General features: G+C 41.1%; 54 protein-coding genes (1 of these 54 running past the window's edge). 23 read left to right on the forward strand and 31 right to left on the reverse strand.

The window, feature by feature from the left end; translation table 11 throughout:
* From PE36_RS24755 to lrp, 4 genes are all read right to left on the reverse strand, one after another.
* Positions 1-97: outer-membrane lipoprotein carrier protein LolA (locus PE36_RS24755; protein WP_006032596.1), on the reverse strand; the 97-nt coding region annotated here is incomplete at its 3' end.
* Positions 66-329: a hypothetical protein gene (locus tag PE36_RS13480; RefSeq protein ID WP_232286586.1), complete on the reverse strand. Its 264-nt coding sequence runs from the start codon at positions 327-329 to the stop codon at positions 66-68. The genes PE36_RS24755 and PE36_RS13480, both read right to left, overlap by 32 nt.
* Before the next feature lie 3 nt (positions 330-332).
* Positions 333-2,885 (reverse strand): DNA translocase FtsK, encoded by a 2,553-nt coding sequence (locus PE36_RS13485; RefSeq protein WP_006032598.1) that lies wholly within the window; start codon positions 2,883-2,885, stop codon positions 333-335.
* A 228-nt stretch (positions 2,886-3,113) separates the two neighbouring features.
* A complete protein-coding gene (gene lrp / locus PE36_RS13490; protein ID WP_043994525.1) occupies positions 3,114-3,608 on the reverse strand; it encodes a leucine-responsive transcriptional regulator Lrp in 495 nt (164 codons plus the stop codon).
* Between the two features lie 450 nt (positions 3,609-4,058).
* Here lrp and trxB point away from each other — a divergent pair, with 450 nt between their 5' ends.
* The 4 genes from trxB to infA all read left to right on the forward strand — a co-directional run bounded on the left by trxB (position 4,059) and on the right by infA (position 6,904).
* Positions 4,059-5,015 carry a thioredoxin-disulfide reductase gene (gene trxB / locus PE36_RS13495; protein ID WP_006032600.1) on the forward strand — a complete coding sequence of 319 codons (957 nt, stop codon included), beginning with the start codon at positions 4,059-4,061 and terminating at the stop codon, positions 5,013-5,015.
* An 89-nt stretch (positions 5,016-5,104) separates the two neighbouring features.
* Positions 5,105-5,854: a leucyl/phenylalanyl-tRNA--protein transferase gene (gene aat / locus PE36_RS13500; protein ID WP_006032601.1), complete on the forward strand. Its 750-nt coding sequence runs from the start codon at positions 5,105-5,107 to the stop codon at positions 5,852-5,854.
* A 10-nt stretch (positions 5,855-5,864) separates the two neighbouring features.
* Positions 5,865-6,548, forward strand: a complete 684-nt coding sequence (locus PE36_RS13505; protein ID WP_006032602.1) for an arginyltransferase — start codon at positions 5,865-5,867, stop codon at positions 6,546-6,548.
* Positions 6,549-6,685: 137 nt separating this feature from the next.
* Positions 6,686-6,904 carry a translation initiation factor IF-1 gene (infA, locus tag PE36_RS13510; protein ID WP_006032603.1) on the forward strand — a complete coding sequence of 73 codons (219 nt, stop codon included), beginning with the start codon at positions 6,686-6,688 and terminating at the stop codon, positions 6,902-6,904.
* A gap of 165 nt (positions 6,905-7,069) precedes the next feature.
* On the opposite strand, the gene PE36_RS13515 is transcribed toward infA, so the two are convergent.
* Both PE36_RS13515 and PE36_RS13520 read right to left on the reverse strand, forming a co-directional pair.
* The gene (locus PE36_RS13515; RefSeq protein WP_006032604.1) at positions 7,070-7,360 is read right to left on the reverse strand and encodes a YeaC family protein; all 291 of its coding nucleotides are present in this window, start codon (positions 7,358-7,360) and stop codon (positions 7,070-7,072) included.
* 220 nt (positions 7,361-7,580) lie between these two features.
* On the reverse strand, positions 7,581-9,008 hold the full coding sequence (locus PE36_RS13520) for a glyceraldehyde-3-phosphate dehydrogenase (protein WP_006032605.1): 1,428 nt from the start codon (positions 9,006-9,008) through the stop codon (positions 7,581-7,583).
* Between the two features lie 341 nt (positions 9,009-9,349).
* On the opposite strand from PE36_RS13520, the gene PE36_RS13525 reads away from it, so the two are divergent.
* Positions 9,350-10,243, forward strand: a complete 894-nt coding sequence (locus tag PE36_RS13525; protein WP_006032606.1) for a DUF2989 domain-containing protein — start codon at positions 9,350-9,352, stop codon at positions 10,241-10,243.
* A 31-nt stretch (positions 10,244-10,274) separates the two neighbouring features.
* Here PE36_RS13525 and PE36_RS13530 read toward each other — a convergent pair whose 3' ends face one another.
* Positions 10,275-11,594: a hypothetical protein gene (locus PE36_RS13530; protein ID WP_006032607.1), complete on the reverse strand. Its 1,320-nt coding sequence runs from the start codon at positions 11,592-11,594 to the stop codon at positions 10,275-10,277.
* Between the two features lie 513 nt (positions 11,595-12,107).
* Here PE36_RS13530 and gap point away from each other — a divergent pair.
* Entirely contained in the window at positions 12,108-13,121 is a 1,014-nt protein-coding gene (gene gap / locus PE36_RS13535) for a type I glyceraldehyde-3-phosphate dehydrogenase (protein ID WP_006032608.1), read from the forward strand.
* 83 nt (positions 13,122-13,204) lie between these two features.
* The gene (locus tag PE36_RS13540; protein ID WP_006032609.1) at positions 13,205-14,092 is read left to right on the forward strand and encodes a D-hexose-6-phosphate mutarotase; all 888 of its coding nucleotides are present in this window, start codon (positions 13,205-13,207) and stop codon (positions 14,090-14,092) included.
* An 80-nt stretch (positions 14,093-14,172) separates the two neighbouring features.
* Here PE36_RS13540 and PE36_RS13545 read toward each other — a convergent pair whose 3' ends face one another.
* Together PE36_RS13545 and PE36_RS13550 are read right to left on the reverse strand one after the other, a co-directional pair.
* The gene (locus PE36_RS13545; protein WP_043994526.1) at positions 14,173-15,360 is read right to left on the reverse strand and encodes a hypothetical protein; all 1,188 of its coding nucleotides are present in this window, start codon (positions 15,358-15,360) and stop codon (positions 14,173-14,175) included.
* 192 nt (positions 15,361-15,552) lie between these two features.
* Positions 15,553-18,642, reverse strand: coding sequence for an FAD-binding and (Fe-S)-binding domain-containing protein (locus tag PE36_RS13550; protein WP_043994527.1), 3,090 nt, complete (start codon positions 18,640-18,642; stop codon positions 15,553-15,555).
* Between the two features lie 367 nt (positions 18,643-19,009).
* Between PE36_RS13550 and PE36_RS13555 the strand changes: the two genes are divergently transcribed.
* A complete protein-coding gene (locus tag PE36_RS13555; protein ID WP_006032612.1) occupies positions 19,010-20,818 on the forward strand; it encodes an SUMF1/EgtB/PvdO family nonheme iron enzyme in 1,809 nt (602 codons plus the stop codon).
* A 320-nt stretch (positions 20,819-21,138) separates the two neighbouring features.
* Positions 21,139-22,002, forward strand: a complete 864-nt coding sequence (locus PE36_RS13560; protein WP_006032613.1) for a hypothetical protein — start codon at positions 21,139-21,141, stop codon at positions 22,000-22,002.
* 116 nt (positions 22,003-22,118) lie between these two features.
* On the opposite strand, the gene ppsA is transcribed toward PE36_RS13560, so the two are convergent.
* Positions 22,119-24,494, reverse strand: a complete 2,376-nt coding sequence (ppsA, locus tag PE36_RS13565; RefSeq protein WP_043994528.1) for a phosphoenolpyruvate synthase — start codon at positions 24,492-24,494, stop codon at positions 22,119-22,121.
* Positions 24,495-24,684: 190 nt separating this feature from the next.
* On the opposite strand from ppsA, the gene PE36_RS13570 reads away from it, so the two are divergent.
* Positions 24,685-25,494 carry a pyruvate, water dikinase regulatory protein gene (locus PE36_RS13570; RefSeq protein ID WP_006032615.1) on the forward strand — a complete coding sequence of 270 codons (810 nt, stop codon included), beginning with the start codon at positions 24,685-24,687 and terminating at the stop codon, positions 25,492-25,494.
* On the opposite strand, the gene pabC is transcribed toward PE36_RS13570, so the two are convergent.
* From pabC to PE36_RS13590, 4 genes are all read right to left on the reverse strand, one after another.
* Positions 25,491-26,333: an aminodeoxychorismate lyase gene (gene pabC / locus PE36_RS13575; RefSeq protein ID WP_006032616.1), complete on the reverse strand. Its 843-nt coding sequence runs from the start codon at positions 26,331-26,333 to the stop codon at positions 25,491-25,493. The genes PE36_RS13570 and pabC overlap by 4 nt on opposite strands.
* Positions 26,334-26,348: 15 nt before the next feature.
* A complete protein-coding gene (locus PE36_RS13580; RefSeq protein ID WP_006032617.1) occupies positions 26,349-27,062 on the reverse strand; it encodes a hypothetical protein in 714 nt (237 codons plus the stop codon).
* Between the two features lie 90 nt (positions 27,063-27,152).
* Positions 27,153-27,956: a glycerophosphoryl diester phosphodiesterase gene (locus tag PE36_RS13585; RefSeq protein WP_006032618.1), complete on the reverse strand. Its 804-nt coding sequence runs from the start codon at positions 27,954-27,956 to the stop codon at positions 27,153-27,155.
* 9 nt (positions 27,957-27,965) lie between these two features.
* Positions 27,966-28,418 carry a PaaI family thioesterase gene (locus tag PE36_RS13590; protein ID WP_006032619.1) on the reverse strand — a complete coding sequence of 151 codons (453 nt, stop codon included), beginning with the start codon at positions 28,416-28,418 and terminating at the stop codon, positions 27,966-27,968.
* 249 nt (positions 28,419-28,667) lie between these two features.
* Between PE36_RS13590 and PE36_RS13595 the strand changes: the two genes are divergently transcribed.
* The gene (locus tag PE36_RS13595) at positions 28,668-29,885 is read left to right on the forward strand and encodes a pyridoxal phosphate-dependent aminotransferase (protein ID WP_006032620.1); all 1,218 of its coding nucleotides are present in this window, start codon (positions 28,668-28,670) and stop codon (positions 29,883-29,885) included.
* 147 nt (positions 29,886-30,032) lie between these two features.
* Here PE36_RS13595 and PE36_RS13600 read toward each other — a convergent pair whose 3' ends face one another.
* The 5 genes from PE36_RS13600 to PE36_RS13620 all read right to left on the reverse strand — a co-directional run bounded on the left by PE36_RS13600 (position 30,033) and on the right by PE36_RS13620 (position 34,501).
* Entirely contained in the window at positions 30,033-30,350 is a 318-nt protein-coding gene (locus PE36_RS13600; protein ID WP_043994529.1) for a heavy metal-binding domain-containing protein, read from the reverse strand.
* 22 nt (positions 30,351-30,372) lie between these two features.
* A complete protein-coding gene (locus tag PE36_RS13605; protein ID WP_006032622.1) occupies positions 30,373-31,038 on the reverse strand; it encodes a flagellar brake protein in 666 nt (221 codons plus the stop codon).
* Positions 31,039-31,659: 621 nt separating this feature from the next.
* On the reverse strand, positions 31,660-32,448 hold the full coding sequence (locus tag PE36_RS13610) for a metal ABC transporter permease (RefSeq protein ID WP_006032623.1): 789 nt from the start codon (positions 32,446-32,448) through the stop codon (positions 31,660-31,662).
* 3 nt (positions 32,449-32,451) lie between these two features.
* Positions 32,452-33,357 carry a metal ABC transporter solute-binding protein, Zn/Mn family gene (locus PE36_RS13615; RefSeq protein ID WP_006032624.1) on the reverse strand — a complete coding sequence of 302 codons (906 nt, stop codon included), beginning with the start codon at positions 33,355-33,357 and terminating at the stop codon, positions 32,452-32,454.
* Positions 33,347-34,501, reverse strand: a complete 1,155-nt coding sequence (locus PE36_RS13620) for a hypothetical protein (protein WP_043994530.1) — start codon at positions 34,499-34,501, stop codon at positions 33,347-33,349. Before PE36_RS13620 ends, PE36_RS13615 begins: the two co-directional genes overlap by 11 nt.
* Positions 34,502-34,705: 204 nt before the next feature.
* Here PE36_RS13620 and yfbR point away from each other — a divergent pair, with 204 nt between their 5' ends.
* Complete coding sequence (gene yfbR, locus PE36_RS13625) at positions 34,706-35,284, forward strand: 5'-deoxynucleotidase (protein ID WP_006032626.1); 579 nt, start codon at positions 34,706-34,708, stop codon at positions 35,282-35,284.
* Between the two features lie 26 nt (positions 35,285-35,310).
* Here the strand turns inward: yfbR and PE36_RS13630 are convergent, their stop codons facing one another.
* Genes PE36_RS13630 through PE36_RS13640 form a run of 3 tightly spaced genes read right to left on the reverse strand, consistent with a single transcriptional unit; the run spans position 35,311 to position 38,194 of the window.
* Entirely contained in the window at positions 35,311-36,120 is an 810-nt protein-coding gene (locus PE36_RS13630) for a DUF4344 domain-containing metallopeptidase (RefSeq protein ID WP_043994531.1), read from the reverse strand.
* 34 nt (positions 36,121-36,154) lie between these two features.
* A complete protein-coding gene (locus PE36_RS13635; RefSeq protein ID WP_006032628.1) occupies positions 36,155-36,790 on the reverse strand; it encodes a hypothetical protein in 636 nt (211 codons plus the stop codon).
* A 57-nt stretch (positions 36,791-36,847) separates the two neighbouring features.
* A complete protein-coding gene (locus PE36_RS13640) occupies positions 36,848-38,194 on the reverse strand; it encodes a PLP-dependent aminotransferase family protein (RefSeq protein WP_006032629.1) in 1,347 nt (448 codons plus the stop codon).
* 215 nt (positions 38,195-38,409) lie between these two features.
* Here PE36_RS13640 and PE36_RS13645 point away from each other — a divergent pair, with 215 nt between their 5' ends.
* From PE36_RS13645 to PE36_RS13660, 4 genes are all read left to right on the forward strand, one after another.
* Positions 38,410-39,291 carry an NAD(P)-dependent oxidoreductase gene (locus tag PE36_RS13645; protein ID WP_043994532.1) on the forward strand — a complete coding sequence of 294 codons (882 nt, stop codon included), beginning with the start codon at positions 38,410-38,412 and terminating at the stop codon, positions 39,289-39,291.
* Between the two features lie 26 nt (positions 39,292-39,317).
* A complete protein-coding gene (locus tag PE36_RS13650) occupies positions 39,318-40,100 on the forward strand; it encodes a TSUP family transporter (protein ID WP_006032631.1) in 783 nt (260 codons plus the stop codon).
* A gap of 72 nt (positions 40,101-40,172) precedes the next feature.
* Positions 40,173-40,721, forward strand: coding sequence for a hypothetical protein (locus tag PE36_RS13655; protein ID WP_006032632.1), 549 nt, complete (start codon positions 40,173-40,175; stop codon positions 40,719-40,721).
* A 54-nt stretch (positions 40,722-40,775) separates the two neighbouring features.
* Positions 40,776-41,639: a 4'-phosphopantetheinyl transferase superfamily protein gene (locus tag PE36_RS13660; RefSeq protein WP_006032633.1), complete on the forward strand. Its 864-nt coding sequence runs from the start codon at positions 40,776-40,778 to the stop codon at positions 41,637-41,639.
* Here the strand turns inward: PE36_RS13660 and PE36_RS13665 are convergent.
* The 4 genes from PE36_RS13665 to pssA form a co-directional block, all read right to left on the reverse strand.
* The gene (locus PE36_RS13665; protein ID WP_083798011.1) at positions 41,615-42,256 is read right to left on the reverse strand and encodes a M50 family metallopeptidase; all 642 of its coding nucleotides are present in this window, start codon (positions 42,254-42,256) and stop codon (positions 41,615-41,617) included. The two genes, PE36_RS13660 and PE36_RS13665, sit on opposite strands and share 25 nt — an antisense overlap.
* Before the next feature lie 2 nt (positions 42,257-42,258).
* Positions 42,259-42,900, reverse strand: coding sequence for a peptide-methionine (S)-S-oxide reductase MsrA (gene msrA / locus PE36_RS13670; RefSeq protein ID WP_006032635.1), 642 nt, complete (start codon positions 42,898-42,900; stop codon positions 42,259-42,261).
* Positions 42,901-42,935: 35 nt separating this feature from the next.
* A complete protein-coding gene (locus PE36_RS13675; protein ID WP_043994533.1) occupies positions 42,936-43,247 on the reverse strand; it encodes an HlyU family transcriptional regulator in 312 nt (103 codons plus the stop codon).
* A 182-nt stretch (positions 43,248-43,429) separates the two neighbouring features.
* A complete protein-coding gene (gene pssA, locus PE36_RS13680) occupies positions 43,430-44,779 on the reverse strand; it encodes a CDP-diacylglycerol--serine O-phosphatidyltransferase (protein WP_006032637.1) in 1,350 nt (449 codons plus the stop codon).
* A 303-nt stretch (positions 44,780-45,082) separates the two neighbouring features.
* On the opposite strand from pssA, the gene PE36_RS13685 reads away from it, so the two are divergent.
* Both PE36_RS13685 and pdxH read left to right on the forward strand, forming a co-directional pair.
* Positions 45,083-45,346: a GrxA family glutaredoxin gene (locus PE36_RS13685; RefSeq protein ID WP_006032638.1), complete on the forward strand. Its 264-nt coding sequence runs from the start codon at positions 45,083-45,085 to the stop codon at positions 45,344-45,346.
* A gap of 9 nt (positions 45,347-45,355) precedes the next feature.
* On the forward strand, positions 45,356-46,009 hold the full coding sequence (gene pdxH / locus PE36_RS13690) for a pyridoxamine 5'-phosphate oxidase (protein WP_006032639.1): 654 nt from the start codon (positions 45,356-45,358) through the stop codon (positions 46,007-46,009).
* Positions 46,010-46,124: 115 nt separating this feature from the next.
* On the opposite strand, the gene PE36_RS13695 is transcribed toward pdxH, so the two are convergent.
* The 3 genes from PE36_RS13695 to tyrR form a co-directional block, all read right to left on the reverse strand.
* On the reverse strand, positions 46,125-47,534 hold the full coding sequence (locus PE36_RS13695) for a cobyric acid synthase (protein WP_006032640.1): 1,410 nt from the start codon (positions 47,532-47,534) through the stop codon (positions 46,125-46,127).
* A 75-nt stretch (positions 47,535-47,609) separates the two neighbouring features.
* On the reverse strand, positions 47,610-48,314 hold the full coding sequence (locus tag PE36_RS13700) for a DUF3108 domain-containing protein (RefSeq protein WP_043994534.1): 705 nt from the start codon (positions 48,312-48,314) through the stop codon (positions 47,610-47,612).
* Positions 48,315-48,482: 168 nt separating this feature from the next.
* Positions 48,483-50,051 carry a transcriptional regulator TyrR gene (gene tyrR, locus PE36_RS13705; RefSeq protein ID WP_006032642.1) on the reverse strand — a complete coding sequence of 523 codons (1,569 nt, stop codon included), beginning with the start codon at positions 50,049-50,051 and terminating at the stop codon, positions 48,483-48,485.
* 304 nt (positions 50,052-50,355) lie between these two features.
* On the opposite strand from tyrR, the gene sapA reads away from it, so the two are divergent.
* From sapA to PE36_RS13730, 5 genes are read left to right on the forward strand one after another with little or no spacing between them, the layout of a single operon-like run.
* Positions 50,356-51,954: an ABC transporter substrate-binding protein SapA gene (gene sapA, locus PE36_RS13710; protein ID WP_232286587.1), complete on the forward strand. Its 1,599-nt coding sequence runs from the start codon at positions 50,356-50,358 to the stop codon at positions 51,952-51,954.
* Positions 51,955-51,957: 3 nt separating this feature from the next.
* Positions 51,958-52,923 (forward strand): ABC transporter permease subunit, encoded by a 966-nt coding sequence (locus tag PE36_RS13715; RefSeq protein WP_043994535.1) that lies wholly within the window; start codon positions 51,958-51,960, stop codon positions 52,921-52,923.
* A complete protein-coding gene (locus PE36_RS13720; RefSeq protein WP_006032645.1) occupies positions 52,910-53,800 on the forward strand; it encodes an ABC transporter permease subunit in 891 nt (296 codons plus the stop codon). Before PE36_RS13715 ends, PE36_RS13720 begins: the two co-directional genes overlap by 14 nt.
* Complete coding sequence (locus PE36_RS13725) at positions 53,800-54,813, forward strand: oligopeptide/dipeptide ABC transporter ATP-binding protein (protein ID WP_006032646.1); 1,014 nt, start codon at positions 53,800-53,802, stop codon at positions 54,811-54,813. The genes PE36_RS13720 and PE36_RS13725 overlap by 1 nt, the downstream gene beginning before the upstream one ends.
* On the forward strand, positions 54,798-55,622 hold the full coding sequence (locus PE36_RS13730; RefSeq protein WP_006032647.1) for an ABC transporter ATP-binding protein: 825 nt from the start codon (positions 54,798-54,800) through the stop codon (positions 55,620-55,622). The genes PE36_RS13725 and PE36_RS13730 overlap by 16 nt, the downstream gene beginning before the upstream one ends.
* Positions 55,623-55,666: 44 nt before the next feature.
* On the opposite strand, the gene PE36_RS13735 is transcribed toward PE36_RS13730, so the two are convergent.
* On the reverse strand, positions 55,667-55,978 hold the full coding sequence (locus tag PE36_RS13735) for a DUF2850 domain-containing protein (RefSeq protein ID WP_232286588.1): 312 nt from the start codon (positions 55,976-55,978) through the stop codon (positions 55,667-55,669).
* Positions 55,979-56,273: 295 nt separating this feature from the next.
* Positions 56,274-57,671, reverse strand: partial view of a SurA N-terminal domain-containing protein gene (locus PE36_RS13740; protein ID WP_006032649.1) — the 3' portion only. It continues 513 nt past the right edge of the window; only the last 1,398 of its 1,911 coding nucleotides appear in the window; its start codon lies beyond the right edge, outside the window; the stop codon is at positions 56,274-56,276.

The raw sequence follows: 57,671 nt of genomic DNA on the forward strand, positions 1-57,671 counted from the left end.
CATCTTTAAGTGAGTAAATACTAACTTGTTCAACAAACGGATTATACAACCATATACTTTCACCATCAGAAACAATTAACTGTTCGTCTGGTGACACGGTTTCCCAGCGAAATTGATTGGGACGCTGCAAATTGCATCAAGCCCTGTGCAGTCGAAAGGTTATCTCCTTCAGCCGACGTCACTATTTGAGTAAAGTCAGCACTGAATGGCTTTAACTGAGCAAGTTGGTCTTGTAATTCTTGTTTTACGCTTTGCGCGTTCGTTAGCATAGACGCCGTCATTAATACTGCGGTTACTAAGATTTTTTTTAATGACATTTTATTTCTCATCCATTAATCCTTTGGTGGCGGTGGTGCCAGTACTTCTCGATTACCATTATTCCCTGGAGAACTGACGATACCTTGCACTTCCATCTCTTCGACAATACGGGCGGCACGGTTATAACCGATTTTGAATTTACGTTGTACGCCTGATACGGAACCTCGACGCGTTTGTGTTACATGGTATACCGCTTGATCAAATAACTCATCCACATCGGATGAACCTTCAGCGACTTCACCCGGTAGTAAGGTATCAGCCGTCTCTTCACCATTTAAAATTTCATCAATATAATTCGGTGCACCACGTAGTTTCCAATCTGCTACCACACGGTGTACTTCATGGTCATCGACAAAGGCACCATGAACACGGATTGGTACACTGCTACCCGCTGGCTGATACAACATATCACCCATCCCTAATAGTGTCTCTGCACCGCCTTGATCAAGAATGGTACGTGAGTCAATCTTACTTGATACTTGGAACGCAATACGGCTTGGGATATTCGCTTTAATTAAACCGGTGATCACATCAACAGAAGGACGTTGAGTGGCTAAGATTAAATGGATACCAGCGGCACGGGCTTTTTGGGCAATACGTGCAATTAACTCTTCAACTTTTTTACCGACAATCATCATCATGTCGGCAAACTCATCGACAATAACCACAATCGAAGGCAGTTTAATCAACGCTGGCGCGGTCTCGTCCATGCTATCGCCCGGTTTCCATAATGGGTCGAGTATTGGCTGACCAGCATCAATCGCTTGTTGTATTTTAGTATTAAAGCCAGCCAGGTTACGCACACCAACAGCTGACAATAATTTATAACGTCTTTCCATCTCACCCACACACCAGCGCAGCGAATTTGCGGCATCTTTCATGTCGGTAACAACTTCGGTTAATAAATGTGGGATACCTTCATACACCGAAAGTTCCAACATTTTTGGATCAATCATGATCATACGCACTTCTTCTGGCGATGCTTTGTACAGCAAACTCATGATCATCACGTTCACACCCACCGATTTACCCGAGCCAGTGGTACCCGCAACCAGGAGATGCGGCATTTTAGCTAAATCGACCACCACGGCATCACCCGCAATATCATGACCTAACACCACGGATGTTTTTGACTTGGCGTTAATAAATGATGGGCTAGACATCACATCAGATAGATAAACGGTTTCTCTATACTTGTTCGGCAGTTCCAGACCAATAACCGATTTACCCGGGATCACTTCCACAATACGCACGCTCATCGCTGATAATGAACGGGCTAAATCTTTCGATAATGCCGAGATCTTGCTAACTTTAATACCTGGCGCTAAATCTAATTCGAAACGGGTAATAACGGGCCCTGGATGCACATCGACCACTTTCGCTTTAATATTAAATTCTAATAATTTCTCTTCTACTAAGCGCGCGACATGATCAAGCTCGGCTTGCGATATCGGATTGGCTTTTTTATTGGGTTTGTCTAATAACTCTAATCCCGGTAGTAAAGTAACTGGTTTTTCTTTAAATTGCAGAGAATTAGTTGATACGACTTGATCACCAACAATTTCAAAACCATTATCAGTGCCGTTATTATTAATCTGGAATACTGGCGCCAATGCTGGTTCTATCTGGTCTAACTCTAATTGGTGCTCAACAATAATCGCTTCGTCAGCGCTGTCGTTATCAACATTCTGTCGATTAACGTTATCGGCGGCAATCATATTATCACGAGTAAATTGATCATCATTAGGCTCAACATCTGAACCGTCAAATGCTGATATTGATGGTTCTTGTCGGGCAGCAGTAAATGACATATCCGTGACGTCATCAAATTCATCTACTGGTTGTAGCGTTATTGGCGTCTCAGCTATTTTCGACACGCTCAGGTCATCGTGTTCCGTATCAACTACGGTTTCATTAACCACGACTGGCGCTTGTCGATTTCTTAATTTGGTCACTTTATCAACGCTATATTGGCAAACATTAATCACCCCAGCACCAAGCATATCAACGATTGTTAACCAAGATATACCCGTTAACAACGTAAAACCAATCGCGACAAAACTCAGTAAAATAAGCGTTGAACCTAATACCCCAAATAGCTCACTGATTGCCTGTTCAACGACATCGCCAATTAACCCCCCCGATGAAAAATAATACAGATCATCAAAGTTAACGGATGCTAATCCACACACACCGATAAGTAATAATAATGCGCCGATCATACGCAGGCCAACGGTAAAAAAGTCTATTTCATCAAGCTGTCTTGGACGCCAAAATATAAACCAGGCGAATGACACAAATGCCAGTGGTATTGCATACGCATAAAGACCAAAGGTAAAAAGCAGCACATCCCCGATCCAGGCACCGAATGAACCGGCGGCATTTTTAACGGGGCCTTCCCAACTGGTTTGCGACCATGATGGATCGGCAGGATCAAAGCTCACTAATGCGACCATGGCATAACAAGCAATAAAGGTAGACAGTATAAATCCAACTTCAAAAACACGCTGGATGCCAGATAATGGCGCAAGATATTTGGATGGAATAGCTAAATTAAATTTGTTCATCTTGATTTATGACTCTTGAAGGCGACGATGTTACGTTATCTACTGTACCCAAGCGACGTCAAGATGCACAATCAGCAAACCGAATGAAGGTAACTTGGGTATATGAGCTATCAACTTTAATTAAATGCTAGAAACAAAACAAGCGGCAATATGCCGCTTGTTGATTATTTATCACTTTATTTGCGTTAATCTAGGATTACGCTAAAAGATTATGTATAAACAGTGAGATTAACGCGTTTTAATAACTAAACGGTTACTTTGTTTAACTTCTTCCATAACAACATATGTACGTGTGTCATTAACACCCGGTAAACGTAATAGCGTTTCACCAAGTAAACGACGATAAGCTGACATATCAGATACACGTGTTTTTAATAAATAATCGAAATCGCCAGATACTAAATGACATTCTTGAATTTCTTCAAGTTCTTGAACAGCTTTGTTGAATTGCTCGAACACATCAGCAGCACCACGATTTAAGGTGATTTCAACAAAAACAAGCAATGAAGCATCCAGAAATTGTGGATTTAGAATTGCGGTATAACCTAAAATATATCCTTGGCGTTCTAAGCGACGTACGCGCTCTAAACATGGCGTAGGACTCAAGCCTACACGTTTCGACAACTCTACATTGGAAATTCGGCCGTCTTTTTGTAATTCATTAAGAATATTACGGTCGATTCGATCTAGTTCCTTCATTGGTCGAGTTTTTACTTCCATCATTATTGTTTCCACCCTTTTACATCCCAGTAAAACTTAATTTTTCAAATAATCCATTCATTTGAATACGCCATAGTTAGAACCAACTTAAAGTGCTAGCTAAATTCTAACCAAGATTATAATAGCCTACAATAATTCAATTTACGAGGCTTATGTTACGTTTCCCACTGTATAGAGAAACATAATATTCACAAAGACGCTACCTGCATAACAATAGGCTAACATCGATGTTTTATGTAACAACTAGCGAAATAGACGTTTCGTTGGTATAAATAGACATTAACAGAACATTAATTCCATTGAAAGGGTGGATATGCAAAATATATAGCTGAATCGCGGTTTTAACTATTTTTGCATTATTATGCATTTTAAAAAAATATTTTTACTCTACTATTTACCCCGCGCCACAAAGTTTTTACAATTGACCACAATTATTGGTATTAAGGAATCGTAATGAGTAATACAAAACACTGCCGTCTACTTATATTAGGCTCAGGTCCAGCAGGATACACCGCAGCAGTTTATGCTGCTCGTGCTAATCTAAACCCAGTATTAATCACAGGTATACAGCAAGGTGGTCAATTAACAACGACAACTGAAGTTGAAAACTGGCCGGGTGATGCAGAAGGGCTAACGGGTCCTGCACTAATGGATCGTATGAAAGCGCACGCAGAGCGTTTTGAAACTGAGATCATTTTTGATCATATCAACGATGTTGATTTATCAGTACGCCCATTTAAGTTAAAAGGTAACGATGTTGAATACACATGTGATGCATTAATCATTTGTACTGGCGCATCAGCAAAATACCTTGGTCTACCTTCAGAAGAAGCATTCAAAGGCCGTGGTGTATCAGCATGTGCAACCTGTGATGGTTTCTTCTATCGTAACCAAAAAGTAGCGGTTGTTGGTGGTGGTAATACTGCGGTTGAAGAAGCGCTTTACCTATCAAACATCGCCTCTGAAGTACATTTAATTCACCGCCGTGAAGAATTCCGTAGTGAGAAGATCTTAACTAAACGCTTACAAGAAAAAGTAGCGAACGGTAATATTACATTACACCTAAACAAAACACTTGATGAAGTATTAGGTGATGACATGGGCGTAACAGGTGTTCGCATACGTGATACACGTACTGACGAAGCAACTGAATTTGATGTGATGGGTACCTTTATTGCGATTGGCCACCAGCCAAACACGGATTTATTCATCGATCAATTAACCATGAAAGATGGCTACTTGAAAGTAAATTCAGGCACAGAAGGCTTCGCAACGCAAACCACTATCCCAGGTGTATTTGCTGCAGGCGACGTCTCTGACCACATTTATCGTCAAGCAATTACCTCAGCTGGAACAGGCTGTATGGCTGCATTAGATGCAGAACGTTTTCTTGATGGATTAAGCGATTAATCCGTTTATTCTGCTAAGGTGATACCCTAGGTATCACCTTTTTCAAGGCACTTTTTTCAAAACCTAACCTTTTTCAAGACCTCACCTATATGCCAATCTATTTACCAGAACTGAATCACGACTTAAGTTACTTCCCAGCAGTTAATACTGCGTTAGCTGAGCCCGATGGTTTACTTGCTATGGGTGGCGATCTCAATCCAGAACGGCTTGTATATGCTTATCGGCAAGGTATTTTCCCTTGGTTTGAAGACGGTCAGCCTATTCTATGGTGGTCACCAAGTCAGCGCATGGTATTAGCACCCGGTAAGATGCATATATCACGTAGCTTACGTAAGTCTTTGCGTCGTCAAAACTTTACCTTTTCGATCAATAATGCATTTGCAGAGGTAATTGAATCTTGCGCAGAACCACGTGGTTATTCGAGTGATACTTGGATCACTGATACCATGCAAGATGCGTATTTACAACTGCATGAAATGGGCTTCGCACACTCTATTGAAGTATGGCAAGAGGGGCAACTCGTCGGCGGATTATATGGCTTGTATATTGGCGATATCTTCTGTGGTGAATCTATGTTTCATACCGTCACTGATGCCTCTAAAATCGCCTTTATCGCGCTGCAACAACATCTGTTGAGTATTGGCTGTAAATTGATTGATTGCCAATTACATAATGAACACCTCGCATCACTAGGCGCAATTGAAATTAGCCGCGACACTTTCATCAACCAACTCAACAGTCAAAACACGACAGTCCAACAACAGCTATGGCAGCCTCAAACGCTTGTATTAGACTTACTTGTATTAAACTTAATAGATAAGACTAAGGCCAATACATAGGAATCACAATATGATTAAAGTCGCCTTAACACCACCCGCGCCTTGCAGCTACCTAAATGATCAACAAGAGCAAATCCTCGTTGTTCAAGATGAAGAATTACATAATCAAGCCGGTTATGAAGTTTTACTGCTTAACGGTTTTCGTCGCAGTGGTAATGATGTCTATCGACCACACTGCCAAACTTGCCAAGCATGTCAATCAATCCGCATTGATAGTCAGCTATTTAAGCCAAGCAAAAGCCAGAAACGTTTACTCAACAAAAATAAGCACATTGAAATGCGGGTTAGCCACCAGCCACAATCAGATTATTATCCATTATACGAGCGTTACATAAATATCCTGCACAGTGATGGCGCTATGTATCCGGCCAGTCAGTCTCAGTATGATGGTTTTATTACTAGCGCTTGGTTAACGCCAACGTTTCTCGAGTTTTACCTTGATGACGTCCTCGTCGCGGTAGCTGTCACCGATGTAATGACCGATAGCATGAGTGCCATGTATTGCTTTTATGACCCTAAGTTCCTGACGCACTCCTTAGGTACCTATGCAATTTTACAACAACTAATTTTAGCAAAGAACACTGGAAAGCAATGGCTGTATTTAGGCTATCAAGTAGATCAATGTAGCAAGATGAATTACAAGGTTAACTTTAACCCACATCAGCGCTTAATCGCAGGAAAGTGGCAGGGCTAATACCGCCGAAGAGTCAATAATAAAGCGTTTTAAAAATAAAACGTAAATAACTTACCTATAATATATACAGGCCAGTGTAAATCTGGCATCATCTTGCGGTCAAATATAGCTATTATAATTAAATTTTAAGAGGACTCATGGCAAAAGAAGACAGCATTGAACTACAAGGTACAGTTCTAGATACACTTCCTAACACAATGTTTCGTGTTGAATTAGAAAACGGCCACGTTGTTACTGCGCATATTTCTGGTAAAATGCGTAAAAACTACATTCGAATTCTTACTGGTGATAAAGTAACTGTAGCACTAACACCTTACGATTTATCTAAAGGTCGTATCGTCTTCCGTGCCCGTTAATCACGAGCCTCTAAAAAAACCAGCGTAAGGCTGGTTTTTTTAGGTCAGTCATTTACTGCATTTTAAACAACCGAAACTACTCTATAAACCCTCAATTTCAGACTGCCTACAACTCGGTTTTCTATCAGTCCACAGCCCAATACCTTGATTAAAAGTCTTTATAGATCATTCAACATCAACGCGTAAAATCTCTTCTTCCTGCGCTGCTTTTTTCTCTCTGAATTGTTGCTTTAACACTGATTTTTTAAGCATGGCGATTTCACCATCAGTACCAATTGTAAAATGTTCCGGTTCGGTATTGAATCGTGACTGATACAGCATCACAGCTTGCAGTGAGCTATCTTTTTGTGCTGGCGTCAATACCACACCACTTTCCCATTTACCGAGCTCTACAGCCGTTTTAAGCTTTTCATATACTTCTGGTGTTATGCTTTCAAGTAACTTATCAACTGACATCTTTACGTCCTTGGTTAATGCTCAGGGGCATCCCCTGCTAAATTATAATATATACAGCCACCCTACTATAAATACGTATCAATTTAAACTACAACAGCACTCAGGCCTATTGCTCGTTTACCTAAATATGCTCGGTTTGCTACAAACAAAAAAGGAAGCCAATTGGCTTCCTTAATAACACTGTCTTAATCGATAGTCTTCATCTTAATACACAGTTTGCTTATGCAAATTCGTGCATGTTGATACCAGCCATTTTTTGCATTACGCGCAATACTTGGCAGCTATAACCAAACTCATTATCATACCAAACGTATAATATAGCGCGGTTACCTTGAGCTATCGTTGCTAATGAATCAACAATACCAGAGAAACGGCTACCAACCATGTCGGTTGATACTAATTCTTTAGATGTACTGAAATCAATTTGATTGTGTAATGGCGAACTTAACGACATTTCTTGTAAGTAGCTGTTTAGAGATTCTCTTTCAACTTCTTTCTCAAGGTTTAAGTTAATGATTGCCATTGATACATTCGGCGTTGGTACACGGATTGCGTTACCAGTCAGCTTACCTTTTAGTTCAGGTAGTGCTTTTGCTACAGCCGATGCTGCGCCTGTTGACGTTAATACCATGTTCATTGCAGCGCCACGGCCACGACGATCACCTTTATGGTAGTTATCAATCAAGTTTTGATCATTGGTATATGAATGCACAGTTTCAACGTGACCGTTCTCAATACCATATCTATCTTGGATTGTTTTCAGTACCGGTGTGATTGCATTCGTGGTACAGCTTGCTGCCGATACAATGTTATCTTCAGGTAAAATATCCATATGGTTAACACCATAAACAATATTTTTAATGTCGCCTTTACCCGGTGCTGTTAATAATACTTTTGCAGCGCCAGGTGCTTTTAAATGCAGACCCAGGCCGTCAGTATCACGCCAGATACCCGTATTATCTACTATTAGTGCATTGTGAATACCGTGTGCTTCATAATCGATTTGATCGGGACCATTTGAATAAAGGATCTTGATGTAAGTACCGTTGGCAATGATTGCATTATTTTCTTCATCAATATCAATCGTGCCATTAAACTGGCCATGTACCGAGTCACGACGTAATAAAGAAGCACGCTTCTCGATATCGCCAGGACCACCACGTACAACAATCGCACGTAAACGTAATAAGTTGCTCTCACCTGTTTTATCAACAAGTAAACGCGCAAGTAAACGACCAATACGGCCAAAACCGTATAATACTACGTCACGAGGTTCAGGCTGAGTATCGTTATTTAATGCCGGTGCTAATTCAGCACGTAAGAATGCGTCGATACCAGTAGAATCTTCATTATCAGCCCAATAGCGTACAGCCAAACGACCGATATCAATTTGAGAATTGCTAATTGGTAGTTCACTGATAATTTGCAGTAATGGGAAAGTTTCAGTGAAACGTAAAACACGACCTTCATGACGTTTAACTACGCGGTGTGCTTTTTGGAGATCGATTGCTGTTGCATTTTGTAATGGGCGACCGTAAATTAATACTTCAACGCCCTTATTACGGTATAGCTTTCCTAACAACGGTAGCATAGATTCTGCGAGTTCTTGGCTCTCTTGCCAGTTCAACAAATGACTTTCAGATGGCATCTTTTTTCCTTTTAATCACAACTACATGTAAGAAACATTAAAACAACAGTCATATAACTATCGACTGACATTTAATCAATTTGATAGCGTAATCATACAAAAATAACCATTAACTTACCAATTAATCATGTGAATTAGGTCTTTTTTTACTTTTCAGCTTTCATTCAAAACACAAATATTTAACAATGAAATAGGAACGGCTTTACTTTTTCCGCTTGTTCACTTTGTAACCTAGCTGATTACGGAGGCGTTGAGCCCCTTAACTAATTTAAATCACTCATTAGACAGTATGAGTTAATTTATGGTAGGGTTTCGCCATCACCTACTTTATTGTTAGTTTTATGCATCGTTTACGCTCTATTAGTCGTTTAATTCCGGCGATTATTATTACTGGTTTATTAACATCATGTAGCGACCCTCATGATGCTGTAACGATATGTGAAAACGATGGCGCTGTTTGCGCCGATTTAAATACCGATGAATGGTGTCAGACAGAAAGAAATGACCTCATCATCAGCCGTTTTGATGCGAATAAAAATGCCAGCGAACAAGAAAAATACGCGTTATTAACGGCGCTTAGCGATTACCAAGAATGTATCAAGATAGCCGCGCTAATCGAGCCAAGAAAATATCCGGAATTAAAAGCCCAGCGCGTATCAGCAATGTTAAGTACCTATGATGACCTTATCGCATTAGAAAAACAGACGCGCAGTAGTAATAACCCCTATATACTCAATTATCATTGGGTATCGCATAATAACGAAGATGCAAAACAACGCTTTATAGCCTTGTCCAAACAGCAACGCTTCGATGATCCCGCGTTGTATTTTGCTATTGCTAACATTTATGGCCACAATACCGACAAAGCTATCGCTAATTTGTTGAAAGGTATTGCTCTACTTGACGATAATGCGCAATTTAACAGCTCTCAATTAGGTCACGCTCAATTAGACAACTCTCGATTAGACAATAGCGCCATGACCACCAAACTGCTATATGCCATTATCACGGCATACATGCATAAAAGAAATTACCAACTGGCTTATCTCTGGTCACAGGTGGCGCTAATCTCCGACATTAAAAATATAAACCTAAGTATTTTTAATAAGCATAAAATAACGACAAGCGAACAGCGTCGTTTAGATAAGCTAGCAGCAAGAGTTGCAGAGCAAATAGAAGATAAGAAGTTTACTGCTAAAAGCTATGAATATACGCTGTCAGCAGTCGGGCTTTAACCTGGCAATTAAAACCCGTTTATAATCACGATTAAGACAGTGATAATTGCTGAACACCGCGAGCATCAAAGTAAGCCATTAGCTCTGCTGGTAGTTCATCATCCGCTTGATAATAACAAGCACAAGCATGACGCTCACAGCTCAATAGAATAATACTGAGCAATTCATTGAATTCATGATTCTGCCAAATTCCAGCATCCCCCATCGTTAACCACTGCTGCATGATAGATAGCGGTTGGTTAAGCACTAATCCTGTCGATTGCATCGCAGTAAAATCTATCAGAGCTCGAAATGCCGCATAATTATCTTGGCGTAACTTGTAGCTGTTAATGCCTTTGGCAACGATACCGTCGGTATTTTCTAATAGACAATGCGCTAACTGATAGTCTGCTAATAACCAAGCCGTAAATGAATCTTCATTGGCAGTGCCACTAGCAAAATCAACATTACGTAATAATGTGTCTGTAGGCTGGGCATTATTCGCAGTCACTACTAACCATAAATAAAACGCATAACGATCACAGTTCGCATCTTGCCACTCGACTGTTTGCGTTTCTGCTCGCGTCGCTGTCACACCATCAGCAGCATAAGCCGTTAAATATTGTGCTAAATGCAGTTGATACAGAGCCGCTGTTGCCGTAATACTGCTCAGCGTTAAGGCAAATTCATCTTGCTCTTTTTCAGTATTAAACTGCTGCTGTAATTGTGTAAGTCGCGCAGATAAAGCAAGTGCGTCGGTCTTATCAATGGCCACAGTAGACAAGCTAGACTGCGCGTGAGTCAATAATTGACTAAGCACCACATCTGTTGTCGGTAATGCAGTAACCGTTGTTGGCTTAATTGCATTTGTAGGCGTTAAAACCGACGGCGGATTAAATATCCAGCTTTCACCCAGCGGTTCTTCACTGCCTTGATCCAAAATAACCAATTGATAAGCGCCAACAGCAAGCGGCTGTTCTAAACTTATCTGGTAACTTTGCATTTCCATATCGTGTAAATGATAAATACCATTTAACGACCATTCGATTGGCGTAAACTCACCTGTTTCAATAACAGCTTGATTCAATCTTACTTCCCAAATTAAATCTTCAGTCACGAATTCGATAGGTAAATGCAGATCAAATTGGATCATTTCAGATTGATCTGTAATGATCACAGGAGGCAATGCACGTAACCAAAATTGCTTAATCTCTTCTTCTAATTTTACGTCTAATTCATCGGTAAAACCAAAATCAGCCAATGCTTGAGTAATTAACGTTGTTGGTAACGCTTGCTCATCGCCATTGGCATTTAATTCTGTACAGCTAAGACCAAGCATTTGACCAAATTGCAGAATATGTTGTGCTGTCATTTGACACCTTAAATAGTGAACCTAGCGCTATTATACCCAATCAATATCAAGATGCGAGATCACGTGGTATCACAATAAGATTGTTTCATGGTTTTTTACACGTTGTCGATACTCCACTCTTGTCTATACTCCACTAAAGCGAATATTTGTAGTATTCAAACAAATGCAGCTTGATTTAATTTCCGATTTTAAAAATTCGATATAAATAAGACACTTAGTCAGAACCTTAACCGTATTCAAATGAAACCAAATAAGGTTAAAGGGAAATAATCATGCCAATAAAGCAACTGATCATCTCAATTTGTGATCTAGATTATTTATTTTATGTAATAAATAGAACAAAAAAACATGCCAAATTGACCTAAATCAGTTAATTTTCGTAAATTTGCAACATTTTGTGATTCAACGCATACATTTTGGTATTTATTCTTGTCTTTTTATCAAAATCTTGTAAATTTACAACCAAGCAAGATTATTAATTCAAACTTACATTTAATTTAATGGATACAAGTTATGACAATTAAAGTAGCAATCAATGGTTATGGTCGAATCGGCAGAAACGTACTTCGTGCATTCTACGAAGGTGGTAAAGAGCAAGATCTAGAAATCGTTGCAATCAACGACCTAGGTGATTCAAGAATTAATGCTCACCTAACTAAATATGATACTGCACATGGTCGTTTCCCTGGTACTGTTGATTTTGATGCTGAAGCACTAATCATCAACGGCGATCGCATCCTAACGTTCTCAGAGCGTAATCCAAAAGATCTACCTTGGGGTGAATTAGGTGTTGATGTAGTACTTGAATGTACTGGTATTTTCACAAGTAAAGAAGCTTGTCAAGCTCACTTAGATGGCGGCGCTAAAAAAGTACTAATCTCTGCTCCTGGTAAAAACGTTGACGCAACAATCGTTTACGGTGTTAACCACGACATAATCACTGCTGATATGACAGTTGTTTCAAACGCATCTTGTACTACTAACTGTCTAGCACCAATTGCTAAACTATTAAATGACTCTGTTGGTATCGTTAACGGCATGATGACTACTATCCATGCTTACACAAATGACCAACGTCTATCTGATGTATATCATACAGATCTATATCGTGCTCGTGCTGCGGCAATGAACATGATCCCAACAAGCACTGGTGCTGCTGCTGCTGTTGGTCTAGTAGTTCCTGAACTACAAGGCAAATTCCAAGGTATGGCGGTACGTGTACCAACTATCAACGTATCTCTTGTTGACCTTACTTTCGAAGCTGGTCGTGATACGACTCCAGAAGAAATCAACCAAATCATCACTGATGCAGTAGCTGCGGATCCAATCCTAGCGCGTGCACTAGCTGTGAACAACGAACCACTAGTTTCTATCGACTTCAACCATGATGCACACACATCTAACTTTGATGCGACACAAACTAAAGTTCAAGGCAAACTAGTTAAAGTTATGTCTTGGTACGACAATGAGTGGGGCTTCTCTAACCGTATGTTAGATAACGCTGTTCTACTTATGAGCGCTAAATAATCAAACTTGATTAATAATTCAAAGTTAATTGAATTATAATGTAAAGGCGGCCAATAGGTCGCCTTTTCTATGTTGGGGACTTTATGTCATATCGCAATACAATCACGGATCAAATTAAGTTAACTGAGCACATTAACTTAGTCACCAGTAATGGTCTCAAATACCTTCATATTGTCCACCCTAAAGCAGATGCCCGTATCAGCTTATTTGGCGCGCATCTGCTTAGCTTCACACCTGCAAACGCAGCGCCTGTTATATGGATGAGTGAGAGTGCTATTTTTAATGGTGTAAAAGCGATCCGCGGTGGTGTACCAATCTGCTGGCCTTGGTTTGGTCCTGCAAAGCAGAGCCCGACTGTACAGCCCCTAGCACAAACTAAAGATTTCCCAGCTCACGGTTTTGCCCGAAACAACCATTGGCAATTACTCGATAGCCACAGTGACGACGATACTTGCAAAGTGCGTTTACAGCTAACGCCAAACCCTGAAATGAAACGATTGTGGCCACATGATTTTAATCTTATTGCTGAGTTTATTATCAGCGATACATTAACACTCAATCTCACCACCCTAAATACCGGTAATGCTAGCTTTGATTATGGCGGCGCATTACACAGCTACTTCCAAATTTCACAGCCTGACGCAATCCAAATACATGGCTTAGATAAAAATAATCAAACATCACGTAAACTAGATAGTAATGTCGATATTATTTGTGAAGATCCAGCGGCGACAATTACGTTAGCTGATGAACAGCTGCAGCATAAGATTATTATCGAGAATGAAGGTAATAATGCGATGGTAGTTTGGAACCCTTGGCAAACGGGTGCACAAGCATTTACAGATATGCCAGATGACGGTTATCAAACCATGTTTTGTTTAGAACCGGCTATCATTGGTAAAAAAGCTGTCACAGTAGCACCAGGAGCCAGCCATACACTCACCACAAAATTAAGTGTAGCAGCCCTCTAATAGCAACAATACCAACATGAGCACATAGTCTATTAGCTAAGTGCTCAGCTTAAAACATTCGACATGATGTCACGCCACCATTATCGTTGTGCTAAAGGTATATCGATACTTTCGTCCACCAACGTACGCGCAGCAAAAATTAGGCTATCCACTTGTTGGGAAATACTGTACTTACTCATATCCTGCCCCGTTAACAAACGACCTAGCTCGGCAAGTTGACGACGTAAATGTTGGTCACTAAGCTCTTTTTCTTTATCATGTTGTGATATTTTCGATGCGACAGCATCTTTTATGCCACGAACCTGAGATTGAAAATCCAATGCAGTTAACTCTTCTGTGCCTAAATAGCTATTTAATGAGCTTAAATGATCGCGGTAATTTATCACTACACGTTCCGCCGATGTTTTAATTCTTGATTTAACCCAAACAACTTCTTTAGCAATGCTTTCCGCTTGCTTTATTTGGCGATAACTCGCATTTAACTGTTGTTGGATCACGGTATTATCACGCGGATTTTTTTCAATTAAACGTTCTAAACTGTATAACCCATTTAATGCTTTGTTATAGCTTTCAGGGACAAGTTCCTGATCGAGTAAATTAAACTCAGACGTGGGTAAACGTAATACTTTACGTTTTATCATATCGACTTCAAGGCTATTATAATCGCGTTCTAGTTTGATTTTTTGGTGTTCTAAACCTAAGCCAGTGCCACGACTCTCAATTAACCCAGTAAACTGGGTGGTCGAATCACGCAGTTTATCAAAACGCGCTTCAAAACCATCAACATCGATACTCTGAATAAATTCATCATGATCACGAATGATGGATAGTGACGGTTCAGTAATGAGTTTAGCTTGAAAAGCTTTATTCATGCGTTGAACAAATAACTCTGATTCAGTTTCAATCTCTTCACTGCCCGAATTCGAAAACCAACTACCGCCATTCGGCGTATAGTCTTCATACATACTCAATAACTCTTCGCGTTTTTTAAGGGCTAGCTCAAAATTATTCGGGGCATAATAAGCAAGGTCCTGTTTATTACCTCGTTGATATAATATCTCAACGGCATTCATTGCAGCATTAACAGCATTCATTTCTTCAGATGCAGCTGCAGACATAGTGAAACTATCACCACCGTCGGTAAACTCGGCCAGCGTTACGCAGCCAGAAAATAGACTCGTTACGAGTATAAGACTAGACAGTTTGATCGATAATTTGACTTGTCGTTGCTTTAATAATTGGCGTTTGATTGGTAATGTAGTGAGCATGAACATCATCCTTTTGTTCGAGACATACTTGAATTAACAAGAACAGCATACGCTGCCAATATCAAAATTTGGTGTCTAACGAGGGATGTATGTGACAAGGCGTTATAAAACAGCACTTAGCTCAATATTAAGCAGGAAAGATGTATGAGCAGTATTTTTCACATGTCTAATACTGCCCATACTTAACTATGGTTAAACTAACGCATTCAGTAACGCTTTAATTGGGTGGTTAAGTCGTACTTTCTCCATGCGCTTCACCTGACTACGACAAGAATAACCGGTTGCCAAACAACGCGAAGCATCACGCTGTGATAACGCATGTTTCCAGCTTTGACCATAGATAGATTTTGATGCTGTCACATGCTTAGCATCATGACCATAACTTCCCGCCATACCACAACAACCCGTTGCCACTGTTTCTAACGCTAAGCCGAAGCCGTTAAATACCTGTTGCCACTCTTGTTCTGCCGTTGGCTTATTGGTCTTTTCAGTACAATGGGCGAACAGGTAATAGGGTTCTGCTTTAGCATCTTGCCCATTACTCGCTTGACTGTTAATCGCCTCACCCAAATGTACTTGCGCACTCTCTGTTAACAACCATTCTTGAATAAGCAGGACGCTAAAATCACCGCGTTTATCCGCTAATATTTGGTTATATTCGTCGCGATAACAAAGCACCAACGCCGGTTCAATACCCACCATCGGCATACCCAGATCATGCAAAGCATTCAAAAATTCAGCGGCTGTTTCGGCCGTTTTGGCAAACTTAGCTAAAAAACCTTTCACATGCTGCGGTTTACCATTGGGTTTGAACGGTAAGATCACTGGCTTCAAGCCTAGCTTCTCAATCAGGATGACTAATGTCTGCACTAATTCAGCTTCATAAAAACTAGTAAACGGATCCTGGACAATTAATACGTGTTTCGCTTTATCTTCAACGCTTAAACGCTGTAAAAATGCCAAGTCAAAACTTTGTGCATAATGCCCACGTAACGACTCTGATAAGGTTGGTGTGCTTAATAACGGAATATCCACCATGCCTATCGTAAGTTTGGTTGCAGCTTGCAGCCAATTTTGATTTAACCAGAAATTAAAGAACTTCGGCATCTTTGCCATCATCGGGGTATAACTTTCAGAATAGCCAACCGCAAAATCTTTAATCGGCCGTAAATAACGACTATGGTATTGATCAATAAATCGCGATCTAAACTCTGGCACATCGACTTTAACCGGACACTGGATCGTACATGCTTTACACGCTAAGCAACCTTGCATCGCGTCCATCACTTCATGCGAAAAGTCATAACGGCCGCGCGCTTTATTCCAACTGTTCTTTAAACGGGTGGTAAAAGTAGTTAGCCCCACCTTTTGTATCGTTAATTGTTGACCCAATTCCTGTTCTGTCATCTCATGACAAGACAATTGACGTAACCATTCTCGCATCAGGGCTGCACGCCCTTTTGGCGAATGACGACGATCCCCGGTATGCTTAAATGACGGGCACATCGGACTTTTGGTATCATAGTTAAAACATAAACCATTACCGTTACAATCTATTGGCTGTGGAAAGTCTTCCCTCACCGAAACCGGAATTTGGCGATCAAATGCCCCGCGCTTTTTCGCATCCACAGACACGAGTTTGGCATCACTGTTAATTGGCGTACAGATCTTGCCTGGATTTAAGCGGTTATCAGGGTCAAAGGCGGCTTTAATTTTACGTAACTCGGTAAATAGCTCATCACCGAAAAATTCTGGGCCATATTCAGAGCGGAAACCTCTGCCGTGTTCGCCCCACATCAAGCCTTTATATTTAGCTGTTAACGCAACGACTTTGTCAGATATTTCACGTAAAATGACCTCTTGCTGAGGGTCGAGCATATCTAATGCAGGACGCACATGTAGCACCCCCGCATCAACGTGACCAAACATACCGTAATGTAAGTTATAGCTGTCTAACAAGGCTCTGAATTCAACAATATAATCCGCTAAGTGTTCAGGCGGAACCGCAGTATCTTCAGCGAAGGCTAATGGTTTAGCTTGACCTTTGGTTGCACCTAACAGACCAACGGCTTTCTTACGCATGCCGTATATTTTCAATACGTCACTTAATTGATCACAAATCTGATAACCAATCACCCCTGCTTCACCCGCAGCCATTAGGCGGTCAAGCTCAGCAGTTAAATGTGCAATTTTTTGTTGCTGAATCTCACCATCATCTTCGGCAAATTCAACAAAGTTAATACCCTGCATGTCTTTATTCGGCACATCCGTGATCAGTGATTTAACCGAGTGCCAAACAATATCTTGTTTGGCTAAATTCAACACGACTGAATCAACGGTTTCAACCGACAGTGCATTGGCTTCAATTAAAAATGGCGCATTACGCAAGGCCGAATCAAAGCTGTCATATTTCACGTTAACAAGACAACGGTACTTTGGGATTGAGGTTAAATTAAGTTTTGCTTCAGTAATAAACGCTAATGATCCTTCTGAACCACACAGAATTCGCCCTAAATCAAATTCTTGAGTGCTTTTATCATAAAGGTGAACTAAGTCATAACCGGTAAGAAAACGATTTAGGGGTGGAAAGGTATCTGCAATTTTCTGTTGTTTATGGGTAATCGTATCAATCACCTGATCACAAACTTTACCCAGATAATTATTCTGCTGAGCCTGTTCATGCATCAGCTCTGCAGACTGACTTGCCGTCACTAATTCAGTGCCATCCATTAATACTGCCGAAACAGACAGTACATGGTCACTGGTTTTTCCGTATTTTAATGACCCTTGGCCCGACGCATCCGTGCTAATCATGCCACCAATCGTGGCGCGATTACTGGTCGATAAATCAGGTGAGAAAAAGAAACCATAGGGTTTAAGAAATTCGTTGAGTTGATCTTTAACCACACCGGTTTGAACCTGTACCCAGCCTTCTTCCACATTGATATCAATGATATTATTCATATGCCGTGACATATCGACAATAATACCGTCAGTCAGTGATTGGCCATTGGTACCCGTCCCGCCACCACGCGGTGAAAAGGTAATGGTTTTAAATTCAGCCTGTAATGACAATTCTGCCATTATGACTAAATCTTGGTGTTGACGTGGCAGTACAACCGCTTGCGGTAATAACTGATAAATACTGTTATCTGTCGCCACCGCTAATCGGCTAGCATATGATTTTTCAATATCCCCACTAAATTCACTTTTTTCTAAGGCACTCAAAAAAGCGAGGTATTCTGATTTTACTGCATCCTGATAACTTAATTCGGGGATCATCATCCATTCCCTTGTGACAATTTTCAACTAATACAAATTTTTAATTAAGAATATTGTAACATGAGTGCTTAAATTCATCGCCTATAGATAAAGGCTAAATTGATCTCAGTTATAACCACACACCGTTTTAGGACGTTATCCTATATAAACAACGTGTAAGCATTAACCTAAAATTAACGAATTTAATAGTAATATGCGCCTTACGTAACATAATAGCTAAATCAAACTATCGTTTAACTTGCGGTTTAACGCCTTAAGAAATACTATAGGTGACATTTACTACATAACATAGACGTTAGTCTGATCTGGGCGTAAATGAGGGTTCTTTTCATTGTCATCTCAGACAAATCAATAGGAAACATTAAAAATGCGTGTTGCTTTAAGAGCCCTTGCAGCGAGTTGTATTTTGATTATGAATACAGCTCAAGCCACTGAAACAAACCAACAAAATAACACTGTAGACAATTTACAAACAGAGCTTAAAAGTATTCAATCTGAATATGACACATTCATCACATCTCTCGCAGTGGTCAATGACAATATAGCTATCGAGAATACCAAGTTAGCGCAAGCAAGAACGCAAGGAAAAGCACTTGTTGGGCAAACAGCAAAAGCATTGGCGCAAATGAATGCGCAATATACATTGATGATTGATAATCCAATGCAAGACATTGCCACGTCACAGAATGACTACCGCTATGCAGTTCAGCAGCAGCAAAAAAATAAGCAACTCATTAAAGATTCTGTTGCTACCCTAGCACAACTCAATAAACAAGTTTCAGAAAAAAATATTGAACGCGTTAGACTACTAAATCAACGTGAAACAATCAGTGAAGAAATAAACATTTCACGCATTAACCGTCTGAATAATGAGATGCAACAAACTCAGTCGCTAGATGTTAACCAACGCGTTAACTGTGATCTGCAAACTTCATTCTCAAAATGTATCTCTCGTAGCAATCTATTGAGTAAGCAAAAAGCGTCGAAGACGTATTTAACGTCGCTATTCAACTCAGTAACCGAAGCGAAACTAGTCAGTAAACATAAAGCGAATTCCAGCGCTCATGTTAAATTGTTAGGTCACAAAGTGTTAACCGGTGAATTCAGTGGTCAGGGTACTTATAGCTCAACCATGCAGGTAACAATGCAGGGCGTGTTACCAAAAAATGCAGCGTGTAAGCTGTTAAATATCTCCACTCGATACTGCGCAGAACAATCACCGCAAGTAGCACAAAGCACCACAACAACGGATAACGACGATAATAAAGGTGCGTTATATGAACTCACCATCCGTTCTAACCAATACGATGATGAAGTATTCATTGATGGCGTTAGCTATGGTTCGACCAAACTTTCAGTGATGTTATCACCAGGGCCCCACCATATCGTGATCAAAAAACCAAACTACATGGATTTTGAACAAAACATCAAACTAAAAAATAACCTGATGGTCAGAGCTGAATTAGTTAAAGCCACGGTTTCATTGAGAAATGGTCAGGCAGTACAAGACTTTTTAGCGTCAGGTGAACGCGGCCCAGAATTAATCTCGGTGCCGAGCGACATTAAGCAAGCTATCAAGGCTTTCTCAGTAGGTCAAAACCCGATCACAGTTGCTGACTTCAAACATTTTGTTAGTGCTAGCAACTATACTACCGCAGCAGAATCAGGTAATGGTTGTGTGGAGTATCTTAACGGTAAAGAAACATATAATGCCGACTTAAACTGGCGTCAACCCGGTTTCGAACAGACTGATGAGCATCCTGTTGTCTGTATCAATTCAGCCGACACCAATGCTTACTTAACGTGGTTATCAAAAGCAACAGGCCAAAAATACCGTTTACCTAATAACGGCGAATGGGAATATGTGGCGCGCGCAGGCAGTAGCTACAACTACTGGTGGGGTAACGATGCCGGCAACTCAAAAGCCAATTGCGCTTACTGTGGCAGCCAATGGTCGAATAAAAGCACCGCGCCAGTACAATCATTTAAAGCCAATAAATTTGGCCTATATGATACCGTCGGTAACGTTTGGGAACTAACTGGCGGAAATAATCTAGTGGCAAGAGGCGGCGCATGGAACTTCGCGCCAAAACTTGCGCAGGTTGATGTTCGCTTAGAATTAAAACCCGATTTCCGCGCTAATTATATTGGTTTTAGAGCAGTACGCGAAAACTAAAATCTGCGGTTTGAAAAGCCTTGCAAGACGCTGACTCTGATGTCACTTAAAACGCAATAAACAAAAGCCTCGGTCTGAAATGACCGGGGCTTTTTGCTATTTGAATTCTAATTATTTATCAACGACTCAATTTTTCTCACTTATAACCCGTCACCATTTTAGGGAACTTGCCCTAAATACTCCCCTTATCGGTGCATAATAACGTAAATAACGTAAATAACGCTGTTTAACGGCTGGTATCATAATTGCTTAATGTCTAATGGTTAACATTTAATAGTAACTAGTAACTCGTTACTAAAGAGATAATTAAGGCAGGTATTATGACTTCACAATCAATGTTACTCGTCAGTGGCTCGGCAATTTTATTCACATTAATATGCTTGTGCTATTTACTGTTTACACTACAGAATCAACAGCGCTGCCGTAAACAATTACAAATGGATGGTCTGGTAAAATTGAATTCCATTCGTAAATTACTCACTCGTGTTCAACAACATCGAGGTCTGTCAAATGGGGTATTACACGGCGAGGAAAATCTAAAACCACGACTAAAAGAGGTGACAGATGCTATCGAGACAATCCAGCAAGACATCTGCGATAACTACCCTGATTTATTGGACAATGAGCGTTGGCAAGCCATGTTAGACCATTGGCAGCGTTTGGCTGTTGACTGCATCAATCTCCATGTGCGTAATAATCTCGAACAACATAATAAACTCGTGTTAAATGTGCTCTATCTCATCAATGATATTGCGTTTGACAATAAACTACATCAACTCAGCAATAGTAATAGTGAATCTATCCAATTTTTATGGCAGGAATTATTGTTTACCGCAGAAAGCATCGCCCAAATACGTGCGCTTGGCACAGGCATCGCGGCGGCAAAAATATGTACACGAGCAGAGCGTATACGCCTTACTTATCTTTGTCAGTCGTTAGAACAAAGCATTAATATTCAACAAAACCAAGATTACTTGCTTAAAATAGCCCATTTACTTAAAGTTATCGACAACGAAATTATCATCTCCAAGCCAACCATCAAAGCCAACGTATTTTTTAATATCGCCACAGAATCAATCGACATGATATTGGCCAGTTTTGACAAACAACTTAATATTGTGGAATACAATTTACACACATCGACAACCGAAAATAACCACGCTAAGCACCATTGTACCCAATAAAAAGCCACGTTAACTAATATGACAACGACAAAAAAACCCCAAGTCAGTGCTAATTAACACTGCCTTGGGGCTTTCACTTAAACGATAACTCAGGCTTGAGCCAACAAACGGCTAACTTATTTAGCGTGTTTGTCCGCTAGGTATAGCCAAGTGCTTAATACTGTATCAGGATTTAGCGATACGCTATCAATACCTTGCTCAACTAACCAAGCAGCAAAGTCGTCGTGATCCGATGGTCCTTGACCACAAATACCCACGTATTTACCCGCTTTCTTAGCCGCTTTAATTGCCATTGACAGCAATACTTTCACCGCTTCATTACGTTCATCAAACAAATGAGAGATGATACCAGAGTCGCGATCTAGACCTAATGTTAATTGGGTTAAATCATTTGAACCAATCGAGAAACCATCGAAGTACTGTAGGAACTTATCAGCCAACAATGCATTCGAAGGTAGTTCACACATCATGATAACGCGTAAACCGTTCTCACCACGTTTCAGGTCATGCTCTGCTAGTAAATCAATCACTGATGCCGCTTCGCTTAATGTACGCACGAATGGGATCATGATTTCAACATTGGTTAGATCCATGTCGTTACGCACGCGTTTAATTGCTTCTGTTTCTAGTGCGAAACAATCACGGAAGTCTTCAGAGATATAACGAGATGCGCCACGGAAACCTAACATTGGGTTTTCTTCTTCAGGTTCAAAGAATTCGCCACCCACTAAGTTAGCGTATTCGTTTGACTTAAAGTCAGACATACGCACAATTACTTTTTTCGGGTAGAACGCTGCAGCCAGCGTTGAAATACCTTCTTGTAACTTAGCAATGTAGAATTCAACTGGTGATGCATAACCTGCGATCATCTCATTGATTTCAGCTTGTAGCTCTGGCGATTGTTTATCAAAATTAAGCAATGCTTTAGGGTGAATACCGATCATACGGTTGATGATGAACTCAAGACGCGCTAGACCAACACCTTCGTTTGGTAATGCCGCGAAATCAAATGCACGATCAGGGTTACCCACGTTCATCATTACTTTTACCGGAATCTCCGGTAAGTTAGCCACTACTGATGAGGTTTCACGGAATGGTAAGATACCTTCGTAGATAAAACCAGTGTCACCTTCTGCACAAGATACTGTTAGCTCTTGACCATTTTTAATCAAGTCTGTCGCGTTACCACAACCAACAACAGCTGGAATACCCATTTCACGTGCAATAATTGCAGCATGACAGGTACGGCCACCACGGTTAGTGACGATTGCAGAAGCACGTTTCATGATAGGTTCCCAATCTGGGTCTGTCATATCCGTTACTAATACGTCGCCTTCTTTCACTTCATCCATTTGCGCAATTGATGAAATAACTTTAGCTGGACCGGCACCAATCTTTCCGCCAATCGCACGGCCTTCTGTAACCACGGCTGATTTAGCATCTAAGTGGAAACGCACCATGACTTGCTTATCTTCACGGCTACGTACTGTTTCAGGACGTGCTTGAACGATATAAATCTTGCCATCAATCGCATCTTTCGCCCATTCGATATCCATCGCATGGCCGTAATGTTTTTCGATGATCACAGCTTGTTTCGCTAGTTCCATTACTTCTTCGTCGGTAATAGAGAACTGACGAGACTTGCTTGCTTCAACATCCACAATTTGAACTTGTTTACCATGGCCTTCGTCAGCAGAGTAGATCATTTGGATCAGCTTGCTACCGATGTTACGACGTACAACCGCAGGCTTGCCTTTAGCAAGTGTTGGTTTGTGTACATAGAATTCATCAGGGTTAACTGCGCCCTGTACAACCATTTCACCAAGACCATATGAAGACGTAATAAATACCACATCTTCAAAGCCAGATTCAGTATCGATAGAGAACATCACACCAGATGATGCTTCATCACTACGCACCATGCGTTGAATACCCGCAGATAATGCCACGCCACGGTGGTCATAACCAGAATGCACGCGGTAAGAAATAGCACGGTCGTTAAAGAGTGATGCGAATACGTGTTTAATTGCAACAATGATGTTGTCATAACCACGTACGTTTAAGAATGTTTCTTGCTGACCCGCAAATGATGCATCTGGCATATCTTCAGCGGTTGCCGAAGAACGTACTGCAAATGATGCTTGCTCGCCTGCTTCACCAGCCAGTACTTCATAGCTTTGGGCAATAGCGGCTTCTAATTCAGGTTGGAAAGGTGTGTCGATGACCCATTGGCGAATAGTCGCGCCAGCTTTGGTTAACGCTGCGATGTCATCAACATTGAGATCGTCTAGTAATGCATAAATTTTATCGTTTACGCCACTTTGCTCTAAAAACTGATTAAACGCATCAGCGGTAGTCGCGTAACCACCAGGAACTTGCACGCCTGCGCCTGCTAAGTTACTGATCATCTCACCTAGAGATGCGTTTTTGCCGCCAACTCGTTCTACGTCGTTCATTCCAAGTTTTTCGTACCCAATTACGTACTCTATCACGGCAGTTCTCCAGATTTAATCTATCTCAAAAATGATTTTAAGTGTGAGCGATATTCGATATTGCTCACATATTGTCAATGCAAAATAATCATCTTGCTTTCCTTAGTGTTTTTAATCATACACAGCTATTAATTTCAATGTAAGATACTTACTTAGAAAATTTCATCTGTTTATGAAAAGGATAGAGTCAATGCAAACTGTTTTTTATGTCTCTGATGGCACAGCGATCACCGCTGAAGTCTTTGGTCACGCGCTTCTAAGCCAATTTCCAATCGAATTTGATCAGCATACTTATCCCTTTATTGAGACCGAAGAAAAAGCAAAATACGTTACTCAAAAAATCAACGAACACGTAGCGAAAACAGGACAGAAGCCACTCGTGTTTCATTCGATAGTTTCATCTGAAATAAGGACGATCATCGAATCAAATGAAGGCCATTCTCACGACTTTTTGAGTACTTTTGTGGCACCACTTTCTGAGCAATTAAATATCAAAGCAGAGCCAAAATCACACCGTACTCATAGCCTTAAACTTGATACTTATGATGCCCGTATTGAGGCGGTGAATTATGCCCTCGCCAACGATGACGGTATTAGCTGTAAAGATTACGACGACGCAGACTTAATCTTAGTCGGTGTATCACGTAGTGGCAAAACACCAACCAGTTTATACCTCGCCTTACAGTTCGGGATCAAGACCGCCAACTACCCATTTATTGCCGATGACATGGATGAGTTAACACTGCCAAAAGAATTAAAACGTAATAAACATAAAATATTTGGTCTCACAATTGATGTGAAACGCCTGCAGAATATCCGTAGTGAACGCCTTGCTAACAGCACTTATGCGTCATTACGTCAATGTAAGTTAGAGATTGCGGAAGTTGAATACTTATACCGTAGAGAAAAAATCCCTTTCATTAACAGTACGACATTTTCGGTTGAAGAGATTGCCACCAAGATCTTGGATAAGAAAGGCTTGAAACGTCGTATTTTTTAATTACAACGCCATTTCACTACGCGCTTTATCATTTGACTAAGCGTGTAGGGCTTGTCGTAACACACATCAATACTCAAATCTGGCTTCATAATGCGTTTAACAGGCACCAGTTCCATGACTGAATTAGTGATAAAAACTTCATCTGCAGCAAGCACATCTGCAACAGTGTAATCTCCTGATTCAATCTTGATTCCCAGACTATTCAACACGTTTGAAATGTGTGTTTTCATCACCCCTTCAACACCACTGCGTTTCGTACTCGGGGTATAGACTTTACCGGCTTTCACCCAAAATACATTAGCAACAGAGGTTTCGATAACATAACCGTCTGTCGAACACACCAATCCGTCTGCCATATTATGGGCATCAAGTTCTTGCTTGATCATCACCTGATCCAATCGGTTTAAGGTTTTTAATCCCGCCAATGCTGGATTAACGGTTTGCTGATAGTCACAAAGCATTAATTCAATGCCCGACTTCGCCCATTCACTGTAAGTGGGTGGTATAGGACGGTGTTGTAAATACCAATTGGCATTTGAGCAGCCCGTAGTACCATAAGCGTAACCGTAACCTCGACCGCCCTCGCCTCGGGTGATCATGACTTTTAACACGCCGTCTTGTAATACCAGTGCTTGTTGGGTGATAGCTGCGACTAATTCATCCCATTGGTCAAACGTTATCGCTAATACCACACACGCTTGTTGTAAGCGTGCTATGTGTAAATTCAGTAGTAAGGCTTGTCCTGTTGCCATTTTGATCGTGGTAAAGTGCCCATCACCAAAATTGAAACCACGATCGGCTATTGCAACATCTTGACTGGGTGAGCCATTAATAATCATGATTGAAGTATTCCATTAAGATTTAAGCACTGATTGTATATTCACTCTGGCTTGGCTTTCAAATTTTTCGGTGAAATAGTCAGAACAAAAAATTCGAGATTGGCACAAGAACTGCTTAAGTAAACGTTTACGGCCTAATTTGTACAGCCATAACGGTACATGCTGGTACTCAGCGCGAATGGCTTTTTCATAGTTTGCATAAATAGCGCGATGTTGACCTAATATGGTTAAATCAATGTCTAAAAATAACGCTTGGTCGTTAATACTCGATAGCAATTCATTGTTGGTGTTGGTTAAGAATGTGCCTGATAATCCTTTAAGCACATTTCTTGGTTTACTCGGGTGCTGGGTTAACAAGATTAATTCATATACTTGCTGTACTAATCGCGTCGGCACCGCAAAGTTAGTAAGAGCCGTGATCGCATAGTGACCACTGTTCACTTCATTGTCACTGCGCCTGACATCATAAATAATATCATGAAACCAGATAGCCAGCGCCACCGCTAAGGGGTTATCAAATTGTTCCTGTACTCGATCAAACCAAGTAAAGCAGGCATCGATATGGCTGAGATCATGATAATAACGATGCGTTTCTTGGTAATGTGGTAACAGGCGTAACCAAGCTTGCTGTATTTGCGCTGTGTCTAGGTGAGAAAAATTGTCTTGCAGTAATGACTGCCAGCGTAATGCTAGGCGTTCACTGATTGCACAAACATCCTTATCTGTCATATCTGTGCTCCTTAAAGCTACCGATTGGCAATATCGGTAGCTTTAATTTCTATGGTTATCCGTTTCAACAATGATTAATTTCAATAACGATCAGTTCCGATAACAAGGCGGAAACTGCTGCGGAATATCAGAGCAAATACCCGCTACCCCCCAATTATATAATTGATTAGCACGCGCCAAACTGTTAACGGTCCAAACATTCACACTATAACCCGCATCAGTCATGGCTTTTACTTGCGGTTCGGTCAAGCCTTTATCATTAGGATGAACAAACTCAGCACCGACATATTGCATCGAGGTGAGCCAATCTACAGGCAGAGGGGATTTAAATAAACACCCTAAGCTTATTTCTGGCGCACGGCGTTTCACCTCTGCTAATAACAAATAATTAAAGCTCGAGAGCAGCAATTGCTGACCACCTTGCCAGTGATGATTAATGTCGCGAATAATACCGTCAATAAGTCGATCAGTAGCGGCTTTATCACTGCCCGACTTAATTTCTAAATTCAGGTTCATGCCAGTTTCATTGGTGAATAATATTAGATCCACCAGCGTGGGAATGCGTTCTCCGACAAAATCCAGTCCGAACCAGGCTCCCGCGTCAATATCATCAAGATCGGTAACGATCTTATCGCATAATAAGCCATTGTGATCGCTGCAGCGGTCGAGCGTTGCATCATGACAAATAACAACCGTACCATCACCGAGCATACCAACATCCACTTCAATCCAAGGTACATTGTTGTCTTCAGCTAATTGAAAAGCGGCTAAGGTATTTTCCGGGGCAATGGATGACGCACCACGATGCCCCATTACCATTTTGTCCGCTTTTTCACTAGCTGATGGATTGTACTGAAATGTATTCTCTGTTATTTCAGAAATGATATTTTCCATAACAAAAACCTATTTAGTTTGACGCGTAATGACACACGTTGCTGTACAGTGGGCATAAAGCTTACCGTTTTCATCACGAATATCACCTTCCGAGATAACCACTGTTTTTGATACGTTTAATACCTTGCCTTTGGCCTGTAATGCTGTGTTTTTGGGAATTGGGCGTACCATTTTTACATTCAGGTCAACCGTGCCATAACTCTCACCAGCAATCAGTGTCGTGTGTGTCGCGCAACCCGTAACCGAATCAAGTACCGTGGCTGCAAAACCACCGTGTACACCACCCATCGGGTTTAAATGACGATCATCAGCCTGCACACTAAAATGAACCTGACCTTCACTTACATCGACACATTGCATTGGCATGGTGTCGCAAATAGACGGATGAGGGAACACACCTTCTGCCATTGCTTGTAGTATCTCTAGTCCACTCATTGTTGCTGGGTTTAATTGCTGACTCATGCTCTTTCCTTCTTCTATTTAACTATCGATGAATTATGTATTTAACTGCTGTATTACAACAATAATCTCACAAAACTACCGTAATTTGGTAACCATTACCAATAATGTTACACCCGAAGCTTACCAATTAACAATGACGCAACAATAAATCGACCTGAACGTCAAATATCACTTCCAACAATCCCATATATACGTTACTTTTATTACAGAAAGATAAACAATAAACATATTTACAGCGTTGGAGCCGGGATGTACTCAATAGAAAAATCTCATAAGTTAGATAACGTATGTTATGACATACGTGGACCAGTATTAAAAGAAGCGAATCGCTTAGAAGAAGAAGGTCATCGAGTAATCAAATTAAACATCGGGAATCCCGCCCCATTTGGTTTTGAAGCCCCAGAAGAAATTGTAAAAGACGTTATTCATAACCTCCCATCGAGCCAAGGTTACTGTGACTCAAAAGGGTTATATTCTGCGCGCAAAGCCGTGATGCAACATTACCAACAGAAAGGTCTGTTAAACATCTCGATTGACAATATTTACCTGGGTAATGGCGTTTCAGAATTAATCATGATGTCGATGCAGGCATTACTGAATAATGGTGATGAAGTGTTAGTTCCGTCACCTGATTATCCATTATGGACAGCAGCAATTACCCTCTCTGGTGGTAAAGCAACGCACTATATTTGTGATGAAGAATCAGATTGGTATCCGGATCTGGATGACATTAAAGCCAAGATCACACCGAATACCAAAGGTATTGTATTAATCAATCCAAACAACCCAACGGGTGCGGTATATAATAAAGAATTTTTGCTAGAAGTGGTTGAAGTTGCTCGCCAACACAATCTGATCATTTTTTCTGATGAGATCTATGACAAGATCCTATATGACGGTGTTGAACATGTGCCTATGTGCACACTGGCGCAAGATATTCTGATTGTTACCTTCAATGGTTTGTCTAAAGCTTACCGTATCGCTGGTTTCCGCTCTGGTTGGTTAGTACTGAGTGGTGCAACCCATCTTGCTAAGGATTATATTGCTGGGTTGGAAATGCTCGCCTCCATGCGTCTGTGTTCGAATGTACCGATGCAACATGCGATACAAACGGCACTGGGTGGTTATCAAAGTATTAATGAATTGATTTTACCGGGTGGTCGTTTACTGGAACAACGTGATTTAGCCTGGAAGATGTTAAATGATATTCCGGGTATCACCTGTGTGAAACCAAAAGGTGCGCTGTATCTGTTCCCTAAAATTGATATGGAAATGTTCAATATCAAAGACGATCAGAAATTTGCATTAGATCTGTTGCAACAAGAAAAGCTATTAATTGTGCAAGGTACCGGTTTTAACTGGAGCCGCCCTGATCACTTCCGCGTGGTATTCTTACCGCGTGTTGAAGAGCTGACTATTGCGATTAATAAACTAGCTAACTTCTTATCAACTTACCGTCAGGCTTAGTTCGTAAGTGAGTTTTAGATATTAGAAAGGCGTCGTAATTGACGCCTTTTTTTGTTTTTATGGACGCCTTATTAAGAGGCTAAATATTGTGGACAAAAGTGGAGCTGTTCGAATAGCCCACTATATCTAATATTTTTGAATGACCTGTTATTTTTTTAATTTAACCGCGGTGCCAAAAACCATAATTTCAGATGAGCCATCCATAATTGCACTTGTCGTAAAACGGATCCCGACAACAGCATCCGCTCCTTTTTCATTCGCATTTGCAATGAGACGTTTAACCGCTATGTCCCTAGCCTCAGTTAACATTTCTGTATAACCGCGTATTTCACCACCGATAATACTTTTTAAGCTCGCCATGATGTCACGTCCAATATGCTTTGCTTGAACGACGTTACCAGTAACAACACCGACTATCTCTTCAATTTCTCTGCCGGGAATTGATTCTGTAGTTGAATAGATCATAAAATTTCCTTGAATAAACAGTTTAAACAATAAATAGTTGAGACAATAATTTCGGCACTAGGTTGCCATTATCCATAAATTTAATACCGACACTGATCTCACCGTTTTCATTTCTACTATTACAAATCTGAGCCATAATTTTTATTTCGCCATCAACAGGGCTTTGTATACACACCAGTACATCACGCTTTTTCACCGTAGTGCGGGGATTTTTAGTTTTAAAAGAAAAACGACAGCCATTAGTTGAAATATCGACAATGACACCATTGATGGCCCCACCTTGGTTTTTTATCTCATCGTTTAACTTCATGGATGCAGGCAGATGAATGCTAGTGCGCTGCTGTGTACGTAGTTGACGTTTTTCGATCTCTTTTGGATAATCTAAAAACAATAATCTTTCAGGATGTTGAGTCACACTGCGAATAGAAGAACTAAAGGCGAAACACTCGCCTTTATCACCTTCCAGCAAGTAACGTACAATCACACCATTACCTTCAATGAGTACATCGTTATACTCTGAGTTATTTGCGACTCGAGGATACTTTAATATGATATATCGACCAAGATCATAACCAACGAGGGATAATTTTAGGCGTACAGGCAGTGGGTTATTTATTTGCAGATCAAGCATTTTACCTGGTCCTAACTCAAATAATTGTAACTTTGTCTCAGCACTGGCTTCGAGCATCTTGTTTAACTTCCTTGTACAACGGTCAAATATAATCTATCCAATAATATAACTAATATTTTTAAAACCTACTATATTTGAGTTTAATTAATGAGTTATGTGATGATGCCCTGCATTTCTTCACGCCAGCCAATAACAACTATTGAATGAATTATAAGATCAAATGCTAATCTGACATTCATAGCGATAAAGATGCGGATACTAATTAGTACTGATGGTTATAAAAATATTGATGAGTTAATATCGATGAATTCAATATCAGAGACGATCATAAATTTGCATTAGATCTGTTACAGCAAGAAAAGCTATTGATTGTGCAAGGTACATGTTTTAACTGGAGCCGTCCTGATCACTTCCGCGTGGTACTCTACCGCGTGTTGAAGAGCTGACAGTTGCGATGAATAAACTAACTTCTTATCAACTTATCGTCAGGATTAGTTTGTAGGTAATACAGTGCTAGATATTAGAAAGGAACCAAGACAGGATACCTAAAGCAGCACCCAAAAAGGTACCAGCGCATAGAGTAGCAAGGATTTCGATCATAGATTCCTCCTGATTTTATTAGTCAGTTAACGTGGTACTACTTTGGTCAAAGCCGTACCACGTTTGTTTTATAAAGTATTATGAAGCACGAACCTCAGTCTTTACAATCCAAGGTTGCAACAATAAATGAAACAGTAGGCCAGATACAAACAGCGTAATGACGATGCTTGCTCCACTGGGTAAATCATAATGAGCTGACATCGCGATACCAGACAAAATCCCAGTCACGCCAATACCCATGCTCGCGATAAAAAACCGTGTACCTTTTAACGCGGATGCACAAAGTGCTGGAATAACCAATAACGCAAATTCAAGGTAGATACCCGTCAACTTGACCGTTATCGGCATTAATATCGCGAAGATAACGTAAAAACCACTGCCACGCATGAACTCAGGTTTCATCGTCACCAAAGTCACCATCGCAGCGGTGATAATCGCCAACGGCCAAACATCATTCCATGTTGCCCATAACAGCTGACCATTTAAGATACCTTGGATAAAGTCGGCACCGTGCGGGTCCTTACTTGCCAGTAAAATAGCCAATGAAGCAGACACCACAAACAAGCTGCCGATCATAGGTTCAAGGTGTTGTTGATAGTGCTTTTCCATCAAAGCAATTAAACCGCACAGCATCAGCGACAATACCCAAGGACCGATCATTTGCCCTAACCAAGTCTCGGGTAATACATCAAAACTACTTAACCAATACTGACTAAATGCAGCGCCTAATGCGGCAACTTGTGCGACAGCTAAATCAATAAAAATGATTTTACGCTGTAGCACTTGTTGCCCCAATATCACATTACCCACCAGCGCAATCAGGCCACACAACACCGCGGGGGCGAGCCAAAGATAATCAATTAGCATAGCTTAGCGCTTCGCTGGTTGCGCAAGCACATCGAGCAAATCATCTAATATACCATCATACAATTCGTCGAGACTTTGCCCTTCCGATACCGTTAGTGGTAATTGAATCACTGGCTTTTGTGTTTGCTGATGCAGCCAATTGGCCGGACGTTGATTCTGATGAGAAGAATAAATAATCGCATCAAACGACGCAGGATCTAACTTCGTTAACGATTGCAAATGCGCAGTCGTCGGCGAGATCCCCGGTTTAGGCTCAAGATCTGCAACCTGCCCCATCTTTAACCAATCAAACAGATAACGATAGGTCGCGTGATAACTCACCACTTGCATACCTCGCAGCGGTTCAGCGCGTTGTTCCCATTCCACTAACTTGTGTCGCCAGTTTTCACGGAACGCTTCACCATTACGCTGGTATGCCAGTGCATTATCAGGATCGATACTTCCTAACCGCTTGGCCACGACTCGAGAAAGTTGGAGCATATCATTAGCGGCAAACTGCACATGCGGATTACCATGGGCATGAATATCACCCATGCTGCGGTCAACATGGTCATGCGTATCCAACATGCTGACAATCTCTGACGCATACAACATGCTTTGGGTATTGTTCTGCACCGCCGGATTACTGCTTCGCGCTTGCAACATCGGTAACCAACCGATTTCCAATTCAGCGCCTGAGCACATGGCCATATCAGCTTGGCGCATCTTCGCAATTAAAGACGGCCTCGCTTGCACGTAATGTGGGTCTTGCAGTGCCGTAGTCGCAGAATAGATGGTCGCTTCTGGCGCATGTACGGCCAATAGCGCTTTCCACTCAGGCTCACAGACGAAGATATTTAACGCCATCGCAGGTGCAGACAAGATGGCTGCACTCACGGTCAAAAATAATGTGCTTTTCTTAAAACGCATGTGCACCGTGGGCCCCAAACGTCATTACATATTGCAGTGTGAATACGTTATCCGTTTCTTTAGATTGATTTTCAACACGCGAATATTGGGCGCGGACGGTACCAAAATGAGAAGAGTTCCACGCCAGCATGGCATCAAACTCAGTATCGTTCATCGCCGTCAAATGAGCGTTCCCATCATGAAGGTGACCTTCGTAGTTTTCAGCTTCACCGTAGCGTAGACCAGCCGACCAACTAGGGGTAAAGCGATATACACCCGATACGTAATACGCGGCTAAATTATCAGGTGCATTTTCTGCACCCTTATATTTACTGTCCAGAATATCGTTTAACAACATGTATTCAGCTGACAAGGTTAAATTACGGTATTTATAGTTGCCATCTGGTGCCCACTTCCACACAAAGTCAGCGCCGTATAGATTCGAGCCTGTCACTGCCGATGCGTGACTGTGATCATGATCATGGTCGTGATCGGAATGATCACTATCGTCATGCTCTTCCAAATTTTTGGTTTTACCGTTGTCATTACGCAGATAACTTAAACCAAACTGCCAGCTAGACGATGCTGAAAAATCATCACCCACTTTTAATGTCGTGGTATAAACCCCCACTTCAGCGCCATCTTCCACAGCAGACATCTTACTGCCACTCAATGCCTCGAACCCCAATTTCACATACATATCCGTTGGTAGTACTAGGTTTACACGCAAACCATCATCATAATAATGAGAACCTAAGAAAGTACGGTAAGCGATTGGACGCTCAACAAAACTATCTGTATGCACATGCTGGTTGTTCAAATAACCAAAGTCTGACAAGAATCGTCCAGCACGAATATTAAAACCATAAGGCATTGCCAATGTTTCAACAAACGCCTCTTCTAAAAGAAGCTCGGTTTCATCACCATGCGCCTCTAATACTGTCGTCAATACACCGTGAAACTTGTCATCAATATTAGCGGACATACTAATTTCAGTGTGGCCGAGTCCAAAACCTTCCCCACGTTCAGAGTTATTACGCTCACCATTTTGGTAATAACCATCGAGTACAACGCCAATTTGTGGATTTGATAACGTATTAGCAAAAGCAGGGGATACCAAAATGCTACCAATCGCGAGGGAAACCAATTTATTTTTCACAACTATTTTTCCTTAATTGTTATAATATAACACTAATATTTTGTTATGTTATAACATAACACTTTAACTGCAAAGCGATAAATCTAACTATTTGAAATTTTGAGAGTATGCAAAGAGGTGCTACAGTAATAAAAACGATGACTTACGTGCATCTAGCCTTTGTTGTCGTCCGATACTTAGTTATTTTAAGAACGTTATCAGGAGAAGATCATGAGCCATTTTTTTGCCCACCTTGCCCGTATGAAGTTAATTTACCGTTGGCCGCTGATGCGTAACGTCACCCATGAAAATATAGCCGAGCACAGTTTACAGGTTGCTATGGTTGCCCATGCACTTGCGCTGATCGGGAATACTTATTATGGCAAAAGCTATGAACCTGACAAAGCAGCGTCGATGGCACTGTTTCACGATACCACCGAAGTGCTCACCGGCGACTTACCTACCCCAGTGAAGTATTACAACAAAGCCATTATTCGTGAATATAACAAGATTGAATTGGCGGCTGAGAAGACCCTATTGGATATGCTGCCAGCAGAATTACGTGACGCGTATAAGCCATTATTATCGACACCCGATCTTGCTCCTGTCTATAAAACCTTAGTCAAAGATGCGGATATTCTCTGTGCGCATATGAAGTGTATTGAAGAAGAAAGTTGCGGCAATCATGAATTTGCGAAAGCCAAATTACGCTGCCAAACCGCATTAGACGAGCGCATGACTGATGAAATTCGTTATTTCATCGATGTATTCTTACCAAGTATTGGTCAGCCGTTTGATGATATGGACTAAATTGGCGTACGACAAACACTCTGACTTTATTCGGCTGGCGTAGTAGCATCAACCTCAGGCGACATATAAGCGTCTAAGAGTGTTAACCAGTTATTTGTCATGCGCTCATAATCACCAATACACAGTTCAGCGCGTTCATCAGAAAACCCGGTCTCTTCTAACAAGTAGGCGTATTGAGTATCATCACTGCCATAAACATGGCAAAGGGTGGCATAGTAACGCTGTAAATCGAGGCTGTGTTCATCCCAGAAATCCGCCTCTTCAAATTCGACTATCTCATCACCTTCCAAATAAAACAGGTCTGCTGCGCTAATTGCTATTTCAGCCCCATTTTCAAAATATTCAATCGATAATACTGCGGCTAAATTATCTGCCGCATCTTCTTCTTTACCCACAATCGGTAATTCATACGTCGCAATCAAAGCATGAGCAAGTTCGTGGAATAACGTATGTATAACCACATCCATCACCGCCTGACCTAGATTTTCTGGATTAGCCTTACCTTGATTATCACCCGCGTAATTAACAGCCTTGAAGCGCTGATCTACTTCGTCTAAAAAAGGATAGGGGATGAAAATGTCATTAACCGCGGGATCGTATAACGGGCCGTCATCACTACCAAAGACGATAGTTAACGGTTTAGGAAAGATAAACTCGTCATTCATTAAACTAATTGCATCTTGAATACTGCTGTCTGACTGCAATTTTTTAGCGATAAGCTGTAACTTAATATCATTCGTCGGCAGATAACGCACAATGACATTATCAGCAGCAATACTCATACTAGAGAAAAGTAACATTACGGCGAATAACCACCTGCGTTGATAATATCCCATTCATTTCCTACCTATCGTTTATGACTAAGACACATTAATTGTTAATAATAGGCGTCCAATTAAACTCGGCGTTATAACTCGAGCAGTCAAACAGGTCGGCATTAGCATTGGCAAGGTAGACTTGTTTCTTCGCTGAGCTTGGATAATCAAGGTATGACGAACACGTCGCACTTTGGCCAGTACCTATCACCACTTTCGCACCGGCTTTTAGACTACACAGGGTCATTTTATCTAACGGTGACCATTGATAGCATATTTGATAATCACTGCGGTATTGCGCGATTTGGCCACGGGGACTCTTTAATGCCCACCACTCACCAAACTCACTCGCAGGGTTGCTAGCATTCCAACCACGAAATAACATAACTTGGGTGTTCTGTTTGGCAACATAGACCTGACCCTGACAAAGTTTGCCTTCATTCGCTTCACCGATAGATTGCGCCAACAGTTCAGGATCTGATACTGCAGTAAATTTACGACTCAACTCGACGGGTAACTCCATATCACCAGCACATTCTGCGGCGGAGATTGCCGTTGCTGTTGGCATTAATAATACTGGGACGTCTGCATCCGCTGGATCAATGACTGGTGGTATTGGATCTTTTTTTTCTAATAAAACACAGCCAGAACAACTTAAAATAAGCATGCCCGTTATCGTATTTTTCAACATAAACTCTCCTTAGTCTCATGTCGTATTATGGGTCTACATGATGAACAGTTAAAATTATTAAAACAAGAAGTGTGAACCCTGCCCATCTTTGAGTAAATTAGCTAGCGATACAACACCTTGCTGGAAGCGTTGCTCGTCATCTATCGCCATTAATGATAAACGGATATGGTTACTTTTATCACTCTGTTGCGAGAAATAACCACCGCTACTCACCAATAATTGCTGGTTTTTCGCTTCCATCACAAAATGCTCTTGTCGCCAATGCGCCGGTAATGCCACCCAAATATGGTAACTTGTCGGTTGACTCGAGCAAGCTAAGAACCCAAGTTGCTCAGTCACAAACTGTTGTCGTTGCGCCGCCAATAATTTTTGTTGATGCGCCATCGAAAATGCTTCACCGGAATTAATCAACTGCGCTGCCACCGCGAAGTTTAACGGTGACGCCAGCCAAATAGACGTACGAATACACGCCCCTACTTTGCGGATCTCACTTTTTGGCGCTTTGATAAACGCACAGCGTAACGCCGGACTAATCGCCTTCGACAGACTGGTAATATGAAAGCTTTTTTCCGGTATATAATTGGTAATAGCAGGGATCGTCACTGGGTTCAAGAAGCCGTAAATGTCATCTTCTAATAACCAAATATCCCCTTCTGCAATCACCTTAGCAATGGCTTCTCTGCGCGCTTGCGGCATAGTCACGCCCGTCGGATTTTGATGTGACGGTACAATCACCACTACTTTCGGTTTATCGTTAAGAATAGTATCTTTAAGTGCAATCGGGCACATGCCTTCACTATCCATCTCGACGTCAACAATACGGCGACCCAATAAATTAGCAATAGAGAGAATGCCAGGGTACGTAAATGCTTCGACAGCAATGCAATCGCCGGGATTGGTATAGGTCTGGATCAATATTTCCAGCGCATTCTGCGCGCCACTGGCGAGTAATATGTCGTTAGGGTCTGAAACCGACAAACCAAATTCCGCCGCCCACTTCACACCTGCTTCTCGGTGGGATAAATGCCCGCTATGTTCGATATAGCCTAATAACTCACTCGGCAACGCCGCATAGGTTTGTTGAAAAGCAGCCTGCAAGGGTAAGACATTATATTTTAAGCAAGGCTGTAAAATCGAAAAATTGTAATCTGCATCATCATCAGAGGCTTGGATCACAGTTTCCAATTCAGAATTACCACAGACAAACGTGCCTCGCCCAACAAAGGATTCAACTTTATTTTTCTCTGCCAATAATTTATAGGCCTTGGACACCGTTGTCGGCGTAGTCTCAAGCTCATCAGCGAGCACCCGATGTGGCGGTAATTTAGTATTCGGTTGATACACACCAGTATTAATTCTAGTTTCAATGGTTTCGGCGATTTGTCGAAACTTAATATCACTCATTAACTTGCCTCTAATGAACACTGCAAAAACATAATCTTAATTGCCCTTAGTTTACCTCGCTGAAATAAAACATACAGCGCTAGAACCATTACATTTACCTATTTATACAATTATATTTGTTAATTAATTGTATAAAACAATTGACTTACCACAAGGTAATGCAATAAGTTATAAATACAAATTGACATATGTCATTGGTAAATTGGAGTATAGATATGAATTCTTTAAGCATTGCGTTTGTTGGTCTTGGGGTGATGGGCTACCCAATGGCGGGTTATTTAAAACGTGCCGGATATAAAACAACGGTATTCAATCGTACCACCGAAAAAGCCATGAAATGGGTAAATGACTATCAAGGGGAATTGGCTACGTCCCCTAAAGAAGCGGCAGAAAACGCAGATGTCGTGTTCATTTGTGTTGGTAACGATGACGATGTACGCAGCGTGGTATACGGCGAATCCGGCGTATTGGCCAGCCTCAAACCGGGCGCTATCTTAGTCGATCACACCACCACATCAGCGCAGCTTGCCATCGAGTTAGCCGCAGCATGTGCAAACCATGATGTTGAATTTATGGATGCGCCCGTTTCAGGTGGGCAAGCAGGTGCCGAAAATGGCACGTTAACCGTCATGTGTGGCGGTAACACTGAGACCTTCACAACACTTCAACCTGTGCTTAACGCTTATGCCAAACAGGCCACGTTACTCGGCAATCACGGTCAGGGACAACGTTGTAAAATGGTAAATCAAATATGCATCGCGGGGGTTTTACAAGGTTTAAGTGAAGCATTAACGTTAGCGGAAAAGGCATCATTAGATGTAGCACTCGTAGTCGAGACGCTTAAGCATGGCGCAGCGGGATCATGGCAGATGGAAAACCGTGCAGAAACGATGGCAAACGATCAATTTGACTTTGGCTTTGCGATCAACCTAATGAGGAAAGATCTAGGGATCTGCTTAGAAGAAGCTGAACGCTATCAACTGCAATTACCTTTAACGAGTCAAGTCGATAGTGATTACGAGATATTACAGCAACACGGACTGGGGAATATGGACACATCAATTCTCATCAAAGCTAACGCGATAAAATCAGTCTAAAGATAACAACGTAGGAGAATATTAAAATGGAAATTTTTGGTGCAGATATCACGCTATGGATACTACTGGCGTTAATGGCATCCGCTTTTGCGGCGGGCTTTATTGATAGTGTCGCAGGCGGAGGCGGCTTAATACTGGTGCCTTCCTTCATCTTAGCTGGGTTACCGCCACAGGTCGCGTTAGGGCAAGAAAAGATAGTCAGTACACTCGGCACAATTGCAGCGATACGCAATTTTGTCAAAAACAAGAAGGTTATTTGGACTGCAGTGGCATCCGGGATCCCCGCTGGATTAATTGGTGCCTACATAGGTGCTGAATCGATCCTCTACTTTGATCCTGATACTGTCGGTAAAATAATCCTTGGCATGTTGCCCATCGGTATCCTTGTCTCTTTTATTCCCAAGCAAGATAATCACCACAGTGAACAGGCTGTTAATACCAAGGTCATCTATTTTGGCGTGCCACTGGCGGTGTTCGTGATTGGTTTTTATGATGGTTTCTTTGGTCCAGGTACCGGCAGTCTCTTGATCTTAGTGCTGCATTACTTGTTAAAGTTTGATTTAGTGTCAGCATCGGCAACCTCTAAGCTATTCAACTTTTCGTCAAATATCGGCGCGTTAATTGCGTTTATGCTGGCAGGTAAATTACTTTACATGCTAGCCCTGCCTTTAGTGGTGATGAACCTGATTGGTAATCATTTAGGTAGTGCATCGGCAATGAAATTTGGCCCTGACTTTGTGCGTAAAACATTATCCGTGTCCTTGATGTTACTGATGGCCTCATTAGGTTATAAGTTTCTTCTGATATAGCTGTTTTCAACTATAATAATAAGGTTGTGTACTGAAGTTATTATCACGCCATTGAGCTGTAAGGTGGTTACCATGTTAAGGCATTACTATATCGTCGACTCTCAGGATGAACTGGAGATAATCGAACATGAATTGCAATCCTATGGCATAGCTAAAGACCATATCCATACCTTAACCAATGATGATAAATCCTTAGGTCATCATCATTTATACGAAGTAGATAACTCACTGAAAAAAGGCTTAATTAAGAGTGGTGATATCGGCGCAGCGATTGGGATTATGTTCGCGGTCACCATCTTGTTACTGACTTATTTTCAAGGCTGGTATAATGGTCCACTGGGTGGCATGCCGCTTATCATGTTCGCCTTGGTGGTACTGGTTTTTTGCACTTGGGAAGGTGATCACATGGGTATTCAGCTACCCAATATTAATAGCCAAGCATTCAAACAGTCCCTCGAAAATGGCAAGACCATATTATTTATCGACATCGAACAACAACAAGAATTAACCATTAATAAAATGATGGTATCCCACCCCACTTTAAAACCAGAGGGAATGACAACAACGACGCCAGAATGGCTGATTCGACAGCAAAAAAAATTACAAGGTTTACTGAAGTAGTCGCAAGAGATTGTTATACTTTCTGCCCACAGCACTATAACGGTCTCATCTTTAATGCCACACACTGCCGCATTCTTCAGTCAGCAACTTACCTTCAGCTCGCATAGCGACTTTCCAGTCAGTGCAAATGTCGGTATTGATCTTTACTTGTTTAACAGTAACAACATTGATAGCGAACAGATCACCGCACTGGCTGCGCAGTATTTACACCCACAAGAGCAGGCCGTATTTGCAAAACGTAAACAGCAACAAGCAAAGCAAGAATACCTCGCGAGTCGCTTTATCATTAAGACCTATGCGAGCCAATGTTTAGGCTATGATTTTGATTCACTGGCTGTGCTGTTCGATGATAAGGATACTTGCTTAAAGGTATATCAGCATGACGAGGTTATCGCGCTACACTGTTGTATTTCTCACTCTCATGGCCAAGTGCTGGTTGCCCTCGTACCGGTAAAGCATGCTGCGATGCAAGCACTAACAATAAAACCAATGCAACTAGGTGTGGATTTAGAATGGATCTCGACCAAGCGTACGCTCGAAAAAGTCGCCAAGCATTACTATCATAGTGAAGAATTACGCGCCTGTATGGCCCAAGCTGACGCGGTTACCGAAGAGATGATTAAAGCTGTGCACGCCAAGGCGTTGTATCGCATATGGACGTTAAAAGAAGCGCTAGCCAAAGCCATTAAACAACCTATCGCCAAATTACTGCGTGATAACGTATTTGAGCATTGCCTGCAATTGCATGTACACTCAGGTTGTTATGAAGCGTACGAGCAAGCGTTTGACATCAGTATTATCAGCAACGTTGAAGTCACTGACAATACGTCGATTAATACCGATAGCAATACTCATGTCGGTACCGATATTAAGGTGTTAACGGCGATCTTTAATCACGATTTACGTAGCGTTAAATAAATAAAATACAAACTAGCGACAAACCACAGACCACCCCACATAAAGGTCGCACCGCCCATTTCATTGGCTAACATACGCGCATCAGATAAGGATCCGCTATGAATGATGGTATCTTGCCAAATATCGATAGGTACATAAATCATGCTGGCACTCGCAAACACTAATAACACGGTTTGCTTGATACCCGCACTAGCGTACTTTAATAACACCATGATCACCAAGGCGATGACGGCGGCAAAGCCGATGGTATACAAGGTGCCACCAAAAAACACGGCCACGAGTAACATGGTGATAGCCAATAACGCTAAGCTAATATCGGTGGTTTTACGACGACTGCTGGCCGCATAAAATAACAAGCCAAACAGTAACGAGCCCAAATAGCCTGCACTAAGAATAATAAACCGCGAGCCACCCGCCGAGATAACATGGCCACTTTGATAGGCCGAGACCACAAACTCCACAACCTTACCACCGGTTAACCAAGTCGCCAGCGCATGGCTAAGCTCATGCAAAAATACCACTAAGATTTTGAGCGGAGCAATTAACGTGCTTTGCCACATAAAAGCGAGAACCGTAAACACCAATATAAATAGAATTCGCCTATCTCTCGCTTGCATGATTAATTCCCTGGGTAACAGATGCCACTGCCGCCTATGCCGCAATAGCCTTGTGGATTTTTAGCAAGGTACTGCTGGTGATCCGCCTCGGCATAATAAAATGGTGCCGCCAAGTCGATTTCGGTGGTAATTGTGTCATCACTGCCGCCATCCACTAATGCTTGCTGATAATGCACAGCAGAAGCTTTTGCTTCAGATAATTGTTGCGCCGAAGTGCAGTACAACGCAGAACGGTATTGTGTACCCTGATCAGCACCCTGTCGCATACCTTGGGTTGATTGATGGTTTTCCCAAAACAAGATAAGGAGTTCTGTATAGCTAATCACTTCCGGATCGAAAACAACTAACACAGATTCAGTATGGCCAGTTTGGCCAGTGCACACTTGTTGATAATGCGGATGCACAGTATAACCACCTTGATAACCGACTGCGGTTGTCACGACGCCCGGTACCGACCAAAATAATCGTTCAGCGCCCCAGAAGCAGCCCATCGCGAAATAACATACTTGATGTTGGGCTACAAAAGGCGGCACCATATTAGTGGCTGACACATAATGTAACGCATCAACTGGGATTGCCGTTGGGTTATCAGGCAACGCATCCGATTTGCTAACCATGGTTGACTTATTTTTTGCAAAAAACATAGTGAACTCCAGCGTAATGAGTCAAAAGACCTTAGTTACTTAAACATGTTATCGCCGACTTGGTCGATGAATAACTTACATTTTTGTAACGTGATTTGTTCCGCTTGCGGCTTACTCATGCAAACATCAGAACGAATAAATTCGTGCTTTAAATTATCAGCTTCTTCGTCGCCTACAACAGGCTTTTCAATTAAACCCGCTACACGGTATTGACCCGCCTCTTCCTTCGGCATCACAAAGATAAGATAGCCATTGTAATCGATTGGTTCAACAGTCGGTGTATTGTCGACAGGTTTAGTATCCGAATCCATAGAAGTAGAAAAAAATCGTTTTAAAAATCCAAACATAATATCACGGCCAATTTAATTGTTTGATAGTTAACCAGAGTATAATCAGCAAGCTAGAACAGAGCAATAGTCTTTTTCTATCAGGATAGCAATCAGTGTCTGGTGGTTAAAAACGACAAAGGCTTGTTACCGAAACAGTAACAAGCCTTTGTTATCATCATTAAGCGTGAAGAATCGCTATATTATAGAATACGTTTGAGTAACATATCCAAGCGCGTAGTTTTAATACGGCGCATAAATTTCTGCACTGGTGCTGGATAGTCCGCCATGCTTTCTAAATCAGAAAGGTGTTTAATGCGACGGGTGTTTTTCAGCACATGCTCTTGCTCTGCTTGCAGGGTATCTTTTAATAACTGCTTAGTATCATGAATTAGAATACCATTCTCGAGATCTAAACCCCATGCGCGTGGGTTTAAGTTATTACCTGTTAATAGGTGATACTTATAATCACAGCATAAACCTTTAAGGTGGAAGCTATTGCCTTCATCGTTCCATAAGCGCACGTTAAGCAAGCCTTTATCGATATAAGGCTGGCAAGTTTTGACAAACTTATATAGGTAAGATTCATAAATATAAGGCAGTGCTGATATCACCTTAAACGGTTCTGACGGTGGAATGTAGAAATCGTTTGCGGTTTTATCCCCGATCACCAAAGTTACTTTCACATTACGTTTTAACAGGCGCTTAATATCTTTTGATATTGATAACGGCAAATTAAAATACGGGGTAAAAATAGTGATTTCGCTTTCTACTGCACGTAATAAGTTAGTGATGGTTTGATTTAATTTGTTGCCATGACGACCAAAACCAGAAATAGGCGTGATGCCGACTTCGTTACTTTCTGGGGTGGTATTAATATAGTGATATTGTGCACTGCGTAACGTTTTTTTGAACTGACGAATATCTTGCTTCAAGGCTTTGCTTGACGGGATCACATCATCATCAAGTCGAGTCACCGCGCTCTGGCTAACAAAGTAATCTTCTAAATACGCGGTCATTGAATCCGCTAACGCAGGGTTGTACAGCACATGATAACGATCACAACGATATTTATCCGCTTGATGTAGATAGATGTCATTAATACTCGCGCCACTGTAAAGCACATTATCATCAAAGATAAAGCCTTTAAGATGCAAGACCCCCAACACTTCTTTGCCTTTAACCGGTACGCCTAAGATGGTTACTTTATCACCTAATTTTTGGCGCATGTCTCTATAAAGTTCGGCATTACCGCCATGATCTTTCTGACCAATAAGTCCACGCTGTGCACGATGAAAATCAACGAACACTTTAATCACTAACCCAGGATTATTTACCCGAGCCAGGTAAAGCGCATTAAGTATTTCTTTACCTGCATCATCATCTTGAAGATATAAAGTCGAAAGGTAAATGCGTTTCGAAGATGAAGCAATTAAGTCTAACATTTTTGCTTTAAAATCACGCGCTGAAAATAAAACATCAATATGCCCTGCCGACATCGGCAGTTGCTTTAAGTTGGTAATCGTAGATTGATAAAACTCTAATGATTTCATATGTCGTTTCAAGCTGATTTATAAAAGTTAATCGATAATTATTACTGATTCCAATCCTGATTGCTATTTATCTCTGTAATTATTCGAACTTGACGCTGAAAATTTACATTTCTTAACAGAAGTCATACTGATAATGTTACATTCGTCATCAATAGTTAATTCCTATCAATTATTATTAAATAAACAATTTCATTTTATTTCAGAAAAATATATTATGTACGCACTAACTCACTAGCAACTGGTACTGGCACTAAAGTACGTATATAGTGCTAACCAATTTTATTTACGCGGAGTATTTATATTATGTTTACAGTTATCTTTGGTCGTCCTGGTTGCCCTTACTGTGTTCGTGCAAAACAAATTGCAGAAACATTAAAAGCTGAGCATGAAGATTTTGATTTTAATTACATCGATATGCTTGCAGAAGGCATCAGCAAAGCTGACCTAGAAAAATCTGCAGGCGTACCAGTTAACACCGTTCCACAAATCTTTATCGATGAGAAACACGTGGGTGGTTGTACTGAATTTGAACAATTCGCAAAAGAAAACTTAGGTCTATACGCATAAGGCTGAGCAATGTCTTTATTAAATAAGATCCGTTGTGCATTTACCCTGGGGCAAGGTGTATTAATCGACTTGCCCGACCTTGATCCCAGTGTTGATCCGTTTGATCAGTTCCAGAATTGGTTTAAAGCGGCGCAAGACTGCGGCATCGTCTTACCAGAATCCATGACAGTGTCGACTGTTGATGCCAATGGTTACCCTTCTTGTCGTGTGGTACTACTGAAAGAGTTAAGCAAAGAAGGTTTTGTTTTCTTTACTAATTACGACAGCAGAAAAGGCCAAGAGCTAGCACAAAATCCACATATCGCGTTAACATTCCACTGGAATATTTTACAACGTCAAGTGCGTATTCAAGGTGTAGTCGAAAAACTCTCTGCCGAAGATTCTAATACCTACTTCCAGTCTCGTGGACGTGGTAGCCGAATCGGAGCATGGGCATCAGAACAAAGTTCAGTGATCACCTCTCGCAAAATTCTAGAACAACAAGTTAAGCAGTTCACCGAAAAATTTGCGAATAAAGAAGTGCCATTACCTGAATTTTGGGGCGGCTATGTGGTAAAACCAACCAGTATTGAGTTTTGGCAAGGTAAAGCAGATCGCTTACATGATCGCTTTAGTTATGTGAAAGATGGCAATGATTGGCGTGTTGATCGCCTAGCGCCTTAATAGGCCATTATTCTGAATATTGACAGGTTTAACAATTGCATAATCAAGCAGGTAATGCCAATTACCTGCTTGCTATTGTTAAGCAACTGGCTTTATCCGCTCTAAATCCTGCGTTTTATAACCAATCCAATTTCTCGAACATATCCGCGACACGGTTTAGCTCAGCATCCAAACTAACCGCATGATCATCGGCGTCACCCTCCCAGCCTAAATTCGTTAAAAACTGATTAATAAAACCTTTATTATCAAATAACCCATGTAAATAGCAGCCGTAAACATTACCTTGTTGCCAGCCTAAATCTGTCTCAATAAAATTTTTGCAAGTAGTCGTTTGCGCATCACCCTTCAAGCTCATCTCGGTTTGGCCATGATGAATTTCATAACCTGATAGTTTAAAACCCTGCCAGTCAATATCACGTTGTCGTGTGGTTTTAGTCTGGGCATGTGCCGTGATGATAGGCAGCAGTCCTAAACCTTGTTCATCGCCACCTTCGATATGATGCGGATCAAGAATATGTTCGCCCAATAATTGCATGCCACCACAAATACCTAAAATTGGCTGACCTCGTTGTGCAGCCTTGCTGATTTCATTAGCGAGTCCAGACTCACGCAGATGTAATAAGCTCGCAGCCGTATTTTTACTGCCCGGTAATATAATGGCATCAAAATCGACCAATGACTGGCCATCACGCAACGGTACCACATTGACGTTATCTTGATGAATAAGGTTATCAAACTCGTCCATGTTCGCTGCGTACGGGTAAGCGATTAAGGCGATGTTGATGTGCCCACGTTGATAGACTGCACGATGATGCAGGGTATCTTCTTCAGGTAAACGATGCGGGAAATAATGAATATTAGCAACGGTCGGCACGCCGGTTTTGTCTTCTAGCCAATCCATCGCATTACCGAGTAACAGTGGATCACCACGGAATTTATTTAATACAAAACCTTTGATCAGTTGCTGTTCTTCTTTGGCAAGGCACATAAAGGTGCCGAGTAGATGTGCAAATGCGCCCCCCTTATCAATATCAGCAACCAGGTAGACATCCGCATTACAGGCCAGCGCAACACTCATGTTAACAATATCGCTCGGACGTAAATTCACTTCAGCTGGACTACCTGCGCCCTCAATAATGATTTGTTGGTATTCTTGCTGTAAATCTGCGAGCGCTTTTTCAACGTGCGTAAACAAATAAGCTTTACGCTCCATCCACGGTATCTCACTCAACTCAGGCGCTGGTTTACCATTCAAAATAAGTTGGCTTTTGGTATCTGCACTTGGTTTTAATAATATCGGGTTCATCCGCACATCAGGGGTGACTTTAGCGGCAATGGCTTGTAAGTATTGGGCTCGGCCAATCTCTTCACCTTTGGCGGTAACCGCAGCATTATTACTCATGTTCTGGGCTTTAAATGGCGCGACATTAACACCGCGGTTAGCAAACATACGGCATAAACCCGCAACAACGAAACTTTTACCGGCGTCGCTAGTACACCCCATGATCATGATTGGCTTGGTCATTTTATATCTATCTGATTGCAACTGAATATCAGCAGTGTAACGGTTAGCCTAGCGAGGGTAAACAGGAGATAAAGGTTATTGGAAAGACAGATCCGATAATTTTAAATAACCCCAACGTTTGCCTTTTTTATATACTTCGATTTTAGCGAGTTGATAATCCAGTTTTGGAATAAACCAGAAATAAGAAATGCGGTTCTTCTTGGTTACTTGTTTGAGTTTAACGGCTTGCATGTCACCAAATATGGTATTGATCGATTCTTCGGTTAGATATTCAAACTCAATGGCTTCGACTTTATCTTCAAATACCCATTGGTAATTGAACGCTTGTTTACCTAATTTAAGATCATTTTGCAGCAAAATGGTCATCGCACCAATATCCATCACATGCGATTGCAGCTTTAACTTTACCTGATTGTCATCATAATCCATCACAATATCGCCCTGCGCATCAAAGATACCAGATGACACTGAACTAAAGCCGATAACCGTTGTTTCATGCTTATAACGCTGCGCAGTTAGCAAACCATTTTGTAACTTAAACCAAGAGTTATTTTCATAGCTTCCCGAACCCAGTAATACCGACGCTGTACTGGTTAATTTATATTCAAAATTATTCAACCGGCGCAATGAACGTTCACAATGTCCAAATTTTACATCTTTGTAATACATCGAATATTGCGCTTTAAAAGGGTATAACTCAGCCTGTGCAGCAGATGCGGTCATGGCATAAGTTCCTATACTAAATACGATAGTGTAAAAAAATGTGGAAAAAACGTTCATCAAAGCAGACTCCCTTCAGAAGTAGCTCGCACAAGCGGGATGCGAGCTATAATGACTTTAACCTATAAAACCATAACTCTCTTGCTCTATAAAACCATGACCATATTGATCTATAAAATCTAGTCTATAAATACGTTATTAGCCTATAAATACGCGAGCGACTAATTACTATTTTTTAGTGATTTTATAATCGCGTAACTTGTTGGCAATGGCAGTATGCGATACGCCTAAGCGCTTGGCTAATTGTCGTGTACTTGGATAAGACGGGTATAAACGCTGTAATAATAATTTTTCAAAACGTTTACAGGCTTCATCCAATGACCCATCAAACAAAGCTTCATCATAAGTTTCAGTCGTTGTTGCTGATAAGTTCAAGTCACACGGATTTAATACATCCCCTTCTAACAAGGACAGCGCATGATATAACACATTACGCAATTCACGTACGTTTCCTGGCCAAGGATAAGATTGTAATAACTCTAATACATTACGACTTAACTGAGGCTTAGTACGTTGTAATTCATGACTAAATACACTGCAGAACGAATGGCAAAGCGGAATAATATCTTCTTTACGTTCACGTAGCGCAGGCACAGTCATCGATAATACATTTAAACGATAATATAAATCTTGGCGGAATTTACCTTCACTGATCAACTTAGCCAGATCATTTTGAGTGGTACAAATAATACGTACATCAACCCGTACTTCTTGCTCATCGCCTACGCGTCGGAAGCAACCGGTTTCCAATAAACGTAAAAATTTGGTTTGCAAGTACGGTGACATATCACCGATTTCATCCAACAGTACAGAACCTTCATTGGCGAGTTCAAAAATGCCACGCTTAGTTTCGCCGTCATCAGTAACCACACCAAACAATTCAGATTCTGCGACAGCATCAGGTACCGCGGCACAGTTTAGTGCTAAAAATTGATGTTGTGAGCGCCCACTTGCTTGGTGACAGGCTTTAGCAATAAGTTCTTTACCCGCACCAGTCTCACCTAAAATCATTAACGGCGCATCGAGTATGGCAAACTTTTTCGCGGTATTGATTAACTTATTCATTTTGTCGCTTTTGGCGAAAATCTCATCAAATGCCGCAAATTGAAAAGTACGTAAGAAATTAAATTGTTTACCAATACGGTCAACCGATTTAAGAATGATCACTGCGCCAACGAGTTCGTGTGGTTTTACGCTAACGGCGGCTTTGGATAACGTCACTTGATTAACATCACTGCTAATACTGAGGGGCAGAATATCACCAAAAAAATCTTCATCTAGTAAGGTTAGTTTTTGTGTTTGCGCGCAGACTTCCTCTGACTCTAGCCACTTAGTAATTGAAAATCCTTTGACAAAATTGCTGATACAATGCCCTTTCACTTGCGACTCCAAAAGTCCAAGCGCAGTCAATGCGGGTGTATTAACCAAAGACACTAAACCTTTTACATCCACCGAAAATACAATATCAGGTAAGTTAGTCATCAAGGTTTGTATTTCTTGATGCTCAAGTTCAGAAGGTAAATAGCTGACTGTTTTAACATCACAGACGCCGCTAATTCGGCGAAGATTCGCCATCAACGCCTGCAAGTCAGAAAATTCTAGGTTCGGTGATTTAATAAATATCCGGTCAGGCTGTTGGATCTCAATCGCCGATAAATTAATATCTCGCGCTAAAAAACAATCAAGGATCTCTCGACTAATACCCACTCTATCTTCACAAACTAATTCCAAACGCATTACTGTACCACCATAAAATACTATGCGCCTATAATAGCATGTAAACGGCAGTATCAACGCCACTAAAAATGTATCAGACCATATTGTGACAAGCGAAATAGATGCTGCTAATCATCGCCTGATAATATTGCTAAATAATACCCTTTTGCAGCAAAACAGGCTGATATGAATCGACTTTTATCTCATATATCAATAAATTTAACTATTATGGTGTAAAATACGTAGATTAGCTTGGTTGAACATTGTCTTAATGATAAATTAGCAAGGTGAGTAATCGTGATAAAAAAATATGCATATTCTAAATTTGATTAAAACTATACTGCCTCTAACCGTGCTTTTGTTGTTAACAGCGTGTGGTGAGCAAACCCAAATTAAACAAAACGGTCTGGCTTATTGCACAGAGGGAAGCCCCAGTTCATTTAACCCGCAAACTGCCACATCCAATGTGACCCTTGATGCAACGACGAGCCAGCTATACAATCGTCTGCTCTTTATCGATCCAAATACTCAGCAATTCAAAGCTGGATTAGCCATCGACTGGGAAGTATCTGAAGATCGCCTCTCTTACCGCTTTTTTTTACGGAAAAACGTTCGTTTTCATCAAACTGATTATTTTACCCCGACACGACCGTTTAATGCCGATGATGTCATTTTCAGCTTTGCTCGAATATTAGATAAGAAACATCCTTATCATGACGTCTCTGCTAATGGTTATCCTTTTTTTGAGGGCATTGAACTCGATCAGCAGATCCAATCACTGCTAAAAATTGATGATTACACGATTGAATTTAAGCTGGTATTACCTGATTCCTCATTTATTGCCAATTTAGCCAGCGATTTTAGTGTTATTTTATCTGCTGAGTATGGCGACACTTTAATCGCGTTAAACAAACAAATCGATATAGATAACCTGCCGATTGGTACCGGTCCATTTAAGTTTAAAGAATACCGTACTGATAACTTTATTCGCTATCAAAGACACGATGATTATTGGGGCGATAACGCCAAGATCGAACACTTAATTTTTGATATCACCCCGAATGCATCCTCTCGATTAGCGAAATTACTGACTAAAGAATGTGATATTATGGCTTATCCAGCGGCGAGCCAAGTGGAGATGATCAGTAAACATGACCGCGTTAAAATATCCGTTGAAACGGGTTTAAATGTGGCTTATTGGGCATTTAATTCTGAGCAAGCGCCGTTTGATAATCCCAAGATCCGCCGAGCACTCGCCCATACAATCAACCAAGAAACCTTACTACAAGCTGTTTATTACAATACAGGTGTCAATGCCAAGTCGATATTACCGCCGGTATCTTGGGCTTATAACCCATATCTAAAAAGTTATAAATACAACCTTGCCTATGCACGTCAATTAATCACTGAGGCTGGTTATCCAAATGGTTTTAAAATGAATATCTTGGCACTAAAATCATCTCAAGTTTATAATCCGGATGCGGTAAAAATGGCTGAGCTTATTCAATCAGAGTTAGCGCAAATCGGTATCGAAGCAAAAATCATTAAATATGAGTGGCAACTCATGGAAAAGAAATTACAACAGGGTGAATATGATAGTTACCTATTGGGTTGGGTTGCAGATAATAATGATCCAGATAATTTCTTCCGCTTCCAATTAAGTTGCAACGCGATTAACACTGGCTCTAATTATACCCGTTGGTGTAATTCAGAATTCGATGATTTGATTAACCAAGCGGTGACTGAAACAGAATACATTGAACGCGTAACGCTCTATTATCGCGCCCAAGAAATTATTCAACAAGAATTACCCCTTATTCCACTGGCACACTCATTACGCTTACATGCCTATACCAGTGGCCTAAAAGGCGTTGAAACGACCGCTTTCGGTGGTATCAATTTCATTAATACAGAACGGCAATAACACATGTTTTTTTATATAATAAGACGGATTAATCTACTGGTCATTACCGTAATGGCATTAACCGTTATTGGTTTTTATCTACGTAGTCGTATTCCTGGTGACTTGCCCTTAGATGGCAATTTATTCAGTAATTATTTCGATTATTTGATGGCAATAGCACAAGGTGATTTAGGCGTTACCAGTGGTACCGGTCAGCCTGTTCTGGATGAGATATTAACCGTCTTTCCCGCCACATTAGAACTTTGTTTCAGTGCCTTCATTCTATCGATAACGATTGGCGTGCCTATTGGTACGATTGCGGGTATGCGACGAGGCAGTTCACTTGATAGCACCATAATGGGCATCTCGCTGTTTATCTTTTCAATTCCGGTGTTCTGGTTAGCATCATTAGTGATGATGTACTTCGCTCTTAACTGGGATTGGCTGCCGGTAACAGGCCGACTGAACTTACTCTATGAGATTGATTCAGTTACCGGCTTTATGCTTATCGATACCCTTATTTCAGATAACCCGCATAGCCAAGAGGCATTTTACGATGCGCTTAAACACTTATTGCTGCCTACGATTGTCTTAGCGACCGTACCGACCACCGAAGTTATTCGTCAAATGCGTAATCACGTCAGTGATGTCATGAAGCAAAAATACATTAAAGCCGCCGCCAGTAAAGGCTTAAGCAAAACCGAAATTATTATGCGCCACGTGCTGCGTAATGCCATTCCCAACATGATCCCGCACCTCGGCCTGCAATTTAGTACGGTATTAACCACGGCAATGGTCACTGAAGCGGTGTTCTCATGGCCAGGTATTGGCCGTTGGTTGATTAACAGTATTTATCAACAAGACTTTGCAGCCATCCAAGGTGGTATGTTAACTGTGGCAATTTTTGTGGTCACAGCAAATGTATTAACCGAAATATTAACGGTTGTCATTCATCCAATTCGCAGGAAAGAACTTTATGCCCAACATTAATATCTTTGCGGATGAACATATTCTGTCGCCTACAGAACAAACCTGGAAGCATTATTCATCACAGCAAATTGCGATGGCCGCGTTATGGGCGCTTGGTTTTTTGCTTTTCTTAATGGTTTTTGCACCTTTAATCGCCCCTCATGAACCTGATATACGACAAGCACATTTATTGTTGCAACCACCGTCATGGGATGATCAAGGTACCGTTGATTACTTCTTTGGTACCGATGATTTAGGCAGAGATGTGCTGTCTCGATTATTATATGGTTTGCGCTTAACCTTTGGCAACGCGCTAATCATTAGCTTTATCGCCTTGGTTATAGGGACGACAATTGGTATTACCGCCGCTATCAGCCGTGGCCTATTATCAAGTACCTTGCATCATATTATGGATACGGCGTTATCAATCCCGTCACTATTATTAGCAATCATCTTTATCTCAGTGCTTGGGCCGGGCTTGGACCACAGTTTATTAGCTATTTTATTAGCTTCGATTCCACAATTTATTCGTGGTGTGTATCTGTCGGTTTACCAAGAACTGCAAAAAGAGTACATCGTTGCGCTCAAACTCGATGGGGCTAATCACTACCGTATTATTCGTTATGGGGTATTCCCAAATATCATTGAAACACTGGTTAACTTACTTACTCGCGCGATCTCATCAGCTATAATTGATATAAGTGCATTAGGCTTTTTGGGCTTAGGTGCACAGCGTCCTCTTTCTGAGTGGGGCACGATGTTATCAGGTGCAACCGATCTGGTATTTATTGCACCTTGGACTGTCATACTACCTGGGTTAGCTATTTTAGTGACGATCTTCATTATTAATATCGTTGGCGAAAGTTTAAGACAATCTGTGATTGCAGGGGTTGATTAATGGCACTACTCGATATTCGAAATCTCACCATTGAAATTGTCACACCGCAAGGTACTTTAAAAGCGGTTGATAAATTTAACCTTACCCTGAGTGATGGTGAAATACGTGGACTGGTAGGTGAATCAGGTTCCGGAAAAAGTCTTGTTGCAAAAGCAATTATGGGCATTACCAAAGAGAACTGGCGTGTTCGAGCTGACCGCTTACGGCTCGGTGATATTGATTTACTTAATTTAACCTCAGTACAACGCCGTAGGGTAATGGGTAAAGAAATCGGCATGATCTTTCAAGATGCAGCCGCACATTTAGACCCATCAGAAAAAACCGGTGATCAGCTTGCAGAGGCCATCCCGTGTGATCAGTTTACCGGCCATTTTTGGCAGCGCTTTAACTGGCGTAAAAAACAAGCTATTGCCCTACTGCATAAAGTCGGTGTAAAAGATCATAAAAAGGTGATGAATAGCTACCCTTTTGAGCTCTCTGAAGGGCTTTGTCAAAAAGTGATGATAGCGATGGCCATTGCGAAAAAACCCCGCCTATTGATTGCTGATGAGCCGACAACAGCAATGGAACCTAAAACGCAGAATCAAATTTTACGTTTACTCGATAAACTAAATAAGTTATCCCATACCACTATTCTTCTGATTAGCCACGATTTAGAAACAGTGAGTTTGTTAGCAGATAATATAACCGTGATGTACTGTGGGCAAATGGTTGAAAGTGGCACGATAGATCAAGTGTTTAATCATACCCACCATCCTTATACTGCGGCATTATTACGAGCTAATCCCGATTTTAGCCAAGTGCCACATAAAGGACGGTTAAGTACCTTGGCTGGGCAGGTTCCGCTCTTACACCATTTACCCATTGGTTGCCGACTGGGGCCGCGCTGTCCTAATGCCCAAAAAAACTGCGTAGTCACACCACCCATGCAAAAAATAAAAGGCCATATGTTTAGTTGCCATTTTCCGTTAAATGCAGATGAATTAAAAGGTAAGAAATGTCAGAAAAAATAATCGACATCGCTGCGACAACGCGTGTGCAGCCTTTATTTCGTGTAGAAAAATTGGGTAAGACCTTTATCAATCCAACCGGATTTTTCAAACGCCAAGAAGTCGTTGCGGTCCATGATATTTCATTTAGTTTAAATCGTTCAGAAACACTCGCGATTATTGGTGAAACAGGTTCGGGTAAGTCAACTCTGGCACGGTTACTTGCCGGTATTATAAAGCCGACGACTGGTAATATGTATATAGATGGCCGTAAACTCGATGACAGTAATACTGATTTACGTTGTCGTTCGATCAGAATGGTGTTTCAAGATCCTGAAACGTCACTCAATCCCCGTACGAGTGTAGGCCAAATTTTGGATGCACCATTGCAATTGAATACCGATATGTCCGAAGCCAAACGGGCAGAGAAGATCACCGAAACATTACGTTTGGTTGGCTTGTTACCTGAATACGCGACCTTCTATCCCCCGATGTTATCAAGTGGACAAAAACAACGTATTGCACTGGCCAGAGCCCTTATTTTAAATCCAAAAATTATTATTGCTGATGATACGCTATCAACACTGGATATTTCATTGCGCTCACAGATGATTAACTTGATGTTAGAGCTACAAAAAACAATTGGTATTTCCTATATCGTTGTTACCCATAATATGGGCTTAGTAAAGCATATAAGTGATAAATTGATTGTGATGCATCAAGGAGAATGTATCGAGCAAGGTCGAACCGAACAACTATTCTCTCAACCAACAGCGGCATTGTGCGGACAAATATTATCGAATCAATACGCGATGAAAAAACACCGTCGATGATTGCTATTACGCTAAATCATGCTCACAGCTAATCGTTATTAATTTTAATTGTAGCGACTAACTTCTCTCTTATCTAGCGCCTCTTTTATGTCTTCCAAAGCATCGATGCGTAAGAAAAAACGCCATGTTTGACGTGGCACACGCTGCTTCATCATATTTTCACTCACCATTAAATATTCAGTCGTTGCCGTATTCGTCGTCACAGTCACTTTTTTACGGGAAATGTCAAAATCAGCGGGCACATGACGACCAGCTTTAAACATACCGAATTCGGTAAAAACTAATCGTTCTGGCTTGCCGTATATTTCATCGGTCGAGACCCATTCACCTAAGATCGGGTTATCTTTTGGTAACAAAAACCATCCCCCTGCAACCAAGAGGCTAATCATCATAATAAAAATAAGAATGTATTTAATCATCGCCACCATTTTTAGTCATAAGTCATAATTCATAATTCATAATTCATAATTCATAATTCATAATTCATAATTCATAATTCATAATTCATAATTATAGGTGGTAAACTGGCATAATTAATAGGTAAAGGGGAGTAAAAGAAAAAATCTCGATGCAATATAAAATTACACCGAGATTATTTAAACTACTTAGTGAATCCTCTGACAGGAACTAAATAAATCACGCTAGTTATGTTTACTCTGCGGCGTCAACTACAGGGTAAGATACATCAGCTGCTTTGATCAGCGTTTGTATCAACATGTCATAGTCTGCCTGAGCATTCATATTTTTTAGTGTATCAGCTAAACGAGCAGCTTCTTCAGCATTGATTTTAGCATCACGAACAGACGAGAATTTAAGCAATGTCACATCGCCGTTAAGTGATGTTTCAGTTGCAATACTTGCTTGCTCTGCAGCCGGTTTTGGCATTGAGAATAACTTGCTCAATACTTTAAAATCTGCTTTTGAATAATCAAAGCGACTTAACCATTCTGGTGCAGTAAAGCTTGCATCCATACTCGCTAGCTCAGCAACAACACTTTCACCCGCGTTAATTTTCGCTGATACAGAGGTCATGAAGCTTAACGCTTTTTGTTCTGCTTTTGTTGCTGTTAAGCGTGCAACGATTTCATCATTAACCTCTGCCAATGCTTTCGTCGTTTGTGGTTTGTATTCATTAATACGAACAACAATACTTTGCTCATCAGATATGTTAATGATTTCAGAGTTTAACGCTTCGGCGATAAAATCTTGATCGAATAGCGTGGCAGCAACTCTTGGATCATTCAAGGGTGCAGGGATCGCATTCGCAGAAAATAGCTCTGTTGACACAATTGTTAAACCTGTTTCTTCAGATGCAACATCCAGTGAATCAGGTACTTCAAATGCTTGTTCTGCTAATGTTTCAGCTAACTCATCAAAATGGGAAACAGCTTGCTCATTTTTCAAACGCGTTTCAATTGTGGTTTTAACGTCTGTAAATGCTTTTACTTTACCCGATTCAACCGCTAATAGTTTAATGATATGAAAACCAAAATCACTGCGCACTAGCTCAGTCGTTACGTCACCGTCATTCTGCAGTGCAAATGCAGCCGTTTCGAATGCCGGATCCATGATATCTTTTTCTAACCAATCCAGTTCACCGCCATTTTCACCGCTAAACGTATCATCAGATGATGTCTTAGCTAACTCAGCAAAATCTGCACCAGATTGAATTTGTGTTAATAAGTCTTGTGCTTTTTCTTGTGCAGCAGATTCATCATCATTGAATGCAACAAGGATATGCGCCACTTTACGCTTATCTTCTTGAGTATAAGATGATAAGTGTTCGTTATAGTAATTTTCAGCCGCATCTGCGTCTAATTCAATACCAGCACTGATGTTCTTCATATCAACTAAGATATAGTCCACAGACGCTTGTTGCGGCGTTTGAAAGAAAGCTTTGCTGTCTTCATAGTAACTATTAACTTCAGCATCCGTTACCACAATATCAGCTGCAAATTTATTTGCTGGTACGATAAGTTGGCTTAGTTCACGTTGTTGATTTTGTAATGCCGCTAATTGCTTCACTTCATTTGGTAAACTAAATTCAGA

The sequence above is a fragment of the Moritella sp. PE36 genome, from assembly GCF_000170855.1.
Taxonomy (GTDB): domain Bacteria; phylum Pseudomonadota; class Gammaproteobacteria; order Enterobacterales; family Moritellaceae; genus Moritella.

Excerpts from the sequence above, each read along its gene's own strand:
- PE36_RS13480 (WP_232286586.1), bottom strand. The coding sequence starts at position 329 with ATGAGAAATAAAATGTCATTAAAAAAAATCTTAGTAACCGCAGTATTA.
- PE36_RS13485 (WP_006032598.1), bottom strand. The coding sequence starts at position 2,885 with ATGAACAAATTTAATTTAGCTATTCCATCCAAATATCTTGCGCCATTA.
- lrp (WP_043994525.1), bottom strand. The coding sequence starts at position 3,608 with ATGATGGAAGTAAAAACTCGACCAATGAAGGAACTAGATCGAATCGAC.
- trxB (WP_006032600.1), top strand. The coding sequence starts at position 4,059 with ATGAGTAATACAAAACACTGCCGTCTACTTATATTAGGCTCAGGTCCA.
- aat (WP_006032601.1), top strand. The coding sequence starts at position 5,105 with ATGCCAATCTATTTACCAGAACTGAATCACGACTTAAGTTACTTCCCA.
- PE36_RS13505 (WP_006032602.1), top strand. The coding sequence starts at position 5,865 with ATGATTAAAGTCGCCTTAACACCACCCGCGCCTTGCAGCTACCTAAAT.
- infA (WP_006032603.1), top strand. The coding sequence starts at position 6,686 with ATGGCAAAAGAAGACAGCATTGAACTACAAGGTACAGTTCTAGATACA.
- PE36_RS13515 (WP_006032604.1), bottom strand. The coding sequence starts at position 7,360 with ATGTCAGTTGATAAGTTACTTGAAAGCATAACACCAGAAGTATATGAA.
- PE36_RS13520 (WP_006032605.1), bottom strand. The coding sequence starts at position 9,008 with ATGCCATCTGAAAGTCATTTGTTGAACTGGCAAGAGAGCCAAGAACTC.
- PE36_RS13525 (WP_006032606.1), top strand. The coding sequence starts at position 9,350 with ATGCATCGTTTACGCTCTATTAGTCGTTTAATTCCGGCGATTATTATT.
- PE36_RS13530 (WP_006032607.1), bottom strand. The coding sequence starts at position 11,594 with ATGACAGCACAACATATTCTGCAATTTGGTCAAATGCTTGGTCTTAGC.
- gap (WP_006032608.1), top strand. The coding sequence starts at position 12,108 with ATGACAATTAAAGTAGCAATCAATGGTTATGGTCGAATCGGCAGAAAC.
- PE36_RS13540 (WP_006032609.1), top strand. The coding sequence starts at position 13,205 with ATGTCATATCGCAATACAATCACGGATCAAATTAAGTTAACTGAGCAC.
- PE36_RS13545 (WP_043994526.1), bottom strand. The coding sequence starts at position 15,360 with ATGCTCACTACATTACCAATCAAACGCCAATTATTAAAGCAACGACAA.
- PE36_RS13550 (WP_043994527.1), bottom strand. The coding sequence starts at position 18,642 with ATGATCCCCGAATTAAGTTATCAGGATGCAGTAAAATCAGAATACCTC.
- PE36_RS13555 (WP_006032612.1), top strand. The coding sequence starts at position 19,010 with ATGCGTGTTGCTTTAAGAGCCCTTGCAGCGAGTTGTATTTTGATTATG.
- PE36_RS13560 (WP_006032613.1), top strand. The coding sequence starts at position 21,139 with ATGACTTCACAATCAATGTTACTCGTCAGTGGCTCGGCAATTTTATTC.
- PE36_RS13570 (WP_006032615.1), top strand. The coding sequence starts at position 24,685 with ATGCAAACTGTTTTTTATGTCTCTGATGGCACAGCGATCACCGCTGAA.
- pabC (WP_006032616.1), bottom strand. The coding sequence starts at position 26,333 with ATGATTATTAATGGCTCACCCAGTCAAGATGTTGCAATAGCCGATCGT.
- PE36_RS13580 (WP_006032617.1), bottom strand. The coding sequence starts at position 27,062 with ATGACAGATAAGGATGTTTGTGCAATCAGTGAACGCCTAGCATTACGC.
- PE36_RS13585 (WP_006032618.1), bottom strand. The coding sequence starts at position 27,956 with ATGGAAAATATCATTTCTGAAATAACAGAGAATACATTTCAGTACAAT.
- PE36_RS13590 (WP_006032619.1), bottom strand. The coding sequence starts at position 28,418 with ATGAGTCAGCAATTAAACCCAGCAACAATGAGTGGACTAGAGATACTA.
- PE36_RS13595 (WP_006032620.1), top strand. The coding sequence starts at position 28,668 with ATGTACTCAATAGAAAAATCTCATAAGTTAGATAACGTATGTTATGAC.
- PE36_RS13600 (WP_043994529.1), bottom strand. The coding sequence starts at position 30,350 with ATGATCTATTCAACTACAGAATCAATTCCCGGCAGAGAAATTGAAGAG.
- PE36_RS13605 (WP_006032622.1), bottom strand. The coding sequence starts at position 31,038 with ATGCTCGAAGCCAGTGCTGAGACAAAGTTACAATTATTTGAGTTAGGA.
- PE36_RS13610 (WP_006032623.1), bottom strand. The coding sequence starts at position 32,448 with ATGCTAATTGATTATCTTTGGCTCGCCCCCGCGGTGTTGTGTGGCCTG.
- PE36_RS13615 (WP_006032624.1), bottom strand. The coding sequence starts at position 33,357 with ATGCGTTTTAAGAAAAGCACATTATTTTTGACCGTGAGTGCAGCCATC.
- yfbR (WP_006032626.1), top strand. The coding sequence starts at position 34,706 with ATGAGCCATTTTTTTGCCCACCTTGCCCGTATGAAGTTAATTTACCGT.
- PE36_RS13630 (WP_043994531.1), bottom strand. The coding sequence starts at position 36,120 with ATGGGATATTATCAACGCAGGTGGTTATTCGCCGTAATGTTACTTTTC.
- PE36_RS13635 (WP_006032628.1), bottom strand. The coding sequence starts at position 36,790 with ATGTTGAAAAATACGATAACGGGCATGCTTATTTTAAGTTGTTCTGGC.
- PE36_RS13640 (WP_006032629.1), bottom strand. The coding sequence starts at position 38,194 with ATGAGTGATATTAAGTTTCGACAAATCGCCGAAACCATTGAAACTAGA.
- PE36_RS13645 (WP_043994532.1), top strand. The coding sequence starts at position 38,410 with ATGAATTCTTTAAGCATTGCGTTTGTTGGTCTTGGGGTGATGGGCTAC.
- PE36_RS13650 (WP_006032631.1), top strand. The coding sequence starts at position 39,318 with ATGGAAATTTTTGGTGCAGATATCACGCTATGGATACTACTGGCGTTA.
- PE36_RS13655 (WP_006032632.1), top strand. The coding sequence starts at position 40,173 with ATGTTAAGGCATTACTATATCGTCGACTCTCAGGATGAACTGGAGATA.
- PE36_RS13660 (WP_006032633.1), top strand. The coding sequence starts at position 40,776 with ATGCCACACACTGCCGCATTCTTCAGTCAGCAACTTACCTTCAGCTCG.
- PE36_RS13665 (WP_083798011.1), bottom strand. The coding sequence starts at position 42,256 with ATGCAAGCGAGAGATAGGCGAATTCTATTTATATTGGTGTTTACGGTT.
- msrA (WP_006032635.1), bottom strand. The coding sequence starts at position 42,900 with ATGTTTTTTGCAAAAAATAAGTCAACCATGGTTAGCAAATCGGATGCG.
- PE36_RS13675 (WP_043994533.1), bottom strand. The coding sequence starts at position 43,247 with ATGTTTGGATTTTTAAAACGATTTTTTTCTACTTCTATGGATTCGGAT.
- pssA (WP_006032637.1), bottom strand. The coding sequence starts at position 44,779 with ATGAAATCATTAGAGTTTTATCAATCTACGATTACCAACTTAAAGCAA.
- PE36_RS13685 (WP_006032638.1), top strand. The coding sequence starts at position 45,083 with ATGTTTACAGTTATCTTTGGTCGTCCTGGTTGCCCTTACTGTGTTCGT.
- pdxH (WP_006032639.1), top strand. The coding sequence starts at position 45,356 with ATGTCTTTATTAAATAAGATCCGTTGTGCATTTACCCTGGGGCAAGGT.
- PE36_RS13695 (WP_006032640.1), bottom strand. The coding sequence starts at position 47,534 with ATGACCAAGCCAATCATGATCATGGGGTGTACTAGCGACGCCGGTAAA.
- PE36_RS13700 (WP_043994534.1), bottom strand. The coding sequence starts at position 48,314 with ATGAACGTTTTTTCCACATTTTTTTACACTATCGTATTTAGTATAGGA.
- tyrR (WP_006032642.1), bottom strand. The coding sequence starts at position 50,051 with ATGCGTTTGGAATTAGTTTGTGAAGATAGAGTGGGTATTAGTCGAGAG.
- PE36_RS13715 (WP_043994535.1), top strand. The coding sequence starts at position 51,958 with ATGTTTTTTTATATAATAAGACGGATTAATCTACTGGTCATTACCGTA.
- PE36_RS13720 (WP_006032645.1), top strand. The coding sequence starts at position 52,910 with ATGCCCAACATTAATATCTTTGCGGATGAACATATTCTGTCGCCTACA.
- PE36_RS13725 (WP_006032646.1), top strand. The coding sequence starts at position 53,800 with ATGGCACTACTCGATATTCGAAATCTCACCATTGAAATTGTCACACCG.
- PE36_RS13730 (WP_006032647.1), top strand. The coding sequence starts at position 54,798 with ATGTCAGAAAAAATAATCGACATCGCTGCGACAACGCGTGTGCAGCCT.